The sequence below is a fragment of the Pseudolabrys sp. Root1462 genome (assembly GCF_001426945.1).
Lineage (GTDB): Bacteria > Pseudomonadota > Alphaproteobacteria > Rhizobiales > Xanthobacteraceae > Pseudolabrys.
Genome location: NZ_LMFS01000001.1, coordinates 1,974,601 through 2,030,619 on the forward strand (window position 1 = coordinate 1,974,601; position 56,019 = coordinate 2,030,619).

Genomic DNA, 56,019 nt, shown 5'->3' on the forward strand with positions numbered 1-56,019 from the left:
CTGTGGTTCTCGTCCTCCAGCGCCTTCAGCTTCCGGGCGTCAGAGACTTCCTCCATCCCGCGAAAGCGGGATCGCCGCTGTAGAAGGTGGCATCGCTGATGCCATGCTTGCGGCACACATCGCTGGCCGACAGCCCAGCAGCATGCTCCTTCAAGATCCTGATGATCTGTTCTTCGCTGAATTTGCTCCTACGCATCGTCTGTCTCCTTGGCGGAGAACAGAGCCCTAGCTTAAGACCGAGGACATTTCAGGGGAGCGGGTCAACGCACATGACGAATAAGAGCCTCGAGTGAGGCTCTTATTCTATTGGTATGCCGTGTTGTTTGCAGAATTCCGGCCAGAATTCCATTACCGACGTTATCTTCTCATCTAATGGGAAGTCTCCGGACGCGCCTTCTTGCATTACAGCGCCGGCATCAAAGGCGGTGCTGTCGAACGCCTCGCTGTCATATGTGGCGGCTGTAACATAAGTATTCGCGGCGCTGGTTGGAGCATCGTCATTCTGCGCCTTTTTTACGTTCAAGTGCTTGCTTGCGTTCGATATGCCACGAAGAATTTCGAAGTCGGATATCTGCTCACGAACGTAGTTTGCGAACGTGGAGTTGCTGTTCACCGGCTGCTGCTGCCCGTTCTTGTCCGTAAAGGTGAAAGTATCAAAATAGCTTCGATTCGACTGATATACCCAGTCGGCCATGTGGTTCGCCGACGTGACAGCATGAAATGCCTTCCGTATGTCGCCTTTGTTTTTCATAAAGTCTTCGTAGTCGGGCTTCGCAATGTCGTCCCAGAACTTCTTATGGTCATCCGTCTTTTTTGCCATCGGTCTCTCACTCAGTGGGACAGGGTTTACTGGCTGCTTGTAAAGTATCTTAAGCTCAAGGCATAATACCGAGGTTCAGCGCGCCTCCCCCCTCGTCGCGCGGATAAGGCCCCTTCGGGGGCTCTTTTTGGCATGAGATACGTCTTTGCCCTTATTGGCCTTTCCCTACTCTCCGGGTGCAATGCCTTGGATGAGACGCGCGTCCTCTTACTGAAATGCGATAGCACACCCTTGGATAAGAATTTCCGCTGCCCGAACATCAAGCGGACCGGTGCAGCGCTGTCCATCAGGGTCAATCCAGTAACCCAAAAAATCCAGGTCACCACTGTAGAATCCAACGGAGATTGGTTTCCAGGGACTCGCATTCTTGAAAGCTGTTCGGTGGTCGATTCAGAAAATTGGGTGTGCGCGACGGAAAGCAAGTCGGCCCCCGAGGCGGCCTTTAAGATATATGTGAAATCGACTGTCGGCATGTTTCGCGGGCATCTCTACACGATCGTAGAGGGCGGCGCTCCCCCGGATTATTACTCCTCCAGTATCGGCGGGTGGCGGCTCAAACTGTTCGAATGGGGCGCCATCGATCGCGTACTCGCGCAAAAGCTAGAGTGATCAAAGATCCTCGCGCAGCATCTTAAATGAGCCACCTCGCCTTGGGCTTTTTGATAGGCGGCTTAAGCACCTGACGCGGCATTAAAAGCGTTTTCGCCTTCGTCTCGAGGTCCCGCTGCAGGTCCGCACTAAAACCATGCTCGACCTTACCGGCGTAGCTTATGGACCCGTCTTCCCGCCGTCCAAGATAAATGCCGTCAAACTTGTTTCCCTTGTATGCGATGCCCGCAAAGGCCTTCCGATTCCTGCAAGTGGTTTCGCTCCAATTATTTGACCGGCCGGACTGATATGTGCCGGTAACGAGCTTTGATACAACGCCCTCCAGCTTGAGCCTGCAGGCGTCACGGTACATATCCTTGCCGTCGACCTCGAGGTGTTCGCTGTACATCAGCGGCGGCTTTGCGCCCTCGAATAGTTCGGCGAGAACAAACTTCCGATCGAGGAGAGAGCATTTGCTGATATCAAAGCCGTCGATGTGGAGCAGCAGGGTCAAAGGCGTAAAAGACCAGGTCGTTTGAGCCGCTTTTTGCCAGAGCCGACTCCAGGGCACCGAAGTCTGGCACGCCCTCTTCATCAGGAAGGATGACCTCCCCGTCGAGGATGCAACCACATGTCGGAAGCTTCCAAAGCGGCTCTAGCAGGTTTTTGAACCGCGGCGTCCAGTCGTAGCCCTGCGGGGTATAAAACTTCGCGTCGCCTTGTTTGAGATGGATCTGCAGCCTGTAGCCATCGAACTTGATTTCATGCACCCAGCGATCGCCAGAGGGTGGATTGCTGGCGAGCGTGGCCAGAGACGGTTTAATGAATTTCAGATATGGCGCACCCTTGGCGCCTTTGAGGTTGGCGGCCCTGAGGCCTAGCTGCAGGCGCCTTTTCGTCTACTTCATCTATTTTGATTTCGCGGTGAAGAGCCTCGACCAGGTCCTCATGATCGAGAATTTGCCCCGATGGTGTTGAGGGTCTCCTCGGCATCACGCTCGCCGGGGTGAAAGTGCTTCGCGAGGGCGGCTTGGGCTGCGATCATCGCCAGCATCACGAACTCGCGGTCAGACTGCTGAGATTTGAGCGTCACACGGGCACACAGAACCTTCGCTTCCTCGGTCGGGTAACCGTCAGGAAAAGGTTACGAGACCTGTCATCCAGCCAGCTCCTGCTCCACTGCTTTGGCGGAGTTCCCGACCTTCTTGACCGCGGCCTTTAATGCGTCCGCCGAAACGCCGATCTTCTCGGACCAGTAGCGGACCTCATAATCTTCGCTGAGGTTGATGCGGCTGCGGTCCTGGGGGCCTTTTTTTCGTTCAGTCATCGGACATGGGCGTCTCCTTTCGAAACCAACGTCCGCACGAGCTAGCGGTTTCCGACCAGCTTCAGCTTTGCCATTTCCGGAGGTAGGTCTGGAGGCACCTTCGGGGGAAGGTCCGGCAGGTAGATACCACAGCCCTTGATTTCGAGTGCCTTGTCGCTCCGCCACGGGCAATCCCGGGTCATCCGCTCGCACATGGCGTCGACGGTGGTTTCGCAACCGTATTTGGCTGCCAAACGGGCCAATTTCGACTGCCCGGACCGTTTGCAAAGGTCGCAGCGGAACCTGACCACGATGAAGGGATAGTCGACCAGCCGCATGCCTTGACTCTGTGTTCATGTTTCGTTCTACTGAGAACGTTATGAGCCATCAAGGAGTGCCGGGTTGGATTTGCCCCAAAAACTCACGGACGAAGCCGCGTACGTCTCAGAGAATTTCGGAATCCCGCTCACCCGGGCTGACCCTCGCCAAGGCCCAAAAGGACGCGAGGAAGAAAAAACGTTTCGGTCGATGACGACCTCTGGCAGGTGCTCGAGATATGCAAGGGCGACCACAAAAACGCCCTGCGGATGGTCCTGGTCGCCAACGCCTACTACGAGGCAGAAATCGCGCGCCTGAAGGCTGATTTGTCGGCAGGGTATGCCCGTGGAAAAGTGAGGAAACCGCCCCAGTCAGCCTATACCAATGAAGCACCACTACATCCCGGCATTTTACCTTCGCCAGTGGGCTGCTGATCGCAGCAAGGGAAACCTATGTGAGCACAAGAAGGTCTACGGCACGGTCAAACCACGCGGCACGTCCGCCGAGGGCACGGGCTATCTCGAAGACCTGTACCGCGTTGAGGGGGTGCCGCTGGAGACTGCGCACAACTTCGAGACTATTTTCTTAAAGCTGGTCGACACGGACGCGAAGAACGCGCTCGATAAGATACTCAAAGACCCGTACAGTCCTTGGCCTGGCCGACTGCGTAGTGCCTGGACGCGGTTCATAACCTCCCTGCTTTTCCGCAATCCCGAGGCCGTGACGTTCATTCGCAACCACATCCTCACGATGTACGGCGAAGCCACCAGGTCTTTGCAAGCCGACTACGCCGCACGCCGGATACCGGGCGCCCCGGAAACCTACGAAGAATTCATGTCCAAGACGGACCCGGCGGCACCGTATATCGGGACCGCGAGGATGCTGCAGGACATCATCGACAATAACCGTGTTGGCCCTACAGTGTTTGGCATGCAGTGGAGCCGGCTCAATCTCAGTCGCTCGAAGGTGCCCCTGCTTACTTCTGACAGACCCCTGGAGATGCCGAAGGGCCTTGGACAGCGTGATGCCTATATCGCCTTACCCATTGGACCCTACGATATGTTTCTCGCCGCGCATGACGCCGGTATCGGGAGAGCAGCGGGTGAAGCCAATCCGACCGAGCTGGTGAAGAAGATAAACCGGACGACGGTTCAACGCGCCCGCCTCTATGTGTGGGGCGTCGATGACCATCAGCTACCGTTTGTGCAAAAGCACTTTGGCAAACTCCCTGACAGGGAAATCCTGACACCGAAGCAGGTTCAACAGGCCCTTAATGCGGCAAAAGATAGCCGAGCCGTTCCAGAACGCGTCGACACCACGCCGCCCGCTTCGGTGTCATCCCTTCCAGCATCCACGGCCCCGGGCTAAGGCCCCAGCTCTTTCAATTGTTTTTTGACCAGCTCGGCATGGGTGACACCATGGCGCCTCTCAAACCCATCGTGGTTGGCGTCGTACTCGAGGTGAGCCTGTCGCTAGAGCCCGACCGCAAAGAAGTGGTGCGCCTTCATCCCTGCACCGGTCTCCCAGAAGGCAACGCCGCGAGGATGCGAGCGTTCGGATGCCCGCAGGTTCGGGTAGATCGGGCAGCGTATCTAACTGTCGCGGAGATGCGAGGCCAACTGGTCGAAGTACCAGTTCTCGGTGGCGCTAGGCTTGCCCAAGATCTCCCCCGACGGGAATGTTCGCAAAAACGTCAATATTACTTATATCGCTCGCGGAAATTGCAAAATCCTCGGCGCCGCCAACCGTCTCCCGCCATATTTTGGACAAGGCAACAATCTGCGAGCCGTATTTTTCGACCAGGTAAGCGGATCTATTCCACGCCTGCGCTTCGACTTCAGAAGCCACTTCACCAAACGAGCGATCGCCACATTCGATGCCCGCGACGATTTTTGAGAACTCGCTAACTTTAGAGCGATCATCCTTCCCCTCGATACCGTTAGCGAGCTCAATAGCTTTCTGGTTCTGTACTTTCCCCGCCTTCAGCGACTCCGCAAGCACGCCGGCGTAGAGAACCATCATTCGTGCTTTCATGTAACCGCAGACCTCTTGCAAGCTGCCCAGCTTGGGCTCGGGGTTAATCTTAGCACCCGCGCCATCCTTGCTCAGCACTAGGTCACCTGTTTCAAATCCTAGAGCACGAGCGACAACCATGTGGCCCCCTTCGTGACGAAGAACGTCAACAAGCGGCCGCTGAGTTGAAGGCTGCACGGCTAGGATTGGGAAATGTCCTGATCTGTTCGTTTTAGTCATGCAGCCGCCCCCTTTGCCGCATCATCGAGTGGATTTCAGCTTCTGACTTCCCACAATTGGCTTTCGACAATAGCATGAACTCAGCCCGAAGCTCGGCCTCCGCGGCTTCCTGTGGCGTTGTTTCGCGGTGCCCGGCAACGCAACGGCGATGTGGACGGCCAGGCGGAGGCCAAGACCAACACTCTCACCGGCTGGGAGGCCTGCGGCGAGACGGAATACGAGGCCGCGTCGGCAACGATGGTGCCGGGCGGTGCGTTAGTCGACGTCTCCATTTAACAAATGAGAGGCGCCTGACCGACACTCAAGGGGCTGGTGAGTTCCCTTCGTAATCCATTTTACCGGCACGTCTTTTCCGGCAAATCTTTGCCAGGGACGGATTGCCATGAGCATGTACGAGGAAGCGCTTCAGAAAGTCATGGAGGAGGCCCGGAATATCTCGGGCGTCTCAGATCTCGATCGCTGGGAGCATTACGAGGCCCTCAAGACCAAGGCCTACGAGCTGCTCCACGACGGTCACACCGAGGTTGGTCGGGGTAGCCGATCAGGCCCTCTCCTGGCTTGCGCCAGAACGCTCCGATCAACCAGTCCTTCAAACGGATAAGCGGAAAGTCATAATCGTCCGCCGAACCCCTCACCAGCCGACGCCAGGGTGGGCCCCGAACCGAAAAGGCCCCGGTATGACCCGGGGCCGTCACCTTAGTGCAATTTGACAGTCCAATCAGACGCGGCGAACTCAAGGACCTCACCGTTATCTTCCAGTAGGCTGTAAGCACGCTCGGCGCCATTGCGAGTGCCGAACACCGCCTTACCGATGCCCAGAACACCTTGATGCGATTCGCCACTGCGATCTATCGTGACCTTCTTTCCTACCATATTTTGTATATCCATTCAGGTTCTCCACTTTTAATATTAAATGCGCCGCGAGATGCGACGTCTTTATTGATGTAAGAACAAACAGACCTTTTTACAAACAACTCCGCGTCCGGCCCTTCGGGCCCATCCCCATCCGGCCCCGCCCTATTTGGGCGCGGACGGGATGGATGTGGAGACGCCACACGGCACGGGTGGTCTGAGCTCGCGGTTGAGCCGGCGCCAACCGTCGCCATGGAGCGAGTGTGACGCGGCTGGCTTCCGCCCCGAACAATTCGTCTCCCAGAAGCCACCAGCTAAAACAAAGGTCTTCCAGTTGCAACACAATGTCCGCGTCTTCGGAGCAAGAACCCGCCGGTCGCCTTTTCAGCGCTACCCTTCTCGGTCATGCTAGTTGTCTTAAGCTCGAGATGATACTCCCCAGTCAGACGCGATAGCGCCGCTTTAAGCACGCGTTTTTCGCTGCCTTTAAACTCCTTTGTATTAAGTTCGGCTACGCCACTCGATCTACATTCGATCATTTGACCAACCAGCTCGCACTGCATGTCCATATGCCTATTCGCAACGTCGCTCATTACACCGTTTCGTAGGCTTACGTTGATCGAAAACTTTCGCGTGTCAGCGACCATGTTCGAGAAAGACGCAGTCACCTTGCCTTCACAATGCAAGAGGAGTTCGCGCGGTAATTCAGACGCTGAAACGGGAATTGTCGTCAGAAGAAATAATAGGAAAGCTCTCAACGGTCACCTCCCACAGCGCGACAATGCGCGATTTGACCATGCCACTCGCGGGGCGCGATCGCTTCGCATTCACGCCCCCGGACCCATTTCAGGGCCTCTCATAGTCTTGTGGCAAGGTCCCTTTGGTGCGCCATAAGACTAATTTGGCGTATTCTTCCTCAACAAAAATTCTTTGCTTACCGTCGCCATCGCGGATCGTGCAAGACGCACTTGGTCGGCGGCTCGCACATATCTTTCTGCCTCACCCAGACTCCGATGGCCGCTGATTGCCATTATCTGTGTTGCCGAGCAACCTGCCTCTGCCAGACGACGACAAGCTGCCTTCCTCAAGCCGTGAGCCGACAGTCCACGTGGTAGCCCCGCCTCCTTGCACCACTTATTGAACAAGTTTCCAAATCCCGGTGAGGTAAATGGCTTTTGGGAGCTTGTCACAAGAAATGTCATATGCTCGCTAGGTTTCGCGTCTAAAACAATTTGCAATTCAGGATGGAGTGGCAACTGCAGGACAGTGCCTGTTTTGTTTTGCCTTACCACCATAAGGCCATTTCTAATATGTTGCGGGCCCATGCGGATTACATCACCTCTGCGCTGGGCGGTGTAAAGCAACAGGGCGAAGGCAAGCCGCGCCCTGCTGCCAATAGCGTGTTTTGCTTCAAACGCGGCGATATGCTCTTCGCTCCAAGTCTGAAAACCAGGCCCTTTAATCTTAGGGGCGCTTACCCCCGCAACTGGATTATCGCCTCGGATTCCTTGCGAAACGGCAAATCGCATGAGCGCAGCCAACGTCTTCTTAAGATTGCGCGCCGCCGCAGGTGTTGATGCTTTTGCAGCAATCAGATCTGCTACATGCCGCGCCTGCAGGTTTGCTGCGGTTTTGTCGCCATTTTCCAGACGGAACCGTTCTAGAATGTTTCGCCGACTTCGTTGTGTTTCCGCAGACCACCCCTGAAATTCAGTCGATCGATAGAATTTGACGATCAGATCATTGATCGTTCCAGTTCTCGTCCGAGCCTCGCCAACCTCAACCTTCTGAGGAGCATCATTGAGTGCCCCTTCATACGCCCTCATGAACTCGGGCGACCAAGGCAGTCCCGGCAAAGGCACCCTCGCGAAGCCACGGCGGCGAAAATAGAAGCGCGGCTTCCCGCCCCTATCCACAAAGCACTGCACCCATTTTGGCGGGCGGCGCATCAGATGGGGTCCCATTCGTTTCTGCATCCACTATCTTGTTTCTCGAATGTCTCTTCTGGAACAATCGAGATCTTTCCGTCGCGATCGATTTCTACGCGCGAGATCTTTACTCCAGCGGCGACTACGGCCTTCACTGCCGCCGTGAGGTCTCTCTGCCGAAATGTGCAAACGCCTCGTCCCATGCCGTCGATATAGCGCTCAGCGGGCCGGATGCGTTCATTTTTTCGGTTGCATGTTGGCGGTCCTCTCCGCGAAAGCTGCACAATGCGGAGGGCTTCGCATCATTTCAGGGTCGGCAATACTTTTCAAAGAGCGCAACCAAACGGTCTTTCTCGGTATAATTCTGACCCCCATCTTCCAAGATGAAGCTCTGTCGAGATTCGATTATATGCAAATATACCACCTCGTCAGCGTAACCATCGTAGGCATTCTTGGCGCTAACCAGCCCGCAAACTGCTTGGTGCCGGTAAAGTTTGCCGCCACGAAAGCGGGCGGAAGCAGGATCACGCAGCTTAGCTCGAACAGCTTCCTCAGCCTTCTTTACAATCTGCCGCTCTAGGGCCGAGATCACGCTTCTCTTCTGAGCAGCGCCGCTCGCGGCGAACGATCCAGACGACTCCAAAGCGAAAAGCGCAAAACTCATCAATCCGAACAACACGAGTTCACGTCTCAATGATCATCTCCGTCTTTAGCAGACTCGTATTTTTGGACGGCCTGCGTATGCCGTCAATCAGTTAGCCTTCAAATGAACTCCTTATTTCACTGCGGAGCGGGTCGCGTTTTAGCTCAGCGCGACCGCGCTTCGACACGATGAGCGCTGCCCTTACAAGGCAGCGCTTTAGCCGTCTCCGATGCCGCGCATTCAATCGGTTCCTATTGATCCGACAGGTGATTTTCACAAGGATCGAACATCTTCGTCAGTTCGCGGCACATCAGAGGCACACTGACTAAAGCGACTAAGGAATTCTCCTTGGCACCGCGTAAGCGATGTCCTCTACTTGCCACGTGCAATCCGTTGGGTGAGCCGTGGCGACTATCAGACTTCTTCGTGGACGTTGGCAGGCGATGGTGCGCAAGAAGCGGATTGTCTCTAGGTGCCGATCATTTGATCGTCGAAGCGATGCGGTCCGCTGGGCGCGCGAGATCGAGGCTCAAGCTGATCGCTTAGGGGAACTCGGTGACGTGCGTTTGGCGTCAAAATTGACGCTTGGCGACATCCTGATGCGATACCGCGACCAGGTGTCACCTACCAAGCGAGGCGCCTACTCCGAGCGAGCTCGTATAATGGGTATCGTTCGAAGGAACGTCGGTGGCCAGAGCTTGGCCAAGCTCGCCAGCGCTGATCTCGCAAAATACCGAGATGAACGTCTGCAGAAGGTAACACCCGCTACGGTTCTGCGAGAACTCAATTTGATTAGCCATGCGCTGGACGTCGCGACACTGGAATGGGGGCTCCCACTCTCCCATAACCCTGCGAAGCTGATCCGGCGCCCTTGTGTCAATAACGAACGAACGCGTCGACTTCTGGACGGAGAGGAAAGCCTGCTTTTAGCCGCGTGTGACGCAGGCCAGACCGCACATATGAAGCCGATCATTATTTTCGCCCTCGAGACGGGCATGCGACGGGGCGAGATACTTTCCCTATGTTGGTCGGACGTGGAGCTTTCTCGTCGCGTCGTCCACGTTCGTCAGTCTAAAACCGGCGCATCCCGGACAATCCCCTTGACACGGCGAGCTACTCTCATCCTGCAAAACATGACCAGTTTTGGTGAAGCCCCCGGCACTCCTGTTTTTCCGTTGAACGCAAATGCGGTCCGCTTGGCATTTCAGCGGATCCGAGCTCGCGCCGGTATATCAGATCTCCGCTTCCACGATCTCCGCCACGAGGCGATATCCCGACTATTCGAGCGGGGTCTTCAAATGTTTGAAGTCGCGGCGATTTCCGGACACCGGGGCATGAGAATGCTGCAACGCTACACTCACCTACGGGCAACCGATTTGGTGACGAAGCTCGATCAACTAAGTTAACTCCGCCCGCCCGCGCATGTTTAAATAAGGATCAGGCAACGGAGTTCACTGCTATTCACTGGCGCTGCCAAGAAAGACGAAGCCCTAGACGGGACAGCTTTATATGGGAGGATTGCCTCCTGAGTTCTTACTGATTTTCCTTACAATCCTTGGCGCGCCAAGGAATTATTGGTCGCGCAAATTATTGACTTTAATGTTGCGCCGCAGAGTGCTCGCCCGTTGCTATAATAGATACGAGAACCATTCGCTGCGGTGGCAGCTAATGCACGAGGAGCATCGATGAGCACGACAAGGACGGACGACGGAGACGACTCCAACTTTACCACTAAGAGCACTACTCTTTCCGCGGCAATTGAAGCTTACAGGCGAAAAAATGGACCGCATCTGCCCGCGAATGCCGATAGCATCGAGGTTCAGAAGTTAAAGGTGCAAAGATGGCTCCGTGCTCGCAATTTTACTGAAGCTGATCTTCCGGCCGACTTCTGGTCTCTGTCCGAAGGTGATCGCGGACCAGTCCTGTACGAACTCGGGCGAGAGCATGGCGCGTCAAAGCGACTGGCGAAACGTGAGCTTCGATCTATAGAAAAGGGCTATCCGCCGGGCTATTTGCTTATGTCTGAGGCTGAAAGAAAGAGAGTAGGAAATCGAGTCCGGCAACGCCGCAAACGTGCTAAGGACACACAAACGCGCACGCCCGTTGCCTCTCGGCATCTTGAAAGCGGCTCTAACGCAGTTATGCGCGATTGGGCTGAAGAGCGACTTCAAAAGTTGCGGCTATGGACATCTACCGCGCATCCCGCAGCACGACAATTGCGTGGTCGAGAGCTTGAGTTGCTAAAGGCGGACTGCGCCGAACGCATCCTATCGCTGTCGCTTGGCCGAAAGCCGTCGTACACGGAACTGGCTAACAAGCTAAAGTGCCGGCCTCGTACCGCACGGAACAGAATTCGGGTCGTCCGAAGACTCTGTACCGCTGACGGACCGTGGAATGCGCAGTGAGAAGTCCAGCTGCACCGGGGGATTCGGTAACTCTGATTTGGCGGGGGCCTTCAACACCGGGGACGGCGATGGGCTACCACCTCACCAGCAAGTAACCTAGCCGGAGATGTCACGTTTTTCCTCTTATATATAATAATCATAGACATTATAAATGTGGTGAAACGTGACAGCGGCATGCCGAGCTCACGACGGTTGCCGCCCCGCCCGGTTAGGACTGATGAGCTTCGATCGAATCATTGGCTCCGCGGGGACAGCCACTGGTCCTTCACGATCATGTCTCAAGTGTCATCAAGAACATAATCAGTCCATGATGAGCAGCGCGGAAACAGCCGACGCGGCTCACCGGTGCGCGCGATAGGCTTTTCGCCTCCCTACACCTCGCATTAGAAGATAAGCTCACCTGAGGCCGTCCCTAGGCCGCGACGAGCCAGTTCATATTTGCGTTCGCCGCCCCTTGCTATAAGGGGCTGCTAGAGCGCGCTGCGGATAGATATATCTACGACAGCCGTTGACGACGCATCCAAAGAGCTAATTTCTCCAAAATCGGCTCGGGAAGTGGATCGCACTGGAAAAGTGCAGCGCTCATTCGATAGTCGTAATTTGAGCCGCCAATTTCCTTCATTATGCGCCCGGGCCTGGATCTGGTCGACTTTAGCCAGTCCAATAATGCCGACACTACCGAGGCCTTTAGCCTGCCATCCGGCATAGCAATGGTAACCGTGCCGCTCGTTGACTTGGCGGTCCCGCTTTTAAGCCATTTGAGAAACGCCACTTTGTCCGCTGCGCTGGCTCCGCGCCATTCTCTCTTGAGCGCCCCGACTCGAGTGGGCTGGCGGATTAGCCCAGCCGATATGGCGGCAGCCCGGACGCTACTGAATTTGCCCGCACGGAAATCTCGATAGATGCCTGGATGCTCTTTTCGAAGGCGCTCCTCGTAATACGAGCGGTCCCGCTTTTTCGTCATATCGACTTCCGATAGATGTATCTATCTATGACTCTGCCATGAAAGGTTGCCCAGATGAGGCGCCCCAAGTCGTCGTATTACCGGCTCAGACATGTCTGAAAATACTACAAGCATGTAGGAAAATGCCCGATCTACGGGCGCGAATACCGGGGAAATGAATAGAATACGACACCTTGCGTTTTCATAAAACCTCAGAAACTACAGCAGTTTCTACCAGCGTGTAGTAAACTTGTAGTATCGAATTGCCCGATTTTTGGTTTTTTATGCTCTATCTATGCGCGTCGTTTGGGCCGCGTCAGATTTCTCAATGATTTACGACTTACATTCGCGCCCGAAGTGCGGATTCTAGAGACTTCGGGATACTCTGGATTGCTATTGAAAATTGCACATACCCAAATGCGGGAAATGACGGGAACGGTCTCTGGTACAAGGCGTAATCGTCGTAACGTTGGCATCTCGAAGATTGCGCGCTTGTAGCCGCGGCCCCAACGAAGGGCCACGAAATCGACGCGCGGGCCGACCGTGGAATTGTCTCTAAAGGGATTTTAGAAAATACTGCCGCGGCGAAATGATAGGGCCAAAAGTTCTCTGTCCATTGTCGGTCGGCACGTTGCAAATAACGTCTAGACTTGGCGCTCGCTCCGCCGCTCAACCGCCCGCGTTAGCCGGCCAGTAGCGCGGCCGAGTGATGATCAGTGGCGCTGTCAGAAAGAACTGAACCCGTACTTTTGGCCTCGCGCCAGATTTCGAGCGGCTGAAGCTTGGTTGGCAGTTAAGCCGTGGCTGATATCCGATTCGGGACAGCGTACACAAGATGCTGATTTATCTGAGAAATACACGCGCGCCTGACAAGAACTTGCGTGCAAAGCAGAAACTCACGCGATAGTCTCTAACAGCACACGCCTTAGACGCATCGCAAAATAGCCCGGTTACGGATGTCCGACAGTCTCACCGATCTGATCCTTTCCCTAACCCCCGAAGACGGCTCATCCATCGCCAATAGCGCGATGATAGCCCTCCTGCGCGAGCGTGTGCCGGGCCTCACGGAAGACGAATATGTCGCGGCACGTGATGCGCTTGTCGAGGATGGCGTTCTGGCCCGCGGCCGCGGGCGCGGTGGGTCGATTATGCGGATCACCGGGGGCGACGAAGAGGACGGCGAACCCGAAGCAGAGGGCGGCGACGACGAAGATGGGGACGAGTTCGAACTGACGGCGACGGATGAGCCGGCGCCACGCCAACGCGCCGCAGTAGGCAGAAAGAAGGCTGCTCGCAGGCCGGAAGGTCCCTTGCAGGTGCTGAGCTATCGCCACGGCGAAACCCGCGTGAACAATCCCGAGGTTGGGATGGTCCATGCCGGCACCGATCCGGACGGGGCAAAGACGACGTGGGCCTACGATCCGCATCTCGACCCGGTTCTGAATTTCGACAGCGCTCGGGCCGGGATCGAAACGTTGATCGATGAGGCGCTGGCCAGCGGCAATCCCCAGCGGATGCAGGATGCTTTGCACGAGCTCAAGCGCCTGCAGGCGCCCTATCTCAACTGGACTGGCAAGGCCGAGCGTACGAGTTTCGAGGTCGATACCGTCTCGCTCCACGTACATGAACGGGTGGACCCGGCGACGATCCTCGCCAATGCGGCAAAGCGGCTGAAGGGCAAGGACACGGCGACGCAGTGGCAACAGCCGGACATGTTCGCGGCGCCATTTGAGAATCTACCCCTGCGCCAAGCGCTGGACTTCTATCACCACGAAAAAGGTTGGTCGAACCGGCTGGCGGCGGGCGACAGCTTGCTGGTGATGAATTCGCTCCTGACCAAGGAGAGCATGGGCGGCAAGGTCCAGATGATCTACATCGACCCGCCCTACGGCATTAAATACGGGTCTAACTTTCAGCCCTTTACGAACAAGCGCGACGTGAAGGACCGCTCGGACGAAGACCTCACCCAGGAACCCGAGATGATTAAGGCGTTTCGGGACACATGGGAGCTCGGCATCCACTCCTACCTCACCTATCTCCGCGATCGACTGATGCTGGCGCGGGAACTACTTTCCGAGAGCGGGTCTGTGTTCGTGCAGATTTCGGATGATAACGTTCATCACGTCCGAGAGATGATGGACGAGATCTTTGGTGTTGAAAGCTTCGTGTCACAAATCACTCTCACGAAGGCCGCCAGCCAGAGCTCCAAAGTCATCGCAAATATCAACGACTTTCTCGTTTGGTATTGCTCAAATCCAAGGGATATCAAACTTAGACGCCTATTCCGGGATCGGGCTCCAATTGAACGACCTGAAGAACGATACATTTGCGTGGAGGAGCCGAACGGAACAATCCATGACCTGTCCTATAAGCAGAAAACTGGTGAGGACAGCATTCCGGGGGGGCGTTTCCTGAGAATGATTACTGCCACGTCGCAGACGGGCTCGGATACAACCAGGAATCCTTTCGAGTTTTATGGTCAGAAGTATCGTCCTCCCGGAGTTCGCGGATGGTCGACCAGTGACAACGGGCTTGAACGAGCAAGGAAAGCGGGGCGTCTATGGGCGGCAGGCACCACGCTGATGTGGCGAAACTACCATTCGGACTATCCATACAAACCTCAGGTTTCACTTTGGGACGACATTCGCTCGTCGGGGTTCGGCGACACAAAGACGTATGTAGTTCAAACTCAAGCTGGCGTCATCGAACGCTGCGTTCTAATGACCACCGATCCCGGCGATCTTGTGCTCGATCCCACCTGCGGTTCCGGCACTACCGCGTTCGTCGCTGAGAAATGGGGGCGGCGCTGGATCACTTGCGACACCTCGCGTGTGGCGATTACGCTGGCCAAACAGCGGCTGATGACCGCCTCTTTCGATTATTACGCTCTGCGCTATCCACACGAAGGGCTGAAGGGCGGCTTCGATTATGAAACCGTGCCGCACATCACGCTGAAGAGCATCGCCAACAATCCCGACATCGACACAATCTACGACGAGAACCACCCGAAGATCGCGGCCGCGCTGGCCGACCTGAATGCCGCACTTGCCGCTACCCCGCCGAAGGTCTTCAAGCCCGCGCTGGGCGCTCGCAAGGGCGAGCCGGTGGATTTTGAGAAGGGCGACACACTGCACGAATGGGAGGTGCCCGTCGACTTCCCAGAAGACTGGCCAGAGGGCTGCCGAGCACCTCTAAATGCCTTCCACGACGCCCAACAGGCGATGCAGCGGCGTATGGACCAGTCAATCGCGGACCATGCCGAGCCGGAGACCATCTACGACAAGCCGCGCATCGATCGCTCCAAGCTACGCATCTGCGGCCCCTTCTCAGTCGAGGCGGTGCCGGCGCCGACCGTTCTGTCGCTGGACGAGAGCATACCGCCGCAAGAGGCCGACGAGACTGTCGCTCGCTCCGGTGAGACCTCGCGTCAGGCGATGTGGCGAGACGAACTCCTAAAAACCGGTGTGCGCGGCAAAGGTGGCGCGATGCTCCGCTTTGCCGAGTTCGAGACGCTGCCGGGCCTGAAGTATATCCATACTAGCGGCTCACTCACCGAGACGGGCGAGCGCGTCGTAGTCAGCTTCGGCCCTGAGCATGCCGCGCTGGAGCAGCGGCAGGTCGAGTTGGCGCTTACCGAGGCCGAGACCCTGCGCCCGTCGCCCAAATTTATCTTGTTCTGCGCCTTCACTTTCGACCCCGAGGCGGCAAAAGATATCGACGAGGTGAACTGGCCCGGTGTCACGCTGCTTAAGGCGCAAATGAATACCGACCTGCTGACAGAAGATTTAAAAAAGAAGCGCGCCTCAAATGAGTCCTTCTGGCTGATGGGCCAACCGGACGTGGAGTTGCGCAAGCGGAAGGACGGAATGTGGGAGGTCGAGGTCAACGGCTTCGACTATTTCGACCCGCAGGCCGGCGATCTGGTGTCGGGTGGCAAGAGCCATATCGCGATGTGGTCGCTAGACGTGGATTACGACAACCGCTCGCTGATGCCGCATCAGGTGTTCTTCCCGATAGCAGATGCGAAAGGCGGCTGGAACCGCCTGCGCAAGACGGTGCGCGCGGAGCTCGACGAAGATTTGCTGGAGCAGTTCCACGGTACGGTCTCCCTGCCCTTCGAAACAGGCGAAAACCGGCGAGTTGCGGTCAAGATCGTGGACGACCGCGGGATCGAGTCTCTGAAAATAATGCCGCTCGAGGATTGAGGGGCATGTCCTTAATCATCAATACGCCATTTGAATGCCCGGCCCAGCATTGGGTCGAGGGCAAAGGCGGCAAGTTGGAGATCAAGCCCGAACGGCGGCCAGCGAGCTACGAAGTCTTCGACGCGCGCAATAATACCAAGCGCACCGAGGTGCTGGATTTGGTGAATGCCATCCGGACCCGCGTTGACTCTTGGCGGGAAGATGGCTGGCCCGGCGTGACCATCGTTACGCGTAAGCTGTTGGAGCACTGGCACGACCGGAATGCACGACAGCATCCGTTTTATTTCTGCCAACTCGAGGCAATCGAAACGCTGATCTGGTGGGTTGAGGGTGCCGCGGCCTACAAGCAAGGTATCGCGATCCCCGGCGATGGCGGAACGTGGGAGCGTCTCTGCAACAAGATGGCGACCGGCGCGGGCAAGACCACGGTTATGGCGATGATCGTCACGTGGCAGGTGCTCAACGCTCTGACCTACCCGAAGCGGAACAAGGACTTCAGCCGCGCGGTGTTCATCGTCGCGCCGGGGCTGACCGTCAAGGAACGGCTTCAGGTCCTGATGCCCAGCGAGGGCAGCTATTACGACGAGTTCAACCTGTGCCCGTCCGAGGCTCTGCGCCAGAAGCTAAATCAGGCCGAGGTGCTTATCGAAAACTGGCACACGCTGATGCCTCTAAAAGACGTTGATCGCTCGGTCGTCAAGAAAGGACGCGAATCCGACGAAGCGTTTACGCGGCGGGTGCTGGGCAAGCTGGCGGCGCATAAAGACATTCTCGTAATAAACGACGAAGCGCACCACGCCTATCGAAAGCCGCCCGAGGTCAAGATCAGTAAGAAAGTGGCAGCTGAGCAAGGCATCGATCTGGACGAGGCAACGCGCTGGATCGAGGGCCTGGACCGCATACACAAGACCCGACGCATTCAGCGATGCTTCGACCTCTCCGCCACGCCTTTTGCGCCAACCGGCAAGAAGAGCACAGACACAGCTTTGTTCGACTGGATTGTCTCGGACTTTGGGCTCAACGATGCGATCGAAGCGGGGCTGGTGAAGACGCCGCGCGTCGTCGTGCGCGATGATGCGGTGCCGGACGCAAAGACGCTCCGTTCGAAGCTTTACCACATCTACCGCGACCCTTCGGTATCCGAGGATTTGAACAGAGCGAAGGCGGAACCGCATGAAGCCCTGCCCAAGCTTGTTCAAGACGCCTACACGCTACTTGGCGCTGACTGGCGGGAAACGCGTCAGCAATGGCAGGAGGCCGGGCATCATTCACCGCCGGTGATGCTCACGGTGTGCAACCGCACAGAGACTGCGGCACGTATCGAGCACTATTTCAATAAGGGCGATGCCCACTGGCCGGAATTATACGCGCCGTCGCGAACACTTCGGGTCGACTCTAAGGTGCTTGAAAAGGCGGAGATTGGTGAAGCTTCGGCATCGGACAAAGACTACGAAGCGCGACTGGAGACGATCATCAATGCGGCGGATATTCCGGAAACCCGTCGCCAGCAATTCCTCGCCCTGAAGAAGGAAGAGCAACTGCGCGAGATCGTAGACAATGTCGGGAAGCGAGGAACGGCCGGTCAAGATTTGCAGAACGTTGTATCCGTGGCGATGCTGTCCGAAGGTTGGGACGCCAAAAACGTGACGCATATCATGGGCCTGCGGGCGTTTACGTCACAGTTGCTCTGCGAACAGGTTGTAGGACGCGGGTTACGCAGAGTTTCCTACGACACGGACGAAAATGGCCTCTTCCTGCCCGAATACGTCAACGTCTTTGGCGTTCCACTTTCTATCTCGGAAGCGGGCGAAGGCGGTGAGCCTCCCCCGCCCCCAAAGCCGAGCACCCAAATCGAAGTCGTTCCGGATCGTGCTCACCTGGAGATCAAGTGGCCGAACGTCCTCCGCGTCGAGACGATCATCAAGCCAAAGCTGGTCATTGACTGGACCAAAGCGCCAGCGCTCACTCTCGACCCGGCAAGCACCCCGATCAGCGCAGAACTTGCCCCCGCCCTTGGTGGCGCAACCGATTTAAGCAAGGTTACCGCGATCGATCTGGAAAAGCTGCCGGATGGCTTTCGGCTTCAGCGACTCGTCTTCCAAGCCGCCAGGAAGGCGCTTGCCGAGTTGGGTCGCAGCTTTTTGGGGACGAAAGAATATCTCGCTGCGCAGCTGGTTAGAATCGTCGAGGCGTTCCTCCAATCCGACCGTCTGACAATCCCATCACTGTTCCACTCAGACCCGCTCCGTCGGCGCATTCTGATCGCACTCAGTATTGACCTCGTGGTCCAGCATGTTCTGAGCAATGTCAGTGAACAGAATACCGAGCGACTTACACCCGTTTTCGACGAGGAAAATCCAATTGGCTCAACCGGCCAGATGAGGACTTGGTATACGACGAAGCCATGCTTCCAAACGACCAAATCCCAGATCAGCCATCTGGTCGGTGACTCGTCATGGGAGGGCCACGCAGGGAACATTTTCGAAAAGCACAAAGACGTGTTGGCCTACGCCAAAAACGACCACCTTGGTTTCCAGATTTATTACATGTGGGCCGGGTCTCGACGTCGATATATCCCAGATTTCCTTGTGCGGCTTACCGGCGGCACTATTCTGGCTCTCGAGATCAAAGGCACAGATAGTCCGCAAAATAAGGCCAAACGCGACGCGCTGAACGAATGGGTCAACGCCGTAAATGCAGTTGGAGGGTTCGGGCGCTGGACATGGGACGTCGCATTCAAGCCGAGCGAGCTACAAGATGTAATCACAAAACACACGATGGCCGTCGAGCTTGCCGAGTAGTCTTTCGGCTGACGACTTTTTCAAGTGACAGGAAGGTGCCATTCTTAGGCCGTGTACCCATAAGCCCGGCGGCGTGATGCGGCAAAGCAATGTCTGCTTTGTCCCTATAACGACCGACTCCGTGGGGAAGCGCAATACGCGCCTAGCCTATTGCGCGTAGATGAGGCTCCCGCCCGCCGTCAGCCGCGGCTTCAGCTCCACTTTCTCGTCATTGAAGGGGAACGAGACAGGGGGAACTCCAATGGTCACAGGTTTAATATCGACCTTGAATGTGTATTTCCCGTCGAGAAATGCCGCCATGGCGGCACCAGTGTCGTTATTTACGGCTTTGCGGACGGCAGCCGCCAACAGATCCGCGGTGATATGCGGTGAGGCAGCAATCGCCAATCCGACGACCGCCCGACCAAGCGCGCACGAGAGCAGCCCCGGATTGCTCTTGGCCAGCGTGACAACGGGCGGTTCGGGCGCAACAACCTGCACGTCGATCGGCGAGAGCGATAGGCTAGCCTTTAAGGGCGAGCCATTAGCCCCGCTCCAGGAAATGGCGGTCGGTATCGTAACCGTCTGCAGTGGCGCCGCGACGAGAAGGTCGCTCGAGAGAGTGCCGCTTGGGCACAGCAAAAGATTTCCGAAGTCGGACCAGACGATATTGATCGACGCTCCCACTTTCGCGTGAGCAACTGCGGTGACTTGCAGCGACGCACCCTGCAGGTCGGGTGAAACGGCGAGCGTCATCTGAGACAGCGATTGGCCCTGAGCGTTATATGCCGCACTGCCCGAGATGATTGCCAACCCCCTGAAGTCGGTCGCATCGATCGCTTTCATTGCGACTTCGCAAGCCGGGCGTAAGCCGCTCGCCCATTCTGCGGCGCACGTGCCAATATTTGAAACACATTTCTGAATCCTGTTGATGCAATTGTTGTCGTCTTCCTCATGGCACACTTGCTTATTCACTTGATGGCATACCGCGCGGCAAATCGGATTCCAGTGCCCGCCGGGGCACACGTTTTCACAAACGTTCTCCACCACTGTCGTGCAGGCCTGGATTTTGCAGGACCCGATGCCCCCGCAGCTATCCGTACTCGGGCACATGCTTGAGCACGACGCGTTCCCGGGGATGGCTTGTATCTCGGATCTAGGTATGTCGGTTTTCCCATGGACCTCCGCAACGACCGACGGCCGAGCAATATCCCACGTCATGTTTATCAACCGTGCCAGTCCCTCCCGGCGCAATCCCAGACTGATCTGTCCGGGAGACTCGTTGCCGTAGATCTTGTCGTATGGCAGGTGAAACAGAGCCTGTAGTCTTTGAAAGTCGGAGCCGGACGGCGGACGAGCTGAAACATCGGCGATGGTCCAGCGCAGCAGTCGACCGACGGCTGCGTCTTTGGTTGAGGGGCGCGTCATCACAATGACGTGTTCTGGCGACAGCAGCACGGTCCGCCCGAGTAATTGAAGCTGCGGGTTGTCGTTCTCGAACTGAACGCGTACCTCGCCGGTTTGCTTTGGAAGCGACAATGAAAGAGCCGGGACAGCGATCGATGTCTCTGGAAGTTCCTTTACCGCTTTGAGGATAAGGGCCGCCAACGCGTTTGCATTGCGAACCGCGAGCGAGATGTCGAGCTCATTATACCGCCCTGAAAGCCGCAGAATCTGGAAATCGCGGACCGCATAACGCGCGCGTAATCCGTCCATCGAGGGATCGAGTACTCCCCAAGCGGTCAGCGTAAAATCGATCGTAACAGCCCCCTCCAAGAATTTGGCGGATCCGGAGGTCTTTGCTTCAAGAGCTCCTTCCAGCGTTTTCACGTGCGTGCTTTCGGGCTTCACGACCAACTCGACGCCTGGAACGGAGACTTTTGCGATCGCGTTCCGGATCGTTGCGGTCATTTCCCGCTCGAAATAGTCTGCGGAAATCGTGGCAAGCATTATCGGGGAAAGATCGACATTCAGCCCTGCCGGATCGGAAGTATGATCGACCCCCAAGAGATCTTCGGTATGTTGGAGATTGATGGCGATAGAGGACGAGCGTAACGCTTCCGAAGTGTTCGGCAGTGTGTTTTCGGATTGGGCAAGCGCGATTACACCCATGCCGGGCCTGTACTCAGCCATAATCGCGTGCGCAGCGGCTGAAAATTCCTGCTCATAAGTTCGCCCTTGTGCTGGCGTCGGTGCGTTCGCCCGCTTACCGAATACGGCAGCAACTGAATCGCGGCTGATCAGGGGAGCCCCGATCAGATCGCCCCCTCCCGGAAAGGTTGGCGGAATCTTTGTCTCCAGACGAACGGGCTTAAGACGCGAGTTAATTGCGCTCAGACTCATTTGAACTGTCTCGGTTATCACGTCGGGAAGCGGCCAAGGTAGTCGGAAGCCCCGAACCGAGACGCGGTCCACCGACACTGAGGAAATTCCGAGCGCCAAAACAATTGCGCGTGATTCCACGTGAGGAATCGCATCGACGCTCAACTCGACAGTAGCGCTCCCAATGCCGCTTTTCTGGACTTCGACCTTCGCTCGGCCACGGAGTGTGCCCGGAAGAGAACTCAATAAAGGAGCGCCGACGAGCGTTGTGCGCCAGCCATCCGGAAGCTCGAGGCTCGCTGCTGCGCTCGTTATCTCTTTGGCGATCGCCTGCTCGGCAATGGCCGCGGGTATATCGATTAGCACGATCGGCTTTTCGATCGTTCGAAGGGTCGCTGCGTTCTGGTTGTTCGCATCCGTGACCAATTCGGCCACCGACTGTTGGCCTAGCTTTGCGTTCAGCTGGGATGCGACGAGATTTGGAAGAAGAAAAAGAAATCCCACGATCAGGACAACACCGGCCAGTGCCGCGACCAACCACCTGTGCATAATTGCCCCCAAACTATTTATAAATTTCATATCAACTTTAAGGGGGGAAATATAGGAATGCAACTTTGCCGGGGCAATGCGGCGGGAAACTAACCGCGCGTTTGTCCTAAAGGAGGCGGCATGGCACCCGGTTGGCCCTGTTGCTGGCCGGGCAGCTTACGCAGACAGAACCTTTTGCGGTGCAACCGCGGGAGCGCTGACAACCGGCGCCGTAGGCTTCTCCTCCAGGTCCTCATAGGCCGAGATCATCGCATTGAAGTTCGCCAGCCGGGTGTCGCCGAGCCTACCGAGATAGACGTGGACGAGCAGATCGAACACCAGCGCGCAGAAGATCAGGACACGCACCGTGTCGATGATGCGGCTACCGCCAAAGAACTCGACCTGGCCGGAGAAGTGCATCGCATCCCACATCAGCACGTCGGGTGGCAACGCGCTACGATAGGCTCGCCGCCAACTACCTCGCATTCGTTCAACTCGCGTCAATCAAGCTATGGCTGCGCCTTAATGAGTCCGTGTCATAGTTTGACACCACCCAAAAAGTCCCTTTGTTTTGAAAGCCGCGTTTATGCAGGTTTGACAGATCAAGTGATTAATATGTCAGGGTTATTGCATTCCCAGCGCGCTCACCATTTTTCAGCCCAGTCGCCGCTCCCCGCCCATGCAAGCCGCGCCAACTCGCTCTCAAATACAGCTTGAGGTGTATTTTCACCCCCTGCTACCTTGAGGAGATGGCGCCCGAGGCACAGTCGGCATCGATATTCCGAGGCGCGACCGTCGACAGGTTGATGTCGCGCAGGACGACTTTTGTCGCGGCTGCAATCCTGATCGTCTTCATCCGCTTCCCCGGCAGTCTCGTTGCGCCGGAGTTCTGGGCGGAAGACGGAATTCTTATTTCCAACGCCTACAATCACGGCGTTGCGTCGTTGTTTGAAACGATCGGCGGCGCCTATTTCAATCTATATGGAAGCCTGGTGGCGCTGCTTGCCGTGCAAGCGCCTCCGGCCGCGTGGCCGTGGATCACGACCTACGCCGCACATCTTGCCGCGATTTTCGTCGTGTTCATGGTGATGTCGCCGCGCTTTGATTTTCCGCTCAAACCGATCGCCGCGCTGGCGGTTGTTGCCACGCCGATGCAGGACAACGTCTTCGGCGGACTCGCCAATGCGCAGTGGATCCTGCCACTCTCGCTATTCGTCATGGCTTTCAGCCGTCGCCATCCGACTCGAATATTTCTATTTGCGGAGATCGCAACCACGATCGTCATCGGACTTGACGGCCCGCTCGGCTGCTTTCTTGTCCCAATCTATGCAATCCGCGCCGCCCTCAGTACCGGCGAAGAACGAAGGCGGCTCGTTATACTCGGACTGTTTCTGTCGATCTGCGCGATGGTGCAGATCGTCTGGATCGGCCTTCACCTCGGCGTATTCAACCTCTCGGAGCCAATGCCTTATGACCCATGGCTTTGGCTCATCATGCCGCTTCGGTGGCTCGATACGATTCGGCTGGCCGGGATCTTCGTCCACTCCGCCGCGGCCCCGGCTGTCGCATTTGGCGTGATCGGCGCCGCTTTTTGGTTTGCATTCCAGCAGCCTTACAAAGGCGAAAAACTGGCGATGCTGTTTTTTGCGGCCACCATTCTCTATCTCGGCATGTTCAAGCACCGGCACGGTCTCTACCTGTTTACAAACGACCGCTATGTGTACGCCGGCTCGGTGTTTTCCTTTTGGTTTCTCTGCGCGCTGTCGTCTTATGTCACCGGAGTGCGGCGGACGGCCGTGATCACCATCGCGATCGCCGCTGTCGTCGTCAGTACGGCCCGTCGCGCGGGCGATAACGGACCGGCTCCCTCCGTTGCATGGGCGTCGCAAAGCCACCTGGTTGGTCACGGCCCGGTTTCGCTTCCAATCGCGCCCGGAGGACCATGGGCCATACACTTGGACCATTGAAGGCCTCGCATCCGGATCGACCGGAAGTCGGAGGCGTCCCAAACCCGCCTACTTCTCCTGAATGCCCCGCAAGTACTGCACGATGATCGAAACGCGTTTGGCGGCATCGGCATTGTCCGAGCCTTGCGACAGTTCACGGCCCCACACCGGCATCTCGAAACTGCCGTGGGCTCGCACGGTCCGCCGTCCGTCGATCACGTTTTGCAGCACCTTCTCCGGAAAGACGCCGTCGTTTTTCCTCGCGAGCAACCGAAGATCCGGTGGCGGGCTGCGCAAGGCCGACGCGGCCGGGCCATCGCCGGCGCCGCTTTCGCCGTGACAAGCGGCGCAATGCGCCTTGAATTCCGCCGCGCCGTCCGCAGCGTCGTCCGCGGACGTAGCCGGCGAATGGCTCATCGCCACGGCAGCCACCGTCATCGCGAAGATGGCTCCCCGCCACGCTGCAACGCTCATCGACGGATCCTCCATTGCCGCCGGCGCTCGGTCTGCGCCAGCTCCGAGACGCATCAAGCCCCGGGCCGCCTGCTTCGCCATTGACGTGCGTCAAAGGCCGCAACAGCGCACATCGACCGCGATCCGAATTTCGCGGCCGGCACGGCGTTTCCTTCTTGTTAACCAAATCAGGGCACATGGGACTCTTCGGGTTGGAGGATTCTGCATGCGCCTCAACGAAGAGAGCTGTCCCGTACCGGAGAGTTTGCTCGGTCAGTTGTACCGCGTCACGCCGCAGGGTCTGCCCGCGCTGATCGATGCGGTGCCGGCGAACACGCGCGCCATGCTCGCGGTGTACTGCTATCGCCGGGCGCATCTGGCCTCGCTCGGCATCGCCATCGCAGCGAGCTGCGAGGAAGACGATCTGGCTGAACACGGCGGCAATCTCGGTTCGGACCTGTACGAGAAATCGCGCAAGACGCCGCGGATCGCGGAAAGTCTGCCCTCGCAACGCAAGAGGATCAGCCTGTCCACCGGACCGATCCGTCAATTGCCGCCGCTCGAAGACGACCTCGACAACTGAGCGCTGCCGATAACTGAGACGCCTGTGACGGTGCCGTGACATAACACGCGGCGTCGCGCGGGCGCGTTTTGTCGTGCGTGTGCCTGCGCTTGCGCGATATTGCAGCGCACCTTGGAATGCGAACCATTCCAGGTCGTCACAAAACCTTGCGCTGGCGGCCACCACAGTTCCACCAATCTGTCTCGCCACCGCCATGGTTGGCCGTCAGCTTTGCGCTCACGGACGACTCAAGGTGACACAGGAGGCCACCATGCAGCTCCACTGCTATCCGGCCACATTCGCAATGATCCGCATTTTCGGCACCGCTTTGCGCTGCACCGACTGCGGCAACCAGCTTATCGCGCCGGTGGCCTCCGAGTTCGTCGATGGCGGCGAGATCCGCCATTTCTGGGAATGCGACTCCTGCGGCACGACTTCGTGCACGTCGATCGACATCGACACTCTGGCGCAGGACGAACAGGCGGCCTAGCCTGCGCGTGGGAATAACGCTGCCCTCGCGGTGTTTGGTTTGGGGGCGGCTTGAATTTCCGCTGCTCTTCGACACGAACCAGGAGGCTGTCATGACTCACCGAATTGTGCGCCCGGCGCTGGCCGGCGCGGCCTTGATCGCGGGCCTCATGCTGAGCGCCCCCACTTGGGCGGCGACGGTCAACCTCAAGGCCGACTTGTCCGGCGCCAGCGAGGTGCCGCCGAACGACAGCGCCGGCAAGGGTGCTGTCACCGCGACTTATGACACCGACAGCAAGACGCTGAGCTGGAAGGGCAGCTATAGCGGCCTCTCCGGCCCCGCCGTCGCCGCGCACTTCCACATCGGCGATCCCGGCAAGAACGGCGGCGTCGCGGTGCCGATCTTCACCAGCGCCGACAAGGCCGGCAGCCCGTTCGAAGGCCAGGCCACCTTGACCGATGCGCAGGCGGCCGATCTCCTCGCCGGCAAGATGTACGTCAACGTGCACACCGCCGTGCACAAGGCGGGCGAAATTCGCGGCCAGGTCGCCAAGTAGCCACCTCACCGTCACGGCCGCATCCCCGCAGCCGTAAGGCCAGAGGCCCGCCCGAACGGCGGGCCTTTGTTTTGGTCGCCGTGGCGGTCATTAACCGGTCGTTAATCACATCCGGGCGACGGTTAATCCGTCGTTAAGAGATGAGTCGCCCCGCCGAGGGTGACCTGAGGCGCATGCACCCGGGATCATCCCCAAACACCAGCACGGAGCCACCCGGCATCGAAGAATTGTCGGAGCGGCTGGCCGCGCTTGCAACGCGCATCGACACGCTCAACGGCGGCCGCCGGCCGGTCCGAACGCCCGGAGCCCGAGCGCCGGCAAAGCCCACGACCCTGATCAAGGCGCTGGTGACCTCGAGGTGCGAACAGCCCGCGGCGGTCGCGCCTCAAGCGGCGGCCGATCGCGACCCCGACGGCCGGCAGTGGCCGCGTGTGCCGGTGCCCGGCGATCCGCGTCTCCCCGAACTTCAGGCCAAACTCATCGAGCAGGAAACGCTGCTGCGCGAGCGCGATCGCCGCATCGCCGAGCTCACGAACCAGCGGGACCAGCAGGCGCAGGAGCTGCAGCGCGCCCGTCATCAGATTGAGAGCAGCGCAGTCACCCTCGGCTCGCTGCATGAACTGGCCCAGGAGCGCGACGGTGAAGTTGCCGAGTTGACGCGCCGGCTGCTTGAATCCGAGAGCGACAAAGTCGCGCTGGAATCGAAGCTCGCTACCGCGCTACGCGATGCCAACCATTCGATGGTGCGCCTGGTCACCAGTCAGGGCGCACTGAATGACCAAAGCACAGAGCTTGCAGAATCCAGCGCGCTGATCGAGGAGCTGCGCACCCAGCTCAGCGCCGCGCTGACCGCCAATGCCGTTCAGACGGCGCAGGCGGAGAGCCGCCTGCAGCGCCGCTTCGATGCCGAGCTCAAGTCCCATATCGACAGCAGCGAGCGGCGCCTCGGCGAACTGCACGCGCTGATCAAGGAGCGCGACCAGCGCGTCGCCGACCTCGAAGCCGACAAGGCGGCGATGGTCGAGACGAACGAAACGCTGGCCGCCGCGCTGAAGGTGACGCAGGCCGAACTCGATGCCGCCCGGGAAACGATCGCGGCCAAGGACAGCCACATCGGCTTCCTCGACACCGTGATCAAAGTGGCGCGCGATAATTCGGAAGCGACCGTCCGCGAACTGGTCGCCGAATTCGACCGCGAGCGGGCCGAATACGCCGCCAAGGCGCAGGCCGCCAGCGCCCTGCAGCAGGACATCGTGCGCCTGTTGCCGCGGCTGCTCGAGCGCCATGCCGCCTCGGACGAACTGCCCGCCTTCGAAGCCGCGCCGGCCGCTTAGATCAGGGCTGGGGCGCTGTCGCGCCAGCGGCCGGGCGTCTCCCCCGTGACGCGCTTGAAGGCGCGGTTGAACGCCGCTTCCGATTCGTAGCCGACGCCGGCGGCAATCTCGGCCAGGCTTTCGCGACTTGAACGCAGGCGCTCGGCGGCGATCTGCATCCGCCAGTGGGTGACGTATTCGATCGGGCTCTGTCCGAGCACGGCATTGAAGCGCTCGGCGACCACGGTGCGCGACGAGCCGGCTTCGCGGGCGATGTCGTCAACCGTCCAGCGTCTCGCCGGCTCGCCATGCACGACCTGCAGTGCGCGGCTCAACAGCGGATCGTTGACCGCCGCGAACCAGCCTTTTGCGTTCGGCGGCAATTGCAACGTGTAGCGGCGCAGCACCTCGATGAACAGGATTTCCATGAGACGGCCGAGTACGATCTCGGTGCCCGGCGCCGCCTCCTCGGTCAGCGTGATGATTTGCTGCACCGTCGAGGCCAGCAGCGCGCTGACCTTGTCGTCGCCGGTTCGATCGATCAGCAGCGGCGGCAAGGTGCGAAACACCGGCGCAATCAGGAACTCGGACGACTCGATGAAGCCGCACACCATGCGCAAGGCTTCGCCATCGCCGCCGTAATTGATCTGCGACAGGCCCGGCACGTTGCTGGCGCGGATCAGCGTATCGGCCTTGACCATCTCGACGTCATCGCCATTCCAGAACCGATGCTCGTCGGCAAACGGCACGAGAAGAATATCGCCGGCCGATATTCGCGTCGGCTCGACGCCGTCCACCTTAACTACGCATGAGCCCGATGCGATGAGATGAAAGATGCTCACATGGCGGAAATGCGCGAGCGGTGAGCCGGGATCGAAACGCCGCGGCGTCACAACTCCAAACGGTGTTTTAAAACACGCATTCAAAAAAACAGATCCGTGCAGCCGGATCGCGCGCAGCGCATCGGCCAGAATATCCGAACCGGCGACGCGGTCCGGCGTCGCTGCAAATGAACGCGTTGTCCCAGTCATTGAGCGGCTCGGCCCTTGCCCGTATTCAGCGCCCAGAAAGCAGGGTCTGCCGGGCGGGCGACACACTAGCCCATAGCGGCAATTTCCAGCAATCCGGCCTGTTTGCCCACTGACCGGGCCACGGCCGCGCACGTCAACAAACAATGGAGCACATCATGAGCCAAGCCGCTATTTCAATGAAGAATCCGAACGCCGACGTGATCGACCTCGGCGCCCTGAAGATGCGTCAGCAGGCCGCATGGTCGGCGGGCAATTACGCCGTCGTCGGCACGACGCTGCAGATCGTCGGGGAGACGCTCTGCGAAGCTCTCGACATCCGCGCCGGCCAGAAGGTCCTCGACGTCGCCGCCGGCAACGGCAACGCGACGCTCGCGGCCGCCCGCCGCGGCGCCGCGGTTGTCTCGACCGACTACGTGCCATCGCTGCTCGAGCACGGTCGCAAGCGCGCCGAAGCCGACGGCTACGCCATCGACTTCCGCACCGCCGATGCGGAAGCGCTGCCCTTCGACGACCGCGGCTTCGATGCCGCGCTGTCCACCTTCGGCATCATGTTCACCGCCGACCATGATCGCGCCGCGGCCGAACTGATCCGCGTCGTGCGCTCCGGTGGCAAGATCGGCATGGCCAACTGGACGCCCGAAGGCTTCATCGGTCAGATGTTCAAGACCATCGGCGGTTACGTCGCGCCGCCGGCAGGCGCCAAGTCACCGGCGCTGTGGGGCAGCGAGACCCGCATTCGCGAGATGTTCGGCGCGCAGGCGTCATCGATCAAGACGGCCGTGCGGCAGTTCAACTTCCGCTACAAGTCGCCGCAAACCTTCATCGACGTCTTCCGCACCTTCTACGGCCCCATGCTGAAGACCTTCGCCACGCTCGATGCCCCCCAGCAAACCGCGTTCAACGCCGACCTGATCAAGCTGATCGAGCGTTTCAACGTGTCCGGCGACAGCACGATGGTGGTGCCGAGCGATTACCTCGAAGTCGTCATCACCCGGCGCTGATCGAACGATGACCGAACGAGACGACTGAGATGATGAACGCACTCACCATCGCGATCGAGCCTGGCCGCCGCTTCGGCTGGCTCGACGCAGTTGCCGGCGGCCTGCGCGCCGCCGGCCGCACCCTCTGGCAACTGCTCGTCAAGATCGTCGAGCACCGCCGCAGAAAACGCATGATGGCGGCGCTCGCCGCCCTCGACAATCACGTGCTCAAGGACATCGGCATCGGCCGCAGCGAGATCCCCTATCTCGTCATCACGGGCCGCAACATGGCCGACGAAACCAAGAGACAGCAAAGGACCATGTCATGAGGCTGCTTCGGATACTTTGTCTAACGGTTGCGCCGTTCTGCCTGTCCCTGACGGCGCAGGCGACAGATCTCCCGGAGGCCATCGCGGCGACGGGCGAAAGCCACGTCGTCACCGTTCATGCCGAAGGGGCGCAGATCTACGAATGCAAGCCTGACGCAGCCGGCAAGCTGGCCTGGAGCTTCCGCGAGCCGATCGCCAGCCTGCTGGTCGATGGCAAGACGGTCGGCCGCCACTATGCCGGCCCGAACTGGGAATGGCAGGACGGCAGCGCAATTTCCGCCAAGGTCGCCGGCCGCGCGCCCGGGGCAACGGCGGCCGATATCCCGCTGCTCAAGCTCACCGTCACGGCGCACCGCGGCACCGGCATGCTCGAGGGCGTCACCACGGTGCAGCGGCTTGCCACGCGCGGCGGCGTTGCCGAGGGCGTCTGCCCCGGCGCGGGCGCTTTGCTCAGCGTGCCCTACGCCGCCGACTACGCCTTCCACCGCAAAGCGCGCGCCGCACTCAAGGAGTGAGACTTATGCCGGCCGTGATGACGAAGCGGCCGGCAACTCCCCCGGCATTGCGGCGCGGAGCGCGAGGTACAGCACCAGTCCGTTCAGCATATGCCAGAGGAAATGCGTGCCGACCGGCAGCGTCGGACAGACGGCCTGATCGATGCTTCGGAAGACGATCGACAACGCCAGCACTGCCGCCGCCGTGAGGAGAAGGCGGCCCGACCGGCGATCGTTGCTGAGCCAGCCGACCACCACCAGCGCCGCCAAGGGCGGCAGGTAGGCATGCGAGCCGTTGAGGGTGCCGGGTGGCACCACGCGCGCTTCAAGCACGCTCAGAACCACAAACCCCGCCAGCGCCGCCGCAGCGATGAGGCCCGATAAACGCAGAAAGCGGCGCAGCGCCAGCAGCAGATAGCCGTAAATGAAGACGGCGATCGGCACGGTATCGAACAGCGCGGCGCCCCGCGTCGCCACGGTATGGAAGATGAAGGAACCGATGCCGATCGCCGCAGTGACGCCGATCAGCGCCAGCACCGGCCAGTCCTTGCCGCCCGCGCGCCGCCATTGAATGAAAGCAACAACGGCGGCGATCAGGAACGAGAGGTTGGTCAGAGCATTGAGCGGCTCGGCCCAGAATGACGGGTCGAGCCGCTCGCAGTAGAGATCGACGGGTTGAGACCAGTTCATCGGCTGTCTCCCCGTCGCCTGTCGTTATTTACGCTGGATGCCGGCCTTGTCGACGACGGAATTCAGGTTGGCGATATCGTCGGTGAGCCGCTGCGTCAGTTCTTCCGGCGTCGAGGCATAGCCTTCGATGCCGAGCTTGGCGAACTGCTCCTGCACGTCCTTCATCGCCACCGCCTCATGGATCGCCTTGTTGAGCTTGTCGACGATCTCCTTCGGCGTGCCCTTCGGCGCGAAGATGGCGTTCCAGGAATAGACCTTGAAGCCCTTGAGGCCCTGCTCGTCACCGGTCGGCACATCCGGGTATACCTGAGAGCGCTTTACGGCGGCGGTGGCCAGCAAACGCAGATCACCGGAAGCCACCTGGCCCATCACCGACGGCGGGAAGTCGAGCATCATCTGCACGTCGTTGCGCAACAGGCCGACGACAATATCCGGCGAGTTCTTGTACGGCACGATGGCGACATTGATGTCGGCAACCGACTTAAAGAACTCGGCGCCGAGGTTCTGGGTCGAGCCGGCGGCAATGGTGCCGACATTGAGCTTGCCCGGATTGGCCTTCGCCGCCTTGATGAAATCGCCGAGCGACTTGAATTCGGACTTCGACGACACCGCGAGGATGGCGTCGAACTGGCCCATGGTCGAGACCATCTGGAAGTCCTTGAGCGGATCGAACGGCAGCTTGTTGAAGGTCGCGACCGCGGCCGCCGTGCCGTTGCTCAGCAGGCCGAGCGTATAGCCGTCCGGCGCCGCCGTGATGACCGCACGCGCGGCGGTGATGCCGGCCGGTCCCGGCATGTTTTCGATGTTGAAGCGCTGGCCGAGGATGGTGGAGAGCTTCTCGGCCACAATGCGCGCCGTCACGTCGCCGACACCGCCGGCGCCGAACGGCAGTACGATGCGCACCGGCTTTTCCGGCCAGGCGGCCTGCGCCTGCGGGGCAACGGCAAAAGCGATCGCCATCGGCACGGCCAACAACAGGCCGCGTCGCGTGCGCTTGAAAAACTCATTCGTCATTACAGAATTCCTTCCACTCTCAGGTTTCAGTCGTTGGCCTAAAGCTGGCCGCTTAGAACTCGTACAGCCGCGCCGGGTTGTCGATCAGAACGCGGCGTTGCAAATCGGCCTCGGGCGCAAACTGCGGCACCAGATCGACCAGCTCAGCCTCATCGGCTTCGTGGCTGGCATTGGGATGCGGGAAGTCGGTGCCCCACATCACCTTGTCCGGAATGGTCTCGAGGATGCGGCGCGCGACCGGCACCGCCTTGTCGTAGGGCGGGAAGTCGATGCGCTCGGCGCCGCAGACCTTGATCCAGCAATTGTCGAGCTTGGCGAGCTCCATCAGCGCCTTGAACGGCGGCTGGTCCAGGCCGTCCTTGGCCGACACCCGGCCCATGTGGTCGACGACGAAGGTCAGCGGCAGCTTCTTGATCGTTTCCATGTTCGGGATGATGTCCGGTCCGCCGAGATGCAGGACGACGTGCCAGCCCCTGCCCTTGATGCGGTCGATCACCTTGTAGAACACGTCCATGTCAGGCGTGCCGCCGAGATGCTTGATGAAATTGAAGCGCACGCCGCGGACGCCGGCCGCGTGCATCTTGTCGTAATCGGCATCGGTGAAGGTGTCGTCGACAATGGCAACGCCGCGATAGCGCTTCGGGTCCCAGGCCAGGCAGTCCATCATGGCGCGGTTGTCGGTGCCGTGGCAGCTCGCCTGCACGATCACGGCACGCGAGATGCCGAGATGGTCGTGCAGCGCCCGCAGCATTTCCTTCGGCGCATCTTCCGGCGTGTAGCGGCGGTTCGGGGCATACGGAAACACCGCCCCGGGCCCGAACACATGACAATGCGCGTCGGTGGCGCCCGCCGGCAGCTTGAATTGGGGCTTGAGCCGTTTGGCGAGAAAGGCGGGATCGATGGTCATACCGGCTGCGGCCTCCGAGGGTGTCGGCCGGGGGCATAGCGAAGGCCAAGGCCCGACACAATACGAGGCGGCGCAAATCAGATCGGCGGCAAATCGCCCCGTTTCCAGCCCTCGATCGTCGCCATCCGAAACGCCTCGAACCGCCCCTGCTCGATCGCCGTCCGCATGCCGGCCGTCAGCGCCTGGTAGTAGGCGATGTTGATGGTCGAGAGCAGCACCTGGCCGAGCATCTCGTTGGCCTTGGTCAGGTGGTGCAGATAGGCGCGTGAATAGGTCCGCGCCGCCGGGTGCGGGCTCTCCTCGTCGAGCGGCCGCGGATCGTCGGCGTGCCGCGCGTTCGACAGGTTGATCTGGCCGAACCGGGTGAAGGCCATGCCGTGGCGGCCGTTGCGGGTGGGCATCACGCAGTCGAACATGTCGATGCCGCGCGCGACCGCCTCGAGGATATCGTGCGGCGTGCCGACGCCCATCAGGTAGCGTGGGCGATCGACCGGCAGCACCGGCGTCGTCTCCTCGACCACCTTGAGCATCACGTCCTGCGGCTCGCCGACAGCGAGGCCGCCGACCGCATAGCCGTGGAAGCCGATCTCGGTCAGCGCCCGGGCGCTGTCCTGCCGCAGCGGAATGTCGTCGCCGCCCTGCACGATGCCGAACAGCGCGTAGCCCTCCCGCGCCCGCGCCTCGAAGGCACGCTTGGAGCGCTCGGCCCAGCGCAGCGACAACCGCATGGCGCGCTCGATCTCCTCGCGTGAGGCCGGCAGCTTCAGGCACTCGTCGAGTTGCATGGTGACGTCGGTGCCGAGCAGCGCCTGGATCTCGATCGAGCGTTCCGGGGTCAGCTCGTGCTTGGTGCCGTCGATATGCGAGCGGAAGGTGACGCCCTGCTCGGTCAGCTTGCGCAAGGTGGCAAGCGACATGACCTGGAAGCCGCCCGAGTCCGTGAGGATCGGTTTGTCCCAGTTCATGAAGCGGTGCAGCCCGCCCAGCGCGGCGATGCGTTCGGCGCCGGGCCGCAGCATCAGGTGATAGGTGTTGCCGAGCAGGATCTGCGCGCCGGTGTCGGCGACGTCTTCCGGATGCAGGCCCTTGACCGTCGCCGCAGTGCCGACCGGCATGAAGACGGGCGTATCGATGCGGCCGTGCGGCGTGACGATCTCGCCGCGCCGGGCCATGCCGTCGGTGTTGCGGAGGGTGAAGGAGAAGGGTTCGGACATGCGCCGTCGTCTAGCGCCGCGGCTGCGGATAGAGCAAGCACGCATCGCCGTAGGAGTAGAACCGGTAGCCGGTGTCGATGGCGTGGCGGTAGGCCCGCTGCATGGTGTCGAGGCCGGAGAAGGCCGACACCAGCATGAACAGGGTCGAGCGCGGCAGGTGGAAATTGGTCATCATCAGGTCCACCGTCTTGAAGCGGTAGCCGGGCGTGATGAAGATCGCGGTGTCGCCGGCGAATTCCCGGATCCGGCCGTCGTCGCTGGCGGCGCTTTCGAGCAGCCGCAGCGCGGTCGAGCCGACGGCGACGACGCGCCCGCCTTTGGCGCGAGCGGCGTTCAGCGCCTCGGCGGTTGCCGCCGACACGACACCGAACTCGGCGTGCATCCTGTGCTCGGCCGTGTCGTCGGCCTTGACCGGCAGGAAGGTGCCGGCGCCAACGTGGAGCGTCACCTTGTGCAGGGCGACGCCGCGAGCTTCGAGCCGCTCCAGCAACGCCGGGGTGAAGTGGAGACCGGCCGTCGGCGCCGCGACCGAACCGTCCTCGTGGGCGAAGACGGTCTGGTAGTCGGTCTTGTCCTGATCGTCGGTCGGACGCTTGGAGGCGATATAGGGCGGCAGCGGCATCTCGCCCCGTTCCTCGATGGCCTGGTCAAGGACGGGTCCAGTGAAGGAAAAAGAGAGGGTTACGTCGCCACCCTCATCTTTATGTAAAACTTCAGCATCGAGCTGACCGAGGAAACAGACCCGCCCCTCGGTGCCGAAACGCAGGATATCGCCGACCTGAACCTTCTTGGCCCCCAGGATAAAGGCCCGCCAGGTCGAGCCGTCGATGCGCTTGTGCAGCGTCGCCTCGATCGCGGGTTCCGCCTCCCCGCGCCCGATGCGCCGTCCCTTGAGCCGCGCCGCGATGACCTTGGAGTCGTTGACCACCAGGCAATCGCCGGGCGCCAGCAGATCCGGCAGGTCGCCGATGGTTCGGTCTTCCAGCGTCTCGCCGCCCTCGCCCGGCCGCACCACCATCAGCCGCGCGCTTTCGCGCGGATGAGCGGGCCGCAGCGCAATGCGCTCGGACGGCAGGTCGAAGTCGAAGAGGTCGGTTTTCATGGTCCAGTAAAACGCCGTCGTTCCGGGGCGCGGGCCCTCGGCCCGCGAACCCGGAATCCAGAAACGCGTACGGTGGTTGTATCCGGATTCCGGGTCCGGCGCTGGGCGCCGTCCCGGAATGACGGGAGGCTTACGCCCCCATCGTCGCCTTGACGATCTTGTCCGGGTTGGAGACCGGCTCGCCGCGCTTGATCTTGTCGACGTTGTCCATGCCGTCGATCACCTTGCCCCACACCGTGTACTGGCCGTCGAGAAAGCCGGCGTCGTCGAAGCAGATGAAGAACTGGCTGTCGCCGGAATCCGGGTTCGAGGCGCGCGCCATCGACACCGTGCCGCGGACATGCGGCTCCTTGTTGAACTCGGCCTTCAGCTTCTGGCCAGAGCCGCCCATGCCGGTGCCTTGCGGGCAGCCGGTCTGCGCCATGAAGCCGTCGATCACGCGGTGAAAGACGATGCCGTCATAGAAGCCTTCCTTGACCAGTTGCTTGATGCGCGCGACGTGGCCGGGCGCGAGGTCGGGACGCATCTCGATCACGACGTTGCCCTTGGTGGTTTCCAGCGTCAGCGTGTCTTCCGGCTTTGCCATTGCAATCTCCTTTGAAATTCCTGTCTCTGAATCGTCCGGCGCGATGACGCCGACGGCGTCACTTTTCGATGGTCGCCTTGGTGACGTAGTCGAGCTTGGGGAAGCCCTGCGCCAGATAGGCATTGCCCTCGGCCTGCAAGCGGTTCTGGTCGGGGCCGCGGCCGTTCGGCGCGCCCTCGCCGTAGCCGGTGTAAAGCTTGTCGACGACATCCATGCCGGACACGATCTTGCCGAATGGCGCAAAGCCCATGCCGTCGAGATTGCTGTTGTCGGCGAAATTGATGAACACCTGCGTGGTGCGCGCGTTCGGACCGGAGGTGGCGAACGTGATCATGCCGCGCGTGTTGCTCTGGCTGACCTTGTCGTCCTGAATGCGCGCCACGCGCCACTTGGAATTCAGCGCCGGATCGCCGCTGATGCCGAACTGCACCATGAAGCCGGAAATGGCGCGGAAAAACCGCACATCGTCGAAGTAGCCGTTCTTGACGAGGTTATAGAACCGATCGGCGCCGTTCGGCGCCCAGGCCCGCGTCACCTGGATGACGAAGGCGCCCTTGCTGGTCTCGAACTTGGCCTTGTAGGTCGCCGGCGCCTGCTCGGCGAGTGCGGCCGGGTTGGCGAGTTTGGCGTTCTGCGCCAGGGCCGGGGTGACGGCGGGAGCGACAGTTGCCGCGAGCAAAGCGCACGCGAACGACAGGACAAATCGGCGAGAGGTCATATCGGCTCCTCGGTTGATGGCAGACGCCCTGCTCAGGCGCCTTTAGCGGCGAAACGCTTCTTCAGCCGCTCGGCCACGCTCTTCGGTACGAAGCTCGATACGTCACCGCCCATGGCCGCGATCTGCCGGACCAATGTGGCGGTGATCGGGCGCACCATCGGCGAGGCCGGCAGGAACACCGTCAGCAATTCCGGCGTCAACGCCGCGTTCATGCCGACCATCTGCATCTCATAATCGAAATCGGTGCCGTCGCGCAGGCCGCGGATCAGCAAGGTGGCGCCTGCTGTCTGCGCCGCCGTCACGACCAGGCCGTCGAAGGTGATGCAGATCAGTTCGCAGTTGGCCTCGCGGGCGATCGGAGCGCACGTCTCCTGCAGCATCACCAGCCGCTCCTCGGCCGGGAACAGCGGCGCCTTGCCGGGGTGAATACCGATGGCCAGCACGAGCTTGTCCGCCAGCCTGACGGCCTGGCGCACCACATCGATGTGGCCGTTGGTCACCGGGTCGAACGATCCGGCGTAGAGGGCGGTCCGTGACATGATCGGGGTCTAGCCCGGCCCAGGATTCCCGGCAAGGCGGTTCCCGGGCCGCCCCCGGCCCCCAGCGGGGCGGATCAGCCCGGCCGGCGCGCCAGCGACAGCCACACGCCGCCGCCCATCAAGACCGCGCCGGAAATGCGGCCGAGGATCTTGTTGTGGTGCGGCTTGAGGAACCAGGCGCGGCCCAGCCCGGCGGCGACCGCCCAGCACGAGTCGAGCACCGCCGCGATCAGCAGCGCCGTCACCGACATCACCGTGATCTGGAAACCGACCGGCAGCGTCTGATCGATGAACTGCGGCAGGAACGCGGTGAAGAAGGCGATGGTCTTCGGATTAGTCACCGCGACCAGGAAGCCACGCGTCGCGAACACATGGCCGCGCGGCTCGAGCTTCGGCACCGGGTCGCCGGCGTGGCGCCAGGCCTGGATGCCCAGATAAAACAGATAGGCCGCGCCGGCCCAGCGCATCACCTCGAACAACTCCGAGGACATCTTCAGCAGCCAGCCGAGGCCAAAGCCGATGCCGGCCAGCAGCACCGCCGTGCCGGCCATGGTGCCGAGCACGGTCGCCAGCGCCGGACGGATACCGCGCTGCGCGCCGGTCGCGATCACCAGCGTGACCACCGGGCCCGGAACGATAATGAGGATCGTGGTGATGACGAAAAAAGCGGAGAAAAGCTGCCAGTTCATGAGGACTTCTCACTGTCATCGTCCGCGAAACCGGACGCCACAGTAATCCCTGCCTGAACCGGAATGTCTAGCGGGGAGATGCTACTCCCCGCCCTCGTCCTCGCTCAGCCGCTCGACCGACACCACGCGCTCGTCCTCGGCCGTATCGAGCACGATGACGCCCTGCGTCGAACGTCCGGCGATGCGGATGCCGGAAACCGGCGTGCGGATCAGCTTGCCGGCATTGGTCACCAGCATGACCTGGTCGTCTTCCTCGATCGGGAACGATGCGACGAGACGGCCGATCTTCGGTTTGAGCTCGAAGCCGCCCTTGGTCTTCTGCCAGATGTCCATGGCGACGATGCCTTTACCGCCACGGCCGGTGATCCGGTATTCGTAAGACGACGTGCGCTTGCCGTAGCCGCGCTCCGACAACGTCAGCACGAACTGCTCGGCCGCCGACATCTGCACGTAGCGCTCTTCGCTGAGCTCGATCGCGGCGACATTCTCCTCCGCCTCCGTCTGCATCGCAGCGACAGCCTCATCGTCGTTTCCGCCGCGGCGCACGGCGCTCGCCTTCTTGAGATACGCCGCGCGCTCTTCCGACGAGGCTTCGCTGTGGCGCAGGATCGACATCGAGATCAGGCGATCGTCATCTTCCAGTGCGATGCCGCGCACGCCCATCGAGGTGCGGCCGGTGAAGACCCGCACTTCCGGCACCGCGAAGCGGATGCACTGGCCGCCGGACGATGTCAGCAGCACGTCGTCGGTCTCGCGGCAGATCTGAACGCCGAGAATACCTTCGCCATCGGGCAGTTTCATCGCAATGATGCCGGAACGGCGCACTTCGACGAAGTCGCTGAGCTTGTTGCGGCGGACCGTGCCCTTGGTGCTCGCGAACATCACATCGAGTTCGCCCCAGGTCTTTTCGTCCTCCGGCAACGGCATGATCGAGGTGATCGTCTCGCCGGCGTCGAGCGGCAGGATGTTGATCATCGCCTTGCCGCGCGCCTGCGGCGCCGCCAAAGGCAGACGCCAGACCTTTTCCTTGTAGACCTTGCCGGCCGAGGAGAAGAACAGCACCGGCGTATGCGTCGAGGCGACGAACAGCCGCGACACGAAATCCTCGTCGCGCACCTGCATGCCGCCGCGGCCCTTGCCGCCGCGCCGCTGCGCCCGATAGGTCGAGAGCGGCACGCGCTTGACGTAACCCAGATGCGACACGGTGACGACCATGTCTTCGCGCTGGATCAGGTCCTCGTCGTCCATGTCGCCGGCGGCGTCGGAAATTTCCGTGCGGCGCGGCGTCGCGAACTGTCCCTTCAGCGCCGCCAGATCGTCCTTGATGATGGTCTGAATGCGCGCGCGCGAGCGCAGAATGTCGAGATAGTCGGCGATCTCGGCGGCGAGCTTGTCGAGCTCTTCCTTGATTTCGTCGCGGCCGAGCGCGGTGAGCCGCTGCAGCCTCAGATCGAGGATGGCCTGGGCCTGCTCGGCCGATAGCCGCGTGTTGCCTTCCGGCGAAACCTTGTGCCGCGGATCGTCGATCAGCAGCACCATGTTGATCATGTCTTTTGCCGGCCAGTCGCGCGCCATCAAGGCGTCGCGCGCTTCCTTGGCATCCTTGGAAGCGCGGATCAGCTTGATCACTTCATCGATGTTCGCCACCGCGATGGCGAGGCCGACCAAAATGTGAGCGCGATCGCGCGCCTTGCCGAGCAGGAACTTGGTGCGCCGTGACACCACCTCTTCGCGGAACGCGACGAAGGCGGTCAGCATGTCCTTCAGCGTCATCAACAGGGGGCGGCCGCCATCGAGCGCCACCATGTTGACGCCGAACGACGTCTGCAGCGGCGTGAAGCGGTAGAGCTGGTTGAGGACGACCTCGCGCTCGGCGTCGCGCTTGAGTTCGATGACGACGCGGTAGCCGTCGCGATCCGACTCGTCACGCAGGTCGGAAATGCCTTCGATCTTCTTGTCGCGCACCAGTTCGGCAATGCGCTCGACCATGGTGGCCTTGTTCACCTGATAGGGAATTTCCGAAATGATGATCGCTTCGCGTTCCTTGCCGAACTGCTCGAAGGCGACCTTGCCACGCATCACCACCGAGCCGCGACCGGTCGTGAACGCCGAGTAGATGCCGGAGCGGCCGAGGATGATGCCACCGGTCGGGAAGTCCGGTCCGGGCACGATGTTGATCAGCTCATCGGTCGTGATCGCCGGATTGTCGATCATCGCCACGCAGGCGTCGATCACCTCGCCGAGATTGTGCGGCGGGATGTTGGTTGCCATGCCGACGGCGATGCCGCCGGCGCCGTTGACCAGCAGGTTCGGATAGCGCGCCGGCAGCACCACCGGCTCGTTCTCGTTGCCGTCGTAGTTCGCCTGGAAATCGACGGTGTTCTTATCGATGTCGTCGAGCAGCGCCATCGCCGGCTTGGCCAGACGGCACTCGGTGTAGCGCATCGCCGCCGCCGGATCGCCGTCAACCGAGCCGAAATTGCCCTGCCCGTCGATCAGTTGCAGGCGCATGGAGAAATCCTGCGCCATGCGCACCAGCGCGTCGTAGATCGCGCTGTCGCCGTGCGGGTGATATTTACCCATCACGTCGCCGACGACGCGCGCCGATTTCACGTATTTTTTGTCGGGCGTGTGGCCCTGTTCGTGCATCGAATAGAGGATGCGCCGGTGCACCGGCTTCAAGCCGTCACGCACATCGGGCAGCGCGCGCGACACGATCACGCTCATCGCGTAATCGAGATAGCTGCGCTTCATCTCTTCGGTGATCGAAATGGGACGGACGTCAGAGGGGTGGTCGCCCCCCGATTTCGGGGTATCGGTGTCGGACAAAAGAAGGCTTCCTGACAGCTGAAGAATCTATGGGACTGTCTAGCTGATTTGGGGGCGCAAAGCTAATTTTAAACCCCGGTCGGAAGCGGTTTATTTTCGTGTATTTTCAATAGGTTATAGGGGCGCTAAAGGGCCGCCCAAGCGCAACTGCGAAGCCCTCGATACAACCCGGTGAAAGCATGCTTTTCACCGCGCCCGGACCGCTCTAAGCGGCTACCATGGCGCCTATGGTCCTCGGTCCCTTCCCGTTCGAATTTCTCATCTCGGCGCTCGTTACCATCCTCGTGGTGGTCGATCCCGTGGGCCTCGTGCCCGCCTTCCTCGCCGTCAGCCACGGCCTGCCGGAGAAATCGCGCCGACACGTGGCGCTGCGCGCCTGCCTGATCGCGACCGCGATCCTGGCCGGCAGCGCGCTCATCGGCGACTGGCTGCTACGCGCGCTGTCGATCTCCCTGCCTGCCTTCCGCATCGCCGGCGGCCTGCTGCTGTTCTCGATCGCATCGGAAATGGTGTTCGGCCTGCGCGTCACCCGCCAGACGGAAGCCGCCGAACAGGCCATCGAGGAGCGTGTGCGCAACATCGCCGCCTTCCCGCTCGCCATTCCGCTGATGGCCGGCCCGGGCGCGATCACCGCTTCGGTGCTGCTGTCGGGCCGCAGCGGCGGCGATCCGATCAAGCTGGGCTTGCTGCTCGCCGTCATCGCCGCGATCATGCTGCTTTGCTTCGGCGTGTTCCTGATCGCGACGCGGCTCGGCAAGCTGTTGGGATCGACCGCGAGCATGGTGCTGTCACGTTTGCTCGGCGTCCTGCTCGCCGCGCTGGCCGTGCAATTCGTCATCGACGGGGTGCGTGTCGCCATCGCGGGCTGAGGCCCGCAGCGCCTCGCCATGGCGCAGCGCAAGGAGTTATTGGCGATGATCGCGTTGCAATTTGCGGCCTTGTTGTTGACGGCTATCGCGTTGGTGCCGGGCGGCGCGCATGCCGCTTCGCTGCTGACGAAAATGGCGATGACCCAGCCCGACTATTTCATCGCGCAGATGACGTACAATGGCTGGGCGTTGTTCGGCATCGCGCAGATCGCCGCGCTCGGCGTCAACGTCGCGCTGGCGATAGCGCTTCGCCATGAGACGCACCCGTTCCGGCTGTCGATCGCGACCGTCGCCTGCCTGGTCGCCGGCCTCGCGATCTTCTTCGCCTTCACCTATCCGGCCAACGTCGCGACGCAGAACTGGACGGTGGCGCCCGCCGACTGGCGGGCGCTGCGCTGGCAATGGGAAGTCTCGCACGCCGTCAATGCGGCGCTGACGCTAACCGGGTTCTGCACGTTAGCTCTGGCGACGTTGCTGACGCCGCGGGCGTGAGCCCCGGCGCCCCGGTTACTTATCCAGGAACGCCTTGATCTTCTCGGCCTGCTGGGCGACCGCGAACACACCGTTGAGATGGCCGTTCGGCCCCGGCAGTGGCGCGGTGTCGACGGACGTCCCGCCGGCGGCGATCGCCCTCGCGGCGTCCTCGACCAGCGGCCGGTAGAACACCAGATCGGTCGGCGAATAGAGCACGAGCGTCGGCGCCTTGATCTTGGCGGGATCGGCGCTTGCCAGCTGATTGGCCTTGACGAGATAGATCAACGAATTGGCGTCGGAGAGCTGAGCCCGAGCGGCGGCCGCTGCATCGATCGCGGCTTCGATCTTGAACTCGTTGCCCATCGCCGCCGCCGGATCCTTACCCGCCTCGGCCGGCGCATCGCCGAAGGTCTTGATCGCCCAGTCCGTGTGATTGGCCTGCAGCGTCACCATCTTCAGCGCCAGCTTCAGTCCTTCCACAGGCGGCTTGCCGCCATAGTAGTTGCCGCCGTTCCAGTTCGGATCGAGCTTGATCGGCGCCGCCCAGACATTGAGCCACTCGATGAGGAAGGCGTCGGCGCGCGGCGTACCGATCACCGGCACGATGCGATCGACGGCTTGCGGAAAACTCGCCGCCCATTCATAAGTCTGCAGCGCGCCCATCGACGCGCCCACCACTGCATGCAGCTTCTTGATGCCGAGCGAGTCAGTGAGCGCCTTCTGCACCCGGACGAAGTCCTTGATGCTGACGACCGGAAAACTCATGCCATAAGGCTTGCCGGTATCCGGATTGATGCTGGCCGGCCCGGTGGTGACGACGTTGGGCGCGTTGACGTTGAGGTTCACCAGCGTGTCGGACGACAGCACGTAGTATTTGTTGGTGTCGATCGTCTTGCCCGGTCCGATCAGATAGTCCCAGTACCCCGCCGCCTTGTCGTCGGCCTTGTATTTGCCGAAGGCGTGACTGGTGCCGGTGAAGAAATGCGTGATCAGGATGGCGTTGGACTTGTCGGCGTTGAGCGTGCCGGCCGCCTCCCAGCCGATCTTGACGTCTTTGATCGTCGCGCCGGCCACCGTCGTGTAGCTCGGCATCGCGAAGGTCTTCTTCTCGACGATCAGATCGTTCTGCGCCAGCGCTGCCGCCGGCGACATCAAAACCAGCGCACACGCCACTCGCACGAGACCAAGGCCACGCAACATCGGACGCCTCCCTTTATGTTTTGTGGCGCGAAGTCTAGCGAATCCTCATGACGTTTGCAGCGCCCAGGCATCAAGGACCGGGCGCCAAAGAAAAAGAGCGCGGACCAAGCCGCGCTCCTTATGAGATCGATCCGACAAGCCGCCCCGGATCAGAACGGGATCTCGTCGTCCATGTCGTTGCTGCGGCCGCCGCCGCCGGCCATCGCCGGCTGCCGGCGCTGACCGCTGCCACTGCTCGGCCCGCTCGAGCCGAAATCCTCGCCGCCGCCGAAATCACCACCGCCGCCGCTGGCGCCGCCGGAGCGGCCGTCGAGCATGGTGAGCACCGAGTTGAAGCCCTGCAGCACGACCTCGGTCGAGTAGCGGTCCTGGCCGTCCTTGTCCTGCCATTTGCGCGTCTGCAGCGCGCCTTCGATGTAAACCTTCGAGCCCTTCTTCACATACTGCTCGATGACCTTGCACAGGCCTTCGTTGAAAACGACGACGCGGTGCCACTCGGTCTTTTCCTTGCGCTCGCCGGTGTTCTTGTCGCGCCAGGTTTCCGACGTGGCGATGCGCAAATTGGCGACCGGACGGCCGTCCTGCGTGCGGCGAATTTCCGGATCGGCGCCGAGATTGCCGATCAAAATCACTTTGTTGACGCTACCCGCCATGATGCTCTCCGCAATCCCTGTCGCTTATTTACCGAGCGGCGAACCGAACGTCGCCCGCTCCAACCGCGCGCGACGGACACTCCCCGCCTCTTCCCAGGAAACCGCCGCTGCGCGGCGTTCCTCTCGATCAACCGACTTGCCTTCGCCAGTCCGTCTTTCCGATCGTCAATTCACCCTAGTCCGCGGCGCCGGGGCGACATAGGGCCGTGCCGGGCCCGGCGTCTTTAATCCACAAGCCATCCGCACCGGCGCTGCGCTTTGCGCGCGCCCTCGCAGACGTTGAAGGTCGTTCGCTTTTTGTTCTAATCATCGCTCCGCTCAGAGTCAATGTAGATGCGTGCGCATCAATCGGCGGGCATCGCTGCTGTCCCGGTATCCTGACCCCCGGTGCCCAGCGCGGCCGGTATGGCGTGACCCCTTAATATTACTTCGTTTTCGCGATCCGCCGACGACCTACACGTCAGGATAAGTGCGAGCCCCATCGTTTCCGCATGGTAAAAATATGCCGTGCTGCACCGCCCACAATGGGAACCCAGGCCGCATGTAAGGTTCCATTAAGCAATTGAAGTTCCGCAAACTTCTGCTTGTTGATGTGACCTAAATGGCACAGCTTTTCGGCTGAAAGGGTGTATTAAAGTGGCATCGCGACGCGTCGTGTGACCGTCCTTATTCGCAATACCGGGAGAAACCCATGCGTTCATTCACTGCACTTGGCGCCGCCGTCGCCGTGCTGGGCCTTGCCACCGCCGCTTCGGCCGCCGACCTGCCGGCGCGCACCTACACCAAGGCGCCGCCGATGGTCGCCACCTACAACTGGACCGGCTTCTACCTCGGCGTGAACGCCGGTGGCGCTTGGTCGTCGGCTGGTTCGAACTTCGGCGATGCCTCGGGCTTCGTCGGCGGCGGCCAGATCGGTTACAACTGGCAGGCTCTCGGCAGCCCGCTCGTCCTCGGCCTCGAAGCTGACTTCCAGGGCACCTCGCTGAAGAACAGCGCCACGGTCGGCGCCTTCACCGGTGAAGCCAAGGTTCCGGCGTTCGGCACCGTGCGCGGCCGCATCGGCTACGCCTGGGATCGCTTCATGGTGTACGGCACCGGCGGCTGGGCCTACAGCAAGACCGAAGCTTCGGTCACTGGCCCGGGCGGTTCGGTTTCGGACAACAAGTGGGGTTCGGGCTACACCCTCGGTGGCGGTCTGGAATGGGCCTTCGCGGGTCCGTGGAGCCTCAAGGCTGAATACCTGTACGTGAAGGCCAAGAGCGTCGACCTGACGCTGGGCGGCACCACGTTCAGCACCGGCGACTATCACTACAACGTCGTCCGCGCTGGCCTGAACTACCGCTTCTAAGCGAAGCCACTTTTACAGATCGGGAAAGGCCGGCCTTGCGCCGGCCTTTTTCATTTTGCGCGCCACGATGCCCGCCGCGCCGCACCGCAACCGGAATTAACATCCTGTAAAGCCGACTCAACGCACGGTCGCCGCAAGGGCCTTTGGGCTCCGCGTAATGCGTTTCACCTGACACCAAATTAAAGAGGATCGCGATGAAGCGCCTTCACGCGTTGTTACTTGGCTGCGCCGTCGTGCCAGCCATCGCACTGACGTCGACCGCTATGGCGGCCGACATTCCGCTCAAGGCTCCGGCGCCGGCTGTTTACGCGCCCTACTTCTCCTGGACCGGCTTCTACGCCGGCATCAATGGCGGCTACGGCTGGTCGAGCTCTTTCGCCGACAATGCCAAGGGCGCCATCTATGGTGGCCAGGTCGGTTACAACCTGCAACTCAGCAGCTTCGTGGTCGGCCTCGAAGGCGACTTCCAGGGCACCAGCATCAAAGCCAGCCAGGATCTCGGCGGCGGCGTCACGGTTGAAGGCAAGATCCCGGCCTTCGCCACGGTGCGCGGCCGCGTCGGCTTCGCCTTCGACCGCATGATGATCTACGGCACGGGCGGCTGGGCCTACACCGACTCCAAGCTGAGCATCTCGGGACCGGGCGGTTCGGCCGAGGCTTCGAACTGGAGTTCGGGCTACGCACTCGGCGGCGGCCTGGAATGGGCCGTCTGGGATCGCTGGAGCGTCAAGGGCGAATATCTCTACGTCCACTCCGGCGACACCAGCGTGACCATCGCCGGCGCCACCGCCAGCGGCAGCTACAACTTCAACACCGTCCGCGCCGGCCTGAACTACCGCTTCTAGGCGCGCCGACATTCAAGCTGCGAAAGGCCGGGCAAAAAGCCCGGCCTTTTGTCGTTGCAGGCGCGCTCCCAGCACCTCACCACAGCGCGCGAAAGCCGAGCGTGCCCTTGTAGGCATAGTCGTCGCCGGCATCCGCCAGACTGGTGTTGAACGAGACTTCGCCATACAGCGAATACTTGTCGTTTGCCCAATGGTAGGCGCCGCCGGCGCCGACGCCGCCCCATAGGCGATCTGCGGCACTGGTGAAGCGCGTGCCGCCGACGTCGACGGCGGTGCCGTCGAGTAATTCGTAATAGAGGTTGGTGATGGCGTAGATGTCCGAACGGATCATCTCGCCTTCACCGTTGCGCCACGCCCGCTGATGATCCAGCGAAAGCCCGGCCCGCCCCTGCAGACTGTCGCCGTCGTCGCTGGAAACGGCCGCACCGAAGCGGTCGTTGAAGGTGCCGAAGCTGACCGATGAATACACCAGTTGCGCCTGCGGCGTGAGCGACAGCGCGCCGCCGAGCGGAATGCGCCGGCCGGTCTCGGCGCCGAAAGCGTAACCGAAGCCGTTGTTGCCGTCCTTCAGGGTGCCGGCAAGATCGGACGACAAATCGGATCGGTACCAGGTCATCTGCGACTGGCCATCGACATAGAAGCCGTTGTTGCCATACCAGGTCAGCGTGCCGCCAACGCCGACGCCATCGACCTTGATCTTGCCATTGCCGTAGAGCGATTTTACGTCCGACGACAGCGCCGCGTAATGCGCGGTGAAGCCGAAGATCAATCGACCGCGATCGTTCTCATAAGCCAGGCCGTCGACTCCGCCACGCATCGTGCCCTGATCGCTGGTGAAGGTCGAACCGGTCGTATTCGACGGCTTGAAACTGGCGTGCTGCCCCTCGACGCGCAGCCAGACAGGCGATGGGCCGCCCGCGATGCCGCCGCTCGCCGCATAGCCATTGCCGACGCGCTGCCGCAAGGTCGGCAGGCCGTTCATGCCGAGCAGGATCTGGCCGTAGGATTCATAAAGCGGCACGCCCGGCTGATACAGCGGACCGGCCGGCGCCGAAGCCGGCGGATTGATCAGGCTCGAGCGCAGATACCAGTCGCCATCGGCCGGCGTCGATACGCCGTTCTTCTGCAGCGTATAGGCATAGGCACCGCCGACCACGGCCTGCTGGCCGTTGATGACGTAGTCGCCCTGTAGACCGAAGCTGCCATTCGATGCGCCGCCGACGTCGATGATTTTGATGCCTTCCACCGTCTGCGCGCCGGCGCCGCCGAGATTGATGACGCGCACATTCGTGCTGCCGGCTGTATTGCCGGTGACGACGAGCTTGTCGGTCGGCGAGGCATCGCCACCGAGCACGGACTCGATCTGCAGCGTGCCGCCGGTGCCGGTGTAGTTGCCGGCGATCGTCAGCGTGCCGATCGAGTTGCCCGGCGCAACGATGCCGGCATTGGTCGTGTCGCCGACCGTGCCGATGCCTTGCAGCCGGCCCGCCGCCTGCACATCCATGACGCCGGCAAGAATGCCGTTGACCGCCAGCGTGCCACCTTGAACGATCGTCGATCCACCAAACGCGGAATTGTCGCCACTCAGGACTTCCTTACCGCCCGCAACTGTCAGCACGCCGATGCCGTTGAATAGGCCGGAGAACGTATCGTTGGCGTTGGTGATCGTCAGGTTTTTGGCGCCCATCGTAATGGCGCCGCTGCCGCCGAGGCTCTGAATGTTCGTCCCCGCCGCGGTGAGCGCCGATATGTCGAACGTGCCATTGGCCGTGACGCCGCTCGACGCGGCAATCGAGCCACCGGTCCGCAGCGCGAGCGTTCCCTGCCCGATCACTGTTCGGCCAGTGTAGAAATTGCTCGTCGTCAGATTGACGATGCCAGTGCCGGTCTTGGTCAGACTGCCGATGCCGCTGAAACCGCTCGCGGCAGACACCGCGAAGTTGACGCTGTCCATTGTCAGGCCGCCCGCCGCGATATTGAGCGTGCCCGCCGACGAACCGATCCAGACGGCGCTGCTCCTTGTCGCGCGGTAGACGGCATTGTCGAAGTTGGCCTGCGACCCGGCGGCGACGCTCAGGCTCTGCGACGCAAACGTGGCATTGGTGACGTTGAGAATGCCGACGCCTGCGCCGCCGCCGAGAGACGTGCCGCCTTGGGCGGTCACCGAGGCGCCATTCTGGACGTTGAGGATTCCGGTGCCGGAGCCGCCGATGGTGAGCGCAAGGCCGCTGGCCGTCCATTGCGAGCCCGCGCCTGTGACGGTCACCGTGCCGGTGCTCCCGGCTCCGCCAATCCGGAAACTTCCCAGGCTCGCAAGGGTGCTGCCGTTCTGAATGGTGAGACTGCCCGCCGATGTTTCGCCGACGAAGAGATTGCCGGTTGAACCGCTCGCGGCCGCGCCGACGCCGAGCACCGCCGGATTGGCCGAGTCGATGGTCACCGCGGTCGGGCTGGTCGGCACGACGCCGCCGGACCAGTTCGTTCCATCCGTCCAATCGGCGCTCGTCGCGCCGGTCCAGCTTTGCGCCACCGCCGATGCGGCCGACAATGCCGTGAGTGCAACGGAAGCGCTGAGAAGGGTCGCCCACCCGTGTCGATGGCGCGGTGCTCGCCGCGTTTTGCCCGTGGTCCCTGCGCTGACGACGTGCGACGCGGCTTCCGGCATTCCCATTCCAATCCATCCCAGCAAGTCCACCGCACGCTACCGAGCCCGGTGTACTAATACCTTACGGCAGCCCGGCGAATTTTCGATGTTTCCTCGTAATGGAACTCACAGACCTGCAACCGGCGTGGTGGCGCAGCGCGCCGAAGCCTCCTCCGACTTGTCCCCAGCGCCGAAATAGCCGGCGCTGCACACCAGCGCACAGGAAAGAGCCGCACGGCCCCTAGCGAACCGGGCTCGTTCTCACTACGTTCCTACCTGTCGTGTGCTCCGGAAGGCCTGTCGGCTCGCTGGAACGCCGGCCTTTTGCCGCGCCAACAGGTTCCATTCCGTCCTCGACGAGCCCCATGCCCGATAAAACGCCCGACACCACCGCCAAACGCGTCCTCGACAGCCGCCAGATCACCATCCGCGGCGCCCGCGAGCACAATCTCAAAAACGTCGACGTCGTCATCCCGCGCGACCAACTGGTGGTGTTCACCGGCCTGTCCGGCTCCGGCAAGTCGTCGCTCGCCTTCGACACGATCTACGCCGAGGGCCAGCGCCGCTATGTCGAGTCGCTGTCGGCCTACGCGCGCCAGTTCCTCGAGATGATGCAGAAGCCGGACGTCGATCAGATCGACGGTCTGTCGCCGGCCATCTCCATCGAACAGAAGACGACGTCGAAGAACCCGCGTTCGACCGTCGGCACCGTCACCGAGATCTACGACTACATGCGCCTGCTCTGGGCGCGCGTCGGCATTCCCTATTCGCCGGTCACCGGCCTGCCGATCGAATCGCAGACAGTGTCGCAGATGGTCGATCGCGTGCTGGCGCTACCGGAAGGCACGCGCATCTATGTGCTGGCGCCGGTCGTGCGCGGCCGCAAGGGCGAGTACAAGAAGGAACTCGCCGAGTACATGCGCAAGGGCTATCAGCGCGTGAAGATCGACGGCGAATTCCTCGAGATCAGCGACGTCAAGCCGCTCGACAAGAAATTCACCCACGACATCGACGTCGTCGTCGACCGCCTGGTGGTGAAGTCGGACATCACCGCGCGCCTCGCCGACTCGCTGGAGCAGTGCCTCAAGCTCGCCGAAGGCCTCGCCGTCGTCGAACTCGCCGACACCAAAGCCACGGGTGCTGCCGCCAATCGCGGCCGCAATGCCACGCATGAGCGGCTGATCTTCTCCGAGAAGTTCGCCTGCCCCGTCTCCGGCTTCACCATTCCGGAAATCGAGCCGCGGCTGTTCTCGTTCAACAATCCGTTCGGCGCCTGCCCGGCCTGCGGCGGCCTCGGCGTCGAGCAGCATATCGACGCCGAACTGGTGATCCCGGATCGCGACGCCAAGGTCGGCAAGGGCGCCATCGCGCCCTGGGCCAAGTCGTCGTCGCCGTATTACACGCAGACGCTCGAAGCGCTCGGCAAGCATTACAAGTTCACGCTCGATACCAAGTGGAAGGACCTGCCGAAGAAGACGCAGGAAGCCATCCTCTATGGCTCCGGCGATGACGACATCAAGTTCGTCTATGACGACGGGATGCGCGGCTACACCACCAAGAAGCCGTTCGAGGGCGTCATCACCAATCTCGAGCGCCGCTTCAAGGAAACCGATTCCGAATGGGCGCGCGAGGAACTCGGCAAGTATTTCTCCGACACGCCGTGCGAAGCCTGTCATGGCGCCCGTCTCAAGCCAGAGGCTTTGTGCGTCAAGATCGCCGGCAAGACCATTTCCGAGATCGCCGAACTGTCGATCCGCGCCGCCGGCGACTGGGTCACCGAGCTGCCGAAGCAGCTCAACAAGAAGCAGAACGAGATCGCACCGCGCATCCTCAAGGAAATCAGGGACCGCCTGCGCTTCCTCAACGACGTCGGCCTCGATTATCTGACGCTCGCCCGCGCCTCCGGCACGCTGTCCGGCGGCGAGAGCCAGCGCATTCGTCTGGCCTCGCAGATCGGCTCCGGCCTCACCGGCGTGCTCTATGTGCTGGATGAACCTTCCATCGGCCTGCACCAGCGCGACAATGCGCGCCTGCTGGAAACGCTCAAGCGGCTGCGCGATCTCGGCAACACCGTGATCGTGGTCGAGCACGACGAGGACGCCATCCGCGTCGCCGACCACGTGCTCGACATCGGCCCCGGCGCCGGCATCCACGGCGGCAACATCATCGCCGAAGGCAAGGTCGAGGACCTGATCGCCGCGCCGGCGTCATGGACCGGCAAGTACCTGTCCGGCGAGCTCAACGTGCCGGTGCCGCAGCGCCGCACGCCCGACAAGCGCCGCCAGATCAAGGTCGTCAACGCCCGCGGCAACAACCTCAAGAACGTCACCGCGGAAATCCCGCTCGGCCTGTTCACCGCCATCACCGGCGTATCCGGCGGCGGCAAGTCGACGCTGCTGATCGACACGCTCTACGCCTCGGTGGCGCGCAAGCTCAACGGCGCCTCGCTAGCGCCGGCGCCGCACGACCGCATCGAGGGCCTCGAGCACATCGACAAGATCATCGACATCGACCAGTCGCCGATCGGCCGCACGCCGCGCTCCAATCCGGCGACCTATACCGGCGCCTTCACGCCGATCCGCGAATGGTTCGCCGCCCTGCCCGAAGCCAAGGCGCGCGGCTACGAACCGGGACGCTTCTCGTTCAACGTCAAGGGCGGCCGCTGCGAGGCCTGCCAGGGCGACGGCGTCATCAAGATCGAGATGCACTTCCTGCCCGACGTCTACGTCACCTGCGACGTCTGCAAGGGCAAGCGCTACAACCGCGAAACGCTCGAGGTGCTGTTCAAGGGCAAGTCGATCGCCGACGTGCTCGACATGACCGTGGAAGAAGCGTTGGAGTTCTTCAAGGCGGTGCCGCGCGTGCGCGACGTGCTGGCGCTGCTGCACCGCGTCGGCCTCGACTACATCCATGTCGGCCAGCAGGCGACGACCCTCTCCGGCGGCGAGGCGCAGCGCATCAAGCTGGCCAAGGAGCTGTCGAAGCGCTCGACCGGCCGCACGCTCTATATCCTCGACGAGCCGACCACCGGCCTGCACTTCCACGACGTCGCCAAGCTGCTCGAAGTGCTGCACGAGCTGGTCGAGGGCGGCAACACCGTGGCGGTGATCGAGCACAACCTCGAAGTCATCAAGACCGCGGACTGGGTGATCGACCTCGGCCCCGAGGGCGGCGACGGCGGCGGCGAGATCGTCGCGGCCGGCACGCCGGAAGACATCGCCCGCGAAAAGCGCAGCTACACCGGGCAATTCCTCAAGCCGGTGCTGGCGCGCAAGGACGCAGGGCCGAAGAAGAAGGGCCAGAAGGCGGCGGAGTGATCCGCCTCGGCACGGCCGGCTGGACGCTGCCGAAGACTTCCGCCGCGGCGTTTCCCGCCGGCGCCAGTCACCTCGCCCGCTACGCGCAGCGCTTCAGCGCCGCCGAGATCAACTCGTCGTTCCACCGCCCGCACCGGCGCACGACCTATGAGCGCTGGGCGGCGACCGTGCCCGAGACCTTCGCCTTCGCGGTCAAGCTGCCGAAGGAAATCACGCACACGCTGCGGCTCGCCGGCACCGAAGCGGCGCTCGATGCCTTCGCCGAACAGATCGGCGGCCTCGGTGGCAGGCTCGGCGCCCTGCTCGTCCAGTTGCCGCCGAGCTTTGCCTTCGACGCCGATATCGCCGGCGCCTTCTTCACGACATTCCGCGCGCGCTTTGCCGGGCCGGCGGTCTGCGAGCCGCGCCATGACAGCTGGCTCGGCGCCGAGGCCGACGCCATGCTCCGCCGCTTCAAGGTGGCCCGCGTCGCCGCGCATCCGGCCATCGGCATGAGCAAGGTGGAAGGCGGCGGCGACCCGCAGGCCGGCGGCTGGCCCGGCCTGTTCTACATGCGCCTGCACGGCGCGCCGCGGCCGTATTATTCGGCTTACGGCGATGAAGCTCTGGCGGATTACGCGCGCCGTTTGCGCGAGGCCGCCGCAGGCGGCGCCGCCACCTGGTGCATTCTCGACAACACGGCGCTGGGTTATGCGGCCGCCAACGCGCTGACCTTGCAGCGGTTGCTCGCCGGCTCGCCTGGCGACGCCGCCACCTAGCCGATGGCGACGATCTCGGCGTCGTCACGGCCGGCGCGCACGACGTCGCCGACGCGCTTGCCGAGCAGCGCCACCGCCAGCGGCGACACATGGGACACCGAGCCCTTGGCCGGCTCGGCCTCGTCCTCGCCGACGATGGTGAAGATCTGCCGCCGGCCGTCCTCGCGCTCGATCGTCACTGTGCTGCCGAACTGCACCGTGTCGGTGTCGGCGCCGGGGGCAATCACCTGCGCGCTGGCGCGCCGGGCGCTCCAGTAGCGCAGTTCGCGCGCCGCCCGCGCCAGCGCATCGCGCTCGCCGGAGGCCTGCGCCTCGTTATAGGCCTGCCGCGCGCTCTCGAACGCGGCCTCGATCAGCGCGAGGCCGTGCGGCGTCACGTAATTAACGTGCGTCGAGACCGGCCGGTCCGGCAGGTCCTCGGTGGTGTTGTCTTCATTGACGAAGGCGCGGCTCATGCCGGATCATATGGTGATCCGCGCCGCCCATATCACCCCGCCCTCCGGCGCGCGCCAAAGGAACTTCATGCCCTTCAAATGCAACGAACCCGCGGTGCCGACGGTCCAGCAGGACGACGCCACGGTGCGCATCACGCGCTGGGATTTCGCGCCCGGCGCCGCCACCGGCTGGCACAGCCACGGCTGGCCCTACTTCGTCGTCATGCTCACCGACGCGGTGATGCGCTACGAAATCAATGGCGAAGTTTCCGAGGTGCGTTTGAAAGCCGGACAATCCTATCAGCGCCCCGCCGGCATCGAGCACGACGTCATGAACGGCGGCGATAAGCCGATGGCGTTTGTGGAGATCGAGATTAAGCGACCGGGGGATTTGGGGGCGTCGATGGTAGCGGCCGCGTCATCGTGAGGAGAGCGTAGCGAGCCTAGAAGGATGAACGGCCCCGACCGATCGCGAAGCGAGATCGTCGCGGCCGGCCTGAAGGTGAAGTGCAGGCAGCCGAATGAGAACGAAGCCGCACTTGACCAGGAAAAACCCTGCCGCCTTAAGGCTCGACCACCCTTCCTGAATCACAGGGGATAGCGCACTAAATCTGTGTAAGAGGCCTTGCGTAACACTTAGCCTATTGTATTTCTGATTCTCCGTTAGCGCTCAACTGATTCGCGTGCAAAGCATGCAGGTCACCAACCTGCCGGAGAAACGATGTGTCTGATGCTAAGTCAGTTCATGACATTTGGTTGCCAGTTATTGGCAACGCTTTAGCCTATCTTTGCCTGGAAAAATTCTCCGAGAAGAATCCAGCCAAGACCGACAGCGTATTGAAAAAAGTGAAATTTCTCGAAGGCTTAGGCGTTCCGGCAAAGGACGCTGCGAGTGCGGCAGGAAGCACTCCAGACTCCGTTCGAGTGCTCAAAGCCTCAAAGGGAGGAAAGCGTGCCTCAAGAAAATAATGGCCAATGGCTTGAGATTATCGGCAAGGCGCTGGCCTACCTTTGCGTGCAGCAAGTCGCGATTAACGACCCAAAACGCGTCCCGGACGTCGTGGCAAAGGTTCAGTTTCTTGAAGGAATTGGGTTAGCTACCTCGGACGCCGCAGCGCTTCTTGGCACAACAGCAAATTCGGTCAAAACAAACCTGCGGCAACGCCAAAAAAGGAAGGGCACGGGGCGTGGCAAAAAAACAAAAAAGTGAAGCCACCAAATCAGACCCGTTCGATCGCATTGCTCGGCTGCTCGCGATGATTGCCGTGAAGAACCTGGAAAAAGAGGAAGCAGCACGGCGTCTCTTGTCAGTAGGTTTTGATAGCCCTCAAATAGGCGGCATCCTTGGCGTAGGACCGAACTTCGCCAACGTAGCTAAGAGCCGAAGTCCTAAGAGCAAAGGCTAACAGATGGCCGCTGTGGACCCACGACTTATGGTTCGGCTCGAAAAGGCGCTGGGTCTGAGCAAACGGCGTGTGCAGGAACTGGTGCAAGAGTCCGCGCGAGTAAACCGCGTTTCACGTGACATCGCAGCGTTTATCGTCGCGGGAGATAATGGCATCAGTTATGATCGATATGCCTCAGCAGAACAGATGGCGGTTTTACGCGGGGTGCCGACACACTTAGCTGTGCCACCGACCGCTAAGGCAGTTCCAATTCCGCCCCCGACAAAGCCGACCGTTAAGACGCGAACAATAAAGACAACCAAAAACAACTCTCTTTTCGTAGTACATGGTCGAGATAATCAACTGAACGAGGACATGTTCGCATTTCTGCGAGCCATTGGGCTTAATCCGATGGAGTGGAATCAAGCGGTGAAGGCCGCGAAGGGAGCCAATCCGAACGTAACTGAAATCGTGAGGGGCGCCCTGCAAAAAGTTCAAGGTGTGATCGTCCTCTTTTCACCCGATGAAGAAGCTCGCTTGAAATCAAAGTTTCGCGGACCGAAAGATGAAAAATCACTACAGAGCCAAGCGAGACCGAACGTAATTTTTGAAGCTGGCATTGCTCTCGGTGCATACCAAGAAAAAACGCTCTTGGTCGAAGTTGGGGACATTCGAAAAATTAGCGACATTGCAGGAATGCATATTCTTCAACTGAACAACCGAGCAACGAGTCGAAAAGAATTGGCACAACGCTTGAAGGACAAGCTGAAATTTAAGGTTGACACCTCAGGTAACTCTTGGCTGACGGTGGGCAACTTCGATCGTTGACACGAGATGACATTGTGATGGCATCCAATGGGTTGCAATGGATTCAACCACCCTAAAAATTGTAAGTGCAATTTTCGAGGTGGCCATCCAAGAGCGCGTCCTCCAACGTGGAACGGATGGAAACGTAAAACCGCGGGACGTTACGTTTCAAAACCCTACGCTACGTGCCCAGTTTGTCACGCGGACGTGTATTACGTGCGTGGCAAACACGGTGGCGGGGCTTATTTTGATTTATTCGGCCCTCCCTGGCCAAAGCACGCCTGCACAGACAAATCGAGGCATTATTCGCCTTACGGCAGGAGTGGCAAGCCAAAGCTTAGAAATGTTCGTTCTGAATTTGAACGCGACGGCTGGTTACCGTTCTTCATCCGCAACATAGAATTGTTAGCAATGGGAACGATTATTCACGGAGTTGCGATAGACAATCCTACGGTTATGCATTTCGGAACGAATGAACTCCATTTGAGTATAGACACTGAGCTACCGATTTATTTTCGCCCTTCAAAAGAAGAAGCCGACATTATCGAGCTTAATTTCTTTCCATCAGACGCAGAAAAGCCCGTTACACATAGGCTTTTCAACGATTGCTTCAATGAAGTCGAGCTTGCGCTTCGGTGAGACCCTCTGCAGCCTGTAGGGCGCATTGGCGAAGCATAATCCGCCATTCCTCCGCGACGCGGCGGGTACGACGCTTCTCGAGGTTCGACCCTCTCAGTGGGCTTCTTCCGGTTACCGCACTGGGGAAAGCGCCGTGTCCGCCTAAACGGGCGGGCCGGGACAAGCGCGGCCGCGCCGCCTTTACATAGCCGTCCCGCCCTACCTTTTTATTCCTACCATCTCTTGACTTTCCTCCTATGACATAATACCCATACTCCGCTCGCCCCTTCGAGGGGTGCGAACCGGTTGCTCCGGCTCGTGGGGGTGGGCGCGGCGCCCGCGGCTCGTGCCCTCG

The 56,019-nt window shown here is 61.1% G+C and carries 54 protein-coding genes and 2 pseudogenes; 27 read left to right on the forward strand and 29 right to left on the reverse strand.

Going from position 1 to position 56,019, the window contains the following annotated elements; all coding sequences use genetic code 11:
- Both ASD45_RS09720 and ASD45_RS09725 read right to left on the reverse strand, forming a co-directional pair.
- Positions 1-196 (reverse strand): annotated as a pseudogene (locus tag ASD45_RS09720) (transposase); the annotation flags it as partial.
- 102 nt (positions 197-298) lie between these two features.
- Positions 299-820 carry a hypothetical protein gene (locus ASD45_RS09725; protein WP_056911307.1) on the reverse strand — a complete coding sequence of 174 codons (522 nt, stop codon included), beginning with the start codon at positions 818-820 and terminating at the stop codon, positions 299-301.
- Between the two features lie 231 nt (positions 821-1,051).
- On the opposite strand from ASD45_RS09725, the gene ASD45_RS09730 reads away from it, so the two are divergent.
- Positions 1,052-1,429, forward strand: coding sequence for a hypothetical protein (locus ASD45_RS09730; RefSeq protein ID WP_156380780.1), 378 nt, complete (start codon positions 1,052-1,054; stop codon positions 1,427-1,429).
- A gap of 22 nt (positions 1,430-1,451) precedes the next feature.
- On the opposite strand, the gene ASD45_RS09735 is transcribed toward ASD45_RS09730, so the two are convergent.
- The 4 genes from ASD45_RS09735 to ASD45_RS09750 all read right to left on the reverse strand — a co-directional run bounded on the left by ASD45_RS09735 (position 1,452) and on the right by ASD45_RS09750 (position 3,052).
- Entirely contained in the window at positions 1,452-1,922 is a 471-nt protein-coding gene (locus ASD45_RS09735; protein WP_056911309.1) for a hypothetical protein, read from the reverse strand.
- Positions 1,891-2,178, reverse strand: coding sequence for a hypothetical protein (locus tag ASD45_RS09740; protein ID WP_056911310.1), 288 nt, complete (start codon positions 2,176-2,178; stop codon positions 1,891-1,893). Before ASD45_RS09740 ends, ASD45_RS09735 begins: the two co-directional genes overlap by 32 nt.
- Positions 2,179-2,564: 386 nt before the next feature.
- Positions 2,565-2,735: a DUF3606 domain-containing protein gene (locus tag ASD45_RS22990; RefSeq protein WP_082540748.1), complete on the reverse strand. Its 171-nt coding sequence runs from the start codon at positions 2,733-2,735 to the stop codon at positions 2,565-2,567.
- A 41-nt stretch (positions 2,736-2,776) separates the two neighbouring features.
- The gene (locus ASD45_RS09750) at positions 2,777-3,052 is read right to left on the reverse strand and encodes a hypothetical protein (RefSeq protein ID WP_056911312.1); all 276 of its coding nucleotides are present in this window, start codon (positions 3,050-3,052) and stop codon (positions 2,777-2,779) included.
- A 364-nt stretch (positions 3,053-3,416) separates the two neighbouring features.
- Here ASD45_RS09750 and ASD45_RS09755 point away from each other — a divergent pair, with 364 nt between their 5' ends.
- On the forward strand, positions 3,417-4,400 hold the full coding sequence (locus ASD45_RS09755; protein WP_056911313.1) for a DUF4238 domain-containing protein: 984 nt from the start codon (positions 3,417-3,419) through the stop codon (positions 4,398-4,400).
- A 279-nt stretch (positions 4,401-4,679) separates the two neighbouring features.
- Here the strand turns inward: ASD45_RS09755 and ASD45_RS09760 are convergent, their stop codons facing one another.
- The gene (locus tag ASD45_RS09760; protein ID WP_156380781.1) at positions 4,680-5,285 is read right to left on the reverse strand and encodes a hypothetical protein; all 606 of its coding nucleotides are present in this window, start codon (positions 5,283-5,285) and stop codon (positions 4,680-4,682) included.
- 111 nt (positions 5,286-5,396) lie between these two features.
- Here ASD45_RS09760 and ASD45_RS23410 point away from each other — a divergent pair, with 111 nt between their 5' ends.
- A complete protein-coding gene (locus ASD45_RS23410) occupies positions 5,397-5,561 on the forward strand; it encodes a hypothetical protein (RefSeq protein WP_156380782.1) in 165 nt (54 codons plus the stop codon).
- Positions 5,562-5,981: 420 nt separating this feature from the next.
- Here the strand turns inward: ASD45_RS23410 and ASD45_RS09770 are convergent, their stop codons facing one another.
- From ASD45_RS09770 to ASD45_RS23415, 3 genes are all read right to left on the reverse strand, one after another.
- The gene (locus ASD45_RS09770; RefSeq protein WP_056911316.1) at positions 5,982-6,173 is read right to left on the reverse strand and encodes a hypothetical protein; all 192 of its coding nucleotides are present in this window, start codon (positions 6,171-6,173) and stop codon (positions 5,982-5,984) included.
- Positions 6,174-7,033: 860 nt separating this feature from the next.
- Positions 7,034-8,113 carry a tyrosine-type recombinase/integrase gene (locus ASD45_RS22995; protein WP_156380783.1) on the reverse strand — a complete coding sequence of 360 codons (1,080 nt, stop codon included), beginning with the start codon at positions 8,111-8,113 and terminating at the stop codon, positions 7,034-7,036.
- A gap of 259 nt (positions 8,114-8,372) precedes the next feature.
- On the reverse strand, positions 8,373-8,759 hold the full coding sequence (locus ASD45_RS23415) for a hypothetical protein (protein WP_156380784.1): 387 nt from the start codon (positions 8,757-8,759) through the stop codon (positions 8,373-8,375).
- Between the two features lie 392 nt (positions 8,760-9,151).
- Here ASD45_RS23415 and ASD45_RS09780 point away from each other — a divergent pair, with 392 nt between their 5' ends.
- Positions 9,152-10,114: a site-specific integrase gene (locus tag ASD45_RS09780; protein WP_244485268.1), complete on the forward strand. Its 963-nt coding sequence runs from the start codon at positions 9,152-9,154 to the stop codon at positions 10,112-10,114.
- 1,495 nt (positions 10,115-11,609) lie between these two features.
- Here the strand turns inward: ASD45_RS09780 and ASD45_RS23420 are convergent.
- On the reverse strand, positions 11,610-12,077 hold the full coding sequence (locus ASD45_RS23420; RefSeq protein ID WP_156380785.1) for a hypothetical protein: 468 nt from the start codon (positions 12,075-12,077) through the stop codon (positions 11,610-11,612).
- Between the two features lie 935 nt (positions 12,078-13,012).
- Here ASD45_RS23420 and ASD45_RS09785 point away from each other — a divergent pair.
- Together ASD45_RS09785 and ASD45_RS09790 are read left to right on the forward strand one after the other, a co-directional pair.
- Positions 13,013-16,261, forward strand: a complete 3,249-nt coding sequence (locus ASD45_RS09785; RefSeq protein WP_056911319.1) for a site-specific DNA-methyltransferase — start codon at positions 13,013-13,015, stop codon at positions 16,259-16,261.
- Between the two features lie 5 nt (positions 16,262-16,266).
- Positions 16,267-19,062, forward strand: coding sequence for a DEAD/DEAH box helicase family protein (locus tag ASD45_RS09790; RefSeq protein ID WP_056911320.1), 2,796 nt, complete (start codon positions 16,267-16,269; stop codon positions 19,060-19,062).
- 147 nt (positions 19,063-19,209) lie between these two features.
- Here ASD45_RS09790 and ASD45_RS09795 read toward each other — a convergent pair whose 3' ends face one another.
- Together ASD45_RS09795 and ASD45_RS09800 are read right to left on the reverse strand one after the other, a co-directional pair.
- A complete protein-coding gene (locus tag ASD45_RS09795; protein WP_156380786.1) occupies positions 19,210-21,900 on the reverse strand; it encodes a hypothetical protein in 2,691 nt (896 codons plus the stop codon).
- A gap of 168 nt (positions 21,901-22,068) precedes the next feature.
- Entirely contained in the window at positions 22,069-22,377 is a 309-nt protein-coding gene (locus ASD45_RS09800) for a hypothetical protein (RefSeq protein WP_156380787.1), read from the reverse strand.
- On the opposite strand from ASD45_RS09800, the pseudogene ASD45_RS23795 reads away from it, so the two are divergent.
- A pseudogene (locus ASD45_RS23795) lies at positions 22,329-22,433 on the forward strand (IS5/IS1182 family transposase); the annotation flags it as partial. The gene ASD45_RS09800 and the pseudogene ASD45_RS23795 overlap by 49 nt on opposite strands.
- 264 nt (positions 22,434-22,697) lie before the next feature.
- Positions 22,698-23,858, forward strand: a complete 1,161-nt coding sequence (locus ASD45_RS09805) for a hypothetical protein (RefSeq protein WP_056911323.1) — start codon at positions 22,698-22,700, stop codon at positions 23,856-23,858.
- A 48-nt stretch (positions 23,859-23,906) separates the two neighbouring features.
- On the opposite strand, the gene ASD45_RS09810 is transcribed toward ASD45_RS09805, so the two are convergent.
- Positions 23,907-24,326, reverse strand: a complete 420-nt coding sequence (locus ASD45_RS09810) for a c-type cytochrome (protein ID WP_162249405.1) — start codon at positions 24,324-24,326, stop codon at positions 23,907-23,909.
- A gap of 190 nt (positions 24,327-24,516) precedes the next feature.
- Between ASD45_RS09810 and ASD45_RS09815 the strand changes: the two genes are divergently transcribed.
- From ASD45_RS09815 to ASD45_RS09830, 4 genes are all read left to right on the forward strand, one after another.
- Positions 24,517-24,873, forward strand: coding sequence for a hypothetical protein (locus ASD45_RS09815; RefSeq protein ID WP_056911325.1), 357 nt, complete (start codon positions 24,517-24,519; stop codon positions 24,871-24,873).
- Between the two features lie 250 nt (positions 24,874-25,123).
- Positions 25,124-25,342, forward strand: a complete 219-nt coding sequence (locus tag ASD45_RS09820) for a hypothetical protein (protein ID WP_156380788.1) — start codon at positions 25,124-25,126, stop codon at positions 25,340-25,342.
- Positions 25,343-25,490: 148 nt separating this feature from the next.
- Positions 25,491-25,877: a CHRD domain-containing protein gene (locus tag ASD45_RS09825; protein ID WP_244485452.1), complete on the forward strand. Its 387-nt coding sequence runs from the start codon at positions 25,491-25,493 to the stop codon at positions 25,875-25,877.
- A 173-nt stretch (positions 25,878-26,050) separates the two neighbouring features.
- Entirely contained in the window at positions 26,051-27,211 is a 1,161-nt protein-coding gene (locus ASD45_RS09830) for a hypothetical protein (RefSeq protein WP_156380789.1), read from the forward strand.
- Here ASD45_RS09830 and ASD45_RS09835 read toward each other — a convergent pair.
- Positions 27,208-28,221: an AraC family transcriptional regulator gene (locus ASD45_RS09835; RefSeq protein WP_082540750.1), complete on the reverse strand. Its 1,014-nt coding sequence runs from the start codon at positions 28,219-28,221 to the stop codon at positions 27,208-27,210. The genes ASD45_RS09830 and ASD45_RS09835 overlap by 4 nt on opposite strands.
- A 155-nt stretch (positions 28,222-28,376) precedes the next feature.
- Between ASD45_RS09835 and ASD45_RS09840 the strand changes: the two genes are divergently transcribed.
- The 3 genes from ASD45_RS09840 to ASD45_RS09850 are packed head-to-tail and all read left to right on the forward strand — an operon-like array spanning position 28,377 to position 30,045.
- A complete protein-coding gene (locus tag ASD45_RS09840; RefSeq protein ID WP_056912685.1) occupies positions 28,377-29,222 on the forward strand; it encodes a methyltransferase domain-containing protein in 846 nt (281 codons plus the stop codon).
- Positions 29,223-29,251: 29 nt separating this feature from the next.
- Positions 29,252-29,530 (forward strand): DUF1127 domain-containing protein, encoded by a 279-nt coding sequence (locus tag ASD45_RS09845; protein ID WP_056911329.1) that lies wholly within the window; start codon positions 29,252-29,254, stop codon positions 29,528-29,530.
- Positions 29,527-30,045, forward strand: a complete 519-nt coding sequence (locus ASD45_RS09850) for a DUF3455 domain-containing protein (protein ID WP_056911330.1) — start codon at positions 29,527-29,529, stop codon at positions 30,043-30,045. The genes ASD45_RS09845 and ASD45_RS09850 overlap by 4 nt, the downstream gene beginning before the upstream one ends.
- A 3-nt stretch (positions 30,046-30,048) precedes the next feature.
- On the opposite strand, the gene ASD45_RS09855 is transcribed toward ASD45_RS09850, so the two are convergent.
- The 10 genes from ASD45_RS09855 to gyrA all read right to left on the reverse strand — a co-directional run bounded on the left by ASD45_RS09855 (position 30,049) and on the right by gyrA (position 40,312).
- Complete coding sequence (locus ASD45_RS09855) at positions 30,049-30,714, reverse strand: ceramidase domain-containing protein (RefSeq protein ID WP_056911331.1); 666 nt, start codon at positions 30,712-30,714, stop codon at positions 30,049-30,051.
- Positions 30,715-30,738: 24 nt separating this feature from the next.
- Positions 30,739-31,728 carry a tripartite tricarboxylate transporter substrate-binding protein gene (locus ASD45_RS09860; protein ID WP_056911332.1) on the reverse strand — a complete coding sequence of 330 codons (990 nt, stop codon included), beginning with the start codon at positions 31,726-31,728 and terminating at the stop codon, positions 30,739-30,741.
- A gap of 52 nt (positions 31,729-31,780) precedes the next feature.
- Entirely contained in the window at positions 31,781-32,635 is an 855-nt protein-coding gene (locus ASD45_RS09865) for an amidohydrolase family protein (protein WP_056911333.1), read from the reverse strand.
- 77 nt (positions 32,636-32,712) lie between these two features.
- A complete protein-coding gene (tgt, locus tag ASD45_RS09870) occupies positions 32,713-33,849 on the reverse strand; it encodes a tRNA guanosine(34) transglycosylase Tgt (protein ID WP_056911334.1) in 1,137 nt (378 codons plus the stop codon).
- Positions 33,850-33,859: 10 nt separating this feature from the next.
- Complete coding sequence (gene queA / locus ASD45_RS09875; protein WP_056911335.1) at positions 33,860-34,951, reverse strand: tRNA preQ1(34) S-adenosylmethionine ribosyltransferase-isomerase QueA; 1,092 nt, start codon at positions 34,949-34,951, stop codon at positions 33,860-33,862.
- A 130-nt stretch (positions 34,952-35,081) separates the two neighbouring features.
- Positions 35,082-35,537: a peptidylprolyl isomerase gene (locus tag ASD45_RS09880; RefSeq protein WP_056911336.1), complete on the reverse strand. Its 456-nt coding sequence runs from the start codon at positions 35,535-35,537 to the stop codon at positions 35,082-35,084.
- A gap of 58 nt (positions 35,538-35,595) precedes the next feature.
- The gene (locus ASD45_RS09885; RefSeq protein WP_082540751.1) at positions 35,596-36,255 is read right to left on the reverse strand and encodes a peptidylprolyl isomerase; all 660 of its coding nucleotides are present in this window, start codon (positions 36,253-36,255) and stop codon (positions 35,596-35,598) included.
- Between the two features lie 32 nt (positions 36,256-36,287).
- Complete coding sequence (gene coaD, locus ASD45_RS09890; protein ID WP_056911337.1) at positions 36,288-36,794, reverse strand: pantetheine-phosphate adenylyltransferase; 507 nt, start codon at positions 36,792-36,794, stop codon at positions 36,288-36,290.
- A gap of 74 nt (positions 36,795-36,868) precedes the next feature.
- On the reverse strand, positions 36,869-37,483 hold the full coding sequence (locus tag ASD45_RS09895; RefSeq protein ID WP_056911338.1) for a LysE family translocator: 615 nt from the start codon (positions 37,481-37,483) through the stop codon (positions 36,869-36,871).
- Between the two features lie 81 nt (positions 37,484-37,564).
- Positions 37,565-40,312 carry a DNA gyrase subunit A gene (gyrA, locus tag ASD45_RS09900; protein WP_056911339.1) on the reverse strand — a complete coding sequence of 916 codons (2,748 nt, stop codon included), beginning with the start codon at positions 40,310-40,312 and terminating at the stop codon, positions 37,565-37,567.
- A 218-nt stretch (positions 40,313-40,530) separates the two neighbouring features.
- On the opposite strand from gyrA, the gene ASD45_RS09905 reads away from it, so the two are divergent.
- Both ASD45_RS09905 and ASD45_RS09910 read left to right on the forward strand, forming a co-directional pair.
- Complete coding sequence (locus ASD45_RS09905; RefSeq protein ID WP_244485270.1) at positions 40,531-41,181, forward strand: MarC family protein; 651 nt, start codon at positions 40,531-40,533, stop codon at positions 41,179-41,181.
- Between the two features lie 45 nt (positions 41,182-41,226).
- Positions 41,227-41,673: a hypothetical protein gene (locus ASD45_RS09910; RefSeq protein ID WP_056912687.1), complete on the forward strand. Its 447-nt coding sequence runs from the start codon at positions 41,227-41,229 to the stop codon at positions 41,671-41,673.
- A gap of 15 nt (positions 41,674-41,688) precedes the next feature.
- On the opposite strand, the gene ASD45_RS09915 is transcribed toward ASD45_RS09910, so the two are convergent.
- Positions 41,689-42,855, reverse strand: coding sequence for a homoserine O-acetyltransferase (locus ASD45_RS09915; RefSeq protein WP_056911341.1), 1,167 nt, complete (start codon positions 42,853-42,855; stop codon positions 41,689-41,691).
- Positions 42,856-43,004: 149 nt separating this feature from the next.
- Positions 43,005-43,508, reverse strand: a complete 504-nt coding sequence (locus ASD45_RS09920) for a single-stranded DNA-binding protein (protein WP_056911342.1) — start codon at positions 43,506-43,508, stop codon at positions 43,005-43,007.
- A 691-nt stretch (positions 43,509-44,199) separates the two neighbouring features.
- Between ASD45_RS09920 and ASD45_RS09925 the strand changes: the two genes are divergently transcribed.
- Complete coding sequence (locus ASD45_RS09925; RefSeq protein ID WP_056911343.1) at positions 44,200-44,856, forward strand: outer membrane protein; 657 nt, start codon at positions 44,200-44,202, stop codon at positions 44,854-44,856.
- Between the two features lie 194 nt (positions 44,857-45,050).
- Positions 45,051-45,701: an outer membrane protein gene (locus tag ASD45_RS09930; RefSeq protein ID WP_056911344.1), complete on the forward strand. Its 651-nt coding sequence runs from the start codon at positions 45,051-45,053 to the stop codon at positions 45,699-45,701.
- A gap of 76 nt (positions 45,702-45,777) precedes the next feature.
- On the opposite strand, the gene ASD45_RS09935 is transcribed toward ASD45_RS09930, so the two are convergent.
- Positions 45,778-48,249 (reverse strand): autotransporter outer membrane beta-barrel domain-containing protein, encoded by a 2,472-nt coding sequence (locus tag ASD45_RS09935; protein WP_244485271.1) that lies wholly within the window; start codon positions 48,247-48,249, stop codon positions 45,778-45,780.
- A 461-nt stretch (positions 48,250-48,710) separates the two neighbouring features.
- Between ASD45_RS09935 and uvrA the strand changes: the two genes are divergently transcribed.
- Positions 48,711-51,662, forward strand: a complete 2,952-nt coding sequence (uvrA, locus tag ASD45_RS09940; protein ID WP_056911345.1) for an excinuclease ABC subunit UvrA — start codon at positions 48,711-48,713, stop codon at positions 51,660-51,662.
- On the forward strand, positions 51,659-52,420 hold the full coding sequence (locus ASD45_RS09945) for a DUF72 domain-containing protein (RefSeq protein WP_056911346.1): 762 nt from the start codon (positions 51,659-51,661) through the stop codon (positions 52,418-52,420). Before uvrA ends, ASD45_RS09945 begins: the two co-directional genes overlap by 4 nt.
- Here the strand turns inward: ASD45_RS09945 and greA are convergent.
- Positions 52,417-52,875 carry a transcription elongation factor GreA gene (gene greA / locus ASD45_RS09950; RefSeq protein WP_056911347.1) on the reverse strand — a complete coding sequence of 153 codons (459 nt, stop codon included), beginning with the start codon at positions 52,873-52,875 and terminating at the stop codon, positions 52,417-52,419. The two genes, ASD45_RS09945 and greA, sit on opposite strands and share 4 nt — an antisense overlap.
- A 67-nt stretch (positions 52,876-52,942) precedes the next feature.
- Here greA and ASD45_RS09955 point away from each other — a divergent pair, with 67 nt between their 5' ends.
- From ASD45_RS09955 to ASD45_RS23440, 6 genes are all read left to right on the forward strand, one after another.
- Positions 52,943-53,281 carry a cupin domain-containing protein gene (locus ASD45_RS09955; protein WP_056912689.1) on the forward strand — a complete coding sequence of 113 codons (339 nt, stop codon included), beginning with the start codon at positions 52,943-52,945 and terminating at the stop codon, positions 53,279-53,281.
- 296 nt (positions 53,282-53,577) lie between these two features.
- Positions 53,578-53,823: a hypothetical protein gene (locus ASD45_RS23000; protein ID WP_082540753.1), complete on the forward strand. Its 246-nt coding sequence runs from the start codon at positions 53,578-53,580 to the stop codon at positions 53,821-53,823.
- Positions 53,807-54,064 (forward strand): hypothetical protein, encoded by a 258-nt coding sequence (locus ASD45_RS23430; RefSeq protein WP_156380790.1) that lies wholly within the window; start codon positions 53,807-53,809, stop codon positions 54,062-54,064. The genes ASD45_RS23000 and ASD45_RS23430 overlap by 17 nt, the downstream gene beginning before the upstream one ends.
- Positions 54,042-54,260 (forward strand): hypothetical protein, encoded by a 219-nt coding sequence (locus ASD45_RS23435; RefSeq protein ID WP_156380791.1) that lies wholly within the window; start codon positions 54,042-54,044, stop codon positions 54,258-54,260. Before ASD45_RS23430 ends, ASD45_RS23435 begins: the two co-directional genes overlap by 23 nt.
- A gap of 3 nt (positions 54,261-54,263) precedes the next feature.
- On the forward strand, positions 54,264-55,067 hold the full coding sequence (locus ASD45_RS23005; RefSeq protein WP_244485273.1) for a nucleotide-binding protein: 804 nt from the start codon (positions 54,264-54,266) through the stop codon (positions 55,065-55,067).
- Positions 55,068-55,262: 195 nt separating this feature from the next.
- Positions 55,263-55,685 carry a hypothetical protein gene (locus tag ASD45_RS23440; RefSeq protein WP_156380792.1) on the forward strand — a complete coding sequence of 141 codons (423 nt, stop codon included), beginning with the start codon at positions 55,263-55,265 and terminating at the stop codon, positions 55,683-55,685.
- Positions 55,686-56,019 lie beyond the last annotated feature (334 nt).

Coding starts and splice junctions, on each gene's coding strand:
- ASD45_RS09925 (WP_056911343.1), top strand. CDS start 44,200: ATGCGTTCATTCACTGCACTTGGCGCCGCCGTCGCCGTGCTGGGCCTT.
- tgt (WP_056911334.1), bottom strand. CDS start 33,849: ATGTCCGAACCCTTCTCCTTCACCCTCCGCAACACCGACGGCATGGCC.
- ASD45_RS09850 (WP_056911330.1), top strand. CDS start 29,527: ATGAGGCTGCTTCGGATACTTTGTCTAACGGTTGCGCCGTTCTGCCTG.
- ASD45_RS09825 (WP_244485452.1), top strand. CDS start 25,491: ATGCTGAGCGCCCCCACTTGGGCGGCGACGGTCAACCTCAAGGCCGAC.
- ASD45_RS09910 (WP_056912687.1), top strand. CDS start 41,227: ATGATCGCGTTGCAATTTGCGGCCTTGTTGTTGACGGCTATCGCGTTG.
- ASD45_RS09780 (WP_244485268.1), top strand. CDS start 9,152: ATGGTGCGCAAGAAGCGGATTGTCTCTAGGTGCCGATCATTTGATCGT.
- ASD45_RS09905 (WP_244485270.1), top strand. CDS start 40,531: ATGGCGCCTATGGTCCTCGGTCCCTTCCCGTTCGAATTTCTCATCTCG.
- ASD45_RS22990 (WP_082540748.1), bottom strand. CDS start 2,735: ATGACTGAACGAAAAAAAGGCCCCCAGGACCGCAGCCGCATCAACCTC.
- ASD45_RS09770 (WP_056911316.1), bottom strand. CDS start 6,173: ATGGATATACAAAATATGGTAGGAAAGAAGGTCACGATAGATCGCAGT.
- ASD45_RS23420 (WP_156380785.1), bottom strand. CDS start 12,077: ATGACGAAAAAGCGGGACCGCTCGTATTACGAGGAGCGCCTTCGAAAA.
- ASD45_RS09785 (WP_056911319.1), top strand. CDS start 13,013: ATGTCCGACAGTCTCACCGATCTGATCCTTTCCCTAACCCCCGAAGAC.
- ASD45_RS09830 (WP_156380789.1), top strand. CDS start 26,051: ATGCACCCGGGATCATCCCCAAACACCAGCACGGAGCCACCCGGCATC.
- ASD45_RS09845 (WP_056911329.1), top strand. CDS start 29,252: ATGATGAACGCACTCACCATCGCGATCGAGCCTGGCCGCCGCTTCGGC.
- ASD45_RS09835 (WP_082540750.1), bottom strand. CDS start 28,221: ATGACTGGGACAACGCGTTCATTTGCAGCGACGCCGGACCGCGTCGCC.
- ASD45_RS09815 (WP_056911325.1), top strand. CDS start 24,517: ATGCGCCTCAACGAAGAGAGCTGTCCCGTACCGGAGAGTTTGCTCGGT.
- ASD45_RS09855 (WP_056911331.1), bottom strand. CDS start 30,714: ATGAACTGGTCTCAACCCGTCGATCTCTACTGCGAGCGGCTCGACCCG.
- uvrA (WP_056911345.1), top strand. CDS start 48,711: ATGCCCGATAAAACGCCCGACACCACCGCCAAACGCGTCCTCGACAGC.
- ASD45_RS09790 (WP_056911320.1), top strand. CDS start 16,267: ATGTCCTTAATCATCAATACGCCATTTGAATGCCCGGCCCAGCATTGG.
- coaD (WP_056911337.1), bottom strand. CDS start 36,794: ATGTCACGGACCGCCCTCTACGCCGGATCGTTCGACCCGGTGACCAAC.
- ASD45_RS09755 (WP_056911313.1), top strand. CDS start 3,417: ATGAAGCACCACTACATCCCGGCATTTTACCTTCGCCAGTGGGCTGCT.
- ASD45_RS23005 (WP_244485273.1), top strand. CDS start 54,264: ATGGCCGCTGTGGACCCACGACTTATGGTTCGGCTCGAAAAGGCGCTG.
- ASD45_RS09840 (WP_056912685.1), top strand. CDS start 28,377: ATGAGCCAAGCCGCTATTTCAATGAAGAATCCGAACGCCGACGTGATC.
- queA (WP_056911335.1), bottom strand. CDS start 34,951: ATGAAAACCGACCTCTTCGACTTCGACCTGCCGTCCGAGCGCATTGCG.
- ASD45_RS09865 (WP_056911333.1), bottom strand. CDS start 32,635: ATGACCATCGATCCCGCCTTTCTCGCCAAACGGCTCAAGCCCCAATTC.
- ASD45_RS09860 (WP_056911332.1), bottom strand. CDS start 31,728: ATGACGAATGAGTTTTTCAAGCGCACGCGACGCGGCCTGTTGTTGGCC.
- ASD45_RS09805 (WP_056911323.1), top strand. CDS start 22,698: ATGTCGCGCAGGACGACTTTTGTCGCGGCTGCAATCCTGATCGTCTTC.
- ASD45_RS09955 (WP_056912689.1), top strand. CDS start 52,943: ATGCCCTTCAAATGCAACGAACCCGCGGTGCCGACGGTCCAGCAGGAC.
- ASD45_RS22995 (WP_156380783.1), bottom strand. CDS start 8,113: ATGCAGAAACGAATGGGACCCCATCTGATGCGCCGCCCGCCAAAATGG.
- ASD45_RS09895 (WP_056911338.1), bottom strand. CDS start 37,483: ATGAACTGGCAGCTTTTCTCCGCTTTTTTCGTCATCACCACGATCCTC.
- ASD45_RS09760 (WP_156380781.1), bottom strand. CDS start 5,285: ATGACTAAAACGAACAGATCAGGACATTTCCCAATCCTAGCCGTGCAG.
- ASD45_RS09930 (WP_056911344.1), top strand. CDS start 45,051: ATGAAGCGCCTTCACGCGTTGTTACTTGGCTGCGCCGTCGTGCCAGCC.
- ASD45_RS09810 (WP_162249405.1), bottom strand. CDS start 24,326: ATGGAGGATCCGTCGATGAGCGTTGCAGCGTGGCGGGGAGCCATCTTC.
- ASD45_RS09920 (WP_056911342.1), bottom strand. CDS start 43,508: ATGGCGGGTAGCGTCAACAAAGTGATTTTGATCGGCAATCTCGGCGCC.
- ASD45_RS09800 (WP_156380787.1), bottom strand. CDS start 22,377: ATGCGAGGTAGTTGGCGGCGAGCCTATCGTAGCGCGTTGCCACCCGAC.
- ASD45_RS09750 (WP_056911312.1), bottom strand. CDS start 3,052: ATGCGGCTGGTCGACTATCCCTTCATCGTGGTCAGGTTCCGCTGCGAC.
- ASD45_RS09915 (WP_056911341.1), bottom strand. CDS start 42,855: ATGTTGCGTGGCCTTGGTCTCGTGCGAGTGGCGTGTGCGCTGGTTTTG.
- ASD45_RS09725 (WP_056911307.1), bottom strand. CDS start 820: ATGGCAAAAAAGACGGATGACCATAAGAAGTTCTGGGACGACATTGCG.
- greA (WP_056911347.1), bottom strand. CDS start 52,875: ATGAGCCGCGCCTTCGTCAATGAAGACAACACCACCGAGGACCTGCCG.
- ASD45_RS09885 (WP_082540751.1), bottom strand. CDS start 36,255: ATGACCTCTCGCCGATTTGTCCTGTCGTTCGCGTGCGCTTTGCTCGCG.
- ASD45_RS09820 (WP_156380788.1), top strand. CDS start 25,124: ATGCAGCTCCACTGCTATCCGGCCACATTCGCAATGATCCGCATTTTC.
- ASD45_RS09880 (WP_056911336.1), bottom strand. CDS start 35,537: ATGGCAAAGCCGGAAGACACGCTGACGCTGGAAACCACCAAGGGCAAC.